Origin of the sequence: Niallia nealsonii (assembly GCF_002835805.1) — a bacterium.
In the GTDB taxonomy this organism is placed as follows: Bacteria; Bacillota; Bacilli; order Bacillales; family Cytobacillaceae; genus Niallia; species Niallia nealsonii.
On the sequence record NZ_PISE01000040.1, the window covers coordinates 1 to 57,671 of the forward strand.

The 57,671-nt window shown below is 35.3% G+C and carries 53 protein-coding genes and 1 riboswitch; of the genes, 31 read left to right on the plus strand and 22 right to left on the minus strand.

From position 1 onward, the window contains the following. Positions 1-72: 72 nt before the first annotated feature. A complete protein-coding gene (locus CWS01_RS16440; RefSeq protein ID WP_101178262.1) occupies positions 73-1,689 on the minus strand; it encodes a lactate permease LctP family transporter in 1,617 nt (538 codons plus the stop codon). 392 nt (positions 1,690-2,081) lie between these two features. Further along, positions 2,082-2,184, plus strand: a riboswitch (TPP riboswitch). 156 nt (positions 2,185-2,340) lie between these two features. On the opposite strand from CWS01_RS16440, the gene tenA reads away from it, so the two are divergent. The 4 genes from tenA to CWS01_RS16460 are packed head-to-tail and all read left to right on the plus strand — an operon-like array spanning position 2,341 to position 5,911. After that, complete coding sequence (gene tenA / locus CWS01_RS16445) at positions 2,341-3,027, plus strand: thiaminase II (RefSeq protein ID WP_101178263.1); 687 nt, start codon at positions 2,341-2,343, stop codon at positions 3,025-3,027. Continuing rightward, positions 3,024-3,620, plus strand: coding sequence for an ECF transporter S component (locus CWS01_RS16450; RefSeq protein WP_101178264.1), 597 nt, complete (start codon positions 3,024-3,026; stop codon positions 3,618-3,620). Before tenA ends, CWS01_RS16450 begins: the two co-directional genes overlap by 4 nt. Beyond that, the gene (locus CWS01_RS16455; protein ID WP_101178265.1) at positions 3,598-5,202 is read left to right on the plus strand and encodes an ABC transporter ATP-binding protein; all 1,605 of its coding nucleotides are present in this window, start codon (positions 3,598-3,600) and stop codon (positions 5,200-5,202) included. The genes CWS01_RS16450 and CWS01_RS16455 overlap by 23 nt, the downstream gene beginning before the upstream one ends. Then, complete coding sequence (locus CWS01_RS16460; protein ID WP_101178266.1) at positions 5,165-5,911, plus strand: energy-coupling factor transporter transmembrane component T family protein; 747 nt, start codon at positions 5,165-5,167, stop codon at positions 5,909-5,911. The genes CWS01_RS16455 and CWS01_RS16460 overlap by 38 nt, the downstream gene beginning before the upstream one ends. Before the next feature lie 60 nt (positions 5,912-5,971). On the opposite strand, the gene ppdK is transcribed toward CWS01_RS16460, so the two are convergent. Further along, complete coding sequence (ppdK, locus tag CWS01_RS16465) at positions 5,972-8,629, minus strand: pyruvate, phosphate dikinase (RefSeq protein WP_101178267.1); 2,658 nt, start codon at positions 8,627-8,629, stop codon at positions 5,972-5,974. A 451-nt stretch (positions 8,630-9,080) separates the two neighbouring features. On the opposite strand from ppdK, the gene CWS01_RS16470 reads away from it, so the two are divergent. Together CWS01_RS16470 and CWS01_RS16475 are read left to right on the plus strand one after the other, a co-directional pair. Further along, positions 9,081-9,605, plus strand: a complete 525-nt coding sequence (locus tag CWS01_RS16470; protein ID WP_235852096.1) for a sigma-70 family RNA polymerase sigma factor — start codon at positions 9,081-9,083, stop codon at positions 9,603-9,605. Beyond that, positions 9,595-10,887, plus strand: a complete 1,293-nt coding sequence (locus CWS01_RS16475; protein WP_101178268.1) for a DUF4179 domain-containing protein — start codon at positions 9,595-9,597, stop codon at positions 10,885-10,887. The genes CWS01_RS16470 and CWS01_RS16475 overlap by 11 nt, the downstream gene beginning before the upstream one ends. Positions 10,888-10,928: 41 nt before the next feature. Here the strand turns inward: CWS01_RS16475 and hxlB are convergent, their stop codons facing one another. The 8 genes from hxlB to CWS01_RS16520 all read right to left on the minus strand — a co-directional run bounded on the left by hxlB (position 10,929) and on the right by CWS01_RS16520 (position 19,151). Then, positions 10,929-11,477 (minus strand): 6-phospho-3-hexuloisomerase, encoded by a 549-nt coding sequence (gene hxlB, locus CWS01_RS16480; RefSeq protein ID WP_101178269.1) that lies wholly within the window; start codon positions 11,475-11,477, stop codon positions 10,929-10,931. Further along, positions 11,474-12,106: a 3-hexulose-6-phosphate synthase gene (gene hxlA / locus CWS01_RS16485; RefSeq protein ID WP_101178270.1), complete on the minus strand. Its 633-nt coding sequence runs from the start codon at positions 12,104-12,106 to the stop codon at positions 11,474-11,476. The genes hxlB and hxlA overlap by 4 nt, the downstream gene beginning before the upstream one ends. Positions 12,107-12,435: 329 nt before the next feature. Beyond that, a complete protein-coding gene (locus CWS01_RS16490) occupies positions 12,436-13,446 on the minus strand; it encodes a LacI family DNA-binding transcriptional regulator (protein ID WP_101178271.1) in 1,011 nt (336 codons plus the stop codon). A gap of 459 nt (positions 13,447-13,905) precedes the next feature. Further along, complete coding sequence (locus tag CWS01_RS16500; protein WP_101178273.1) at positions 13,906-14,532, minus strand: bifunctional 4-hydroxy-2-oxoglutarate aldolase/2-dehydro-3-deoxy-phosphogluconate aldolase; 627 nt, start codon at positions 14,530-14,532, stop codon at positions 13,906-13,908. A 22-nt stretch (positions 14,533-14,554) separates the two neighbouring features. Beyond that, on the minus strand, positions 14,555-15,838 hold the full coding sequence (locus CWS01_RS16505; RefSeq protein ID WP_407938577.1) for an MFS transporter: 1,284 nt from the start codon (positions 15,836-15,838) through the stop codon (positions 14,555-14,557). A 2-nt stretch (positions 15,839-15,840) separates the two neighbouring features. Further along, positions 15,841-16,800, minus strand: coding sequence for a sugar kinase (locus CWS01_RS16510; RefSeq protein ID WP_101178275.1), 960 nt, complete (start codon positions 16,798-16,800; stop codon positions 15,841-15,843). Beyond that, entirely contained in the window at positions 16,788-17,576 is a 789-nt protein-coding gene (locus CWS01_RS16515; protein ID WP_101178276.1) for a sugar phosphate isomerase/epimerase family protein, read from the minus strand. Before CWS01_RS16515 ends, CWS01_RS16510 begins: the two co-directional genes overlap by 13 nt. A gap of 207 nt (positions 17,577-17,783) precedes the next feature. Continuing rightward, complete coding sequence (locus CWS01_RS16520; RefSeq protein ID WP_235852097.1) at positions 17,784-19,151, minus strand: MATE family efflux transporter; 1,368 nt, start codon at positions 19,149-19,151, stop codon at positions 17,784-17,786. A 477-nt stretch (positions 19,152-19,628) separates the two neighbouring features. Between CWS01_RS16520 and CWS01_RS16525 the strand changes: the two genes are divergently transcribed. The 4 genes from CWS01_RS16525 to CWS01_RS16540 all read left to right on the plus strand — a co-directional run bounded on the left by CWS01_RS16525 (position 19,629) and on the right by CWS01_RS16540 (position 24,891). Next, a complete protein-coding gene (locus CWS01_RS16525; protein WP_101178278.1) occupies positions 19,629-20,828 on the plus strand; it encodes an MFS transporter in 1,200 nt (399 codons plus the stop codon). 578 nt (positions 20,829-21,406) lie between these two features. Further along, the gene (locus CWS01_RS16530) at positions 21,407-22,423 is read left to right on the plus strand and encodes a PTS transporter subunit IIC (RefSeq protein WP_101178279.1); all 1,017 of its coding nucleotides are present in this window, start codon (positions 21,407-21,409) and stop codon (positions 22,421-22,423) included. 331 nt (positions 22,424-22,754) lie between these two features. After that, on the plus strand, positions 22,755-24,131 hold the full coding sequence (locus CWS01_RS16535) for an FAD-dependent oxidoreductase (RefSeq protein WP_101178280.1): 1,377 nt from the start codon (positions 22,755-22,757) through the stop codon (positions 24,129-24,131). A 115-nt stretch (positions 24,132-24,246) separates the two neighbouring features. After that, on the plus strand, positions 24,247-24,891 hold the full coding sequence (locus CWS01_RS16540) for a DUF6944 family repetitive protein (protein ID WP_101178281.1): 645 nt from the start codon (positions 24,247-24,249) through the stop codon (positions 24,889-24,891). Between the two features lie 114 nt (positions 24,892-25,005). Here CWS01_RS16540 and CWS01_RS16545 read toward each other — a convergent pair whose 3' ends face one another. Both CWS01_RS16545 and CWS01_RS16550 read right to left on the minus strand, forming a co-directional pair. Then, positions 25,006-25,980: a bile acid:sodium symporter family protein gene (locus CWS01_RS16545; protein ID WP_101178282.1), complete on the minus strand. Its 975-nt coding sequence runs from the start codon at positions 25,978-25,980 to the stop codon at positions 25,006-25,008. A 264-nt stretch (positions 25,981-26,244) separates the two neighbouring features. Continuing rightward, positions 26,245-26,907 carry an NAD(P)H-binding protein gene (locus CWS01_RS16550; RefSeq protein ID WP_205161160.1) on the minus strand — a complete coding sequence of 221 codons (663 nt, stop codon included), beginning with the start codon at positions 26,905-26,907 and terminating at the stop codon, positions 26,245-26,247. A 241-nt stretch (positions 26,908-27,148) separates the two neighbouring features. Between CWS01_RS16550 and CWS01_RS16555 the strand changes: the two genes are divergently transcribed. The 14 genes from CWS01_RS16555 (at position 27,149) to CWS01_RS16620 (ending at position 40,185) form a co-directional block, all read left to right on the plus strand. Continuing rightward, entirely contained in the window at positions 27,149-27,919 is a 771-nt protein-coding gene (locus CWS01_RS16555) for an ABC transporter ATP-binding protein (RefSeq protein ID WP_101178283.1), read from the plus strand. Next, on the plus strand, positions 27,900-28,757 hold the full coding sequence (locus tag CWS01_RS16560) for an ABC transporter permease (protein ID WP_101178284.1): 858 nt from the start codon (positions 27,900-27,902) through the stop codon (positions 28,755-28,757). The genes CWS01_RS16555 and CWS01_RS16560 overlap by 20 nt, the downstream gene beginning before the upstream one ends. A 181-nt stretch (positions 28,758-28,938) precedes the next feature. Next, positions 28,939-29,964, plus strand: coding sequence for an ABC transporter substrate-binding protein (locus tag CWS01_RS16565; protein ID WP_235852099.1), 1,026 nt, complete (start codon positions 28,939-28,941; stop codon positions 29,962-29,964). Between the two features lie 253 nt (positions 29,965-30,217). Beyond that, entirely contained in the window at positions 30,218-31,459 is a 1,242-nt protein-coding gene (locus CWS01_RS16570; protein ID WP_101178285.1) for a PucR family transcriptional regulator, read from the plus strand. Positions 31,460-31,594: 135 nt separating this feature from the next. Then, positions 31,595-32,731, plus strand: coding sequence for an alanine dehydrogenase (gene ald / locus CWS01_RS16575; RefSeq protein ID WP_101178286.1), 1,137 nt, complete (start codon positions 31,595-31,597; stop codon positions 32,729-32,731). A 333-nt stretch (positions 32,732-33,064) separates the two neighbouring features. Beyond that, complete coding sequence (locus CWS01_RS16580) at positions 33,065-34,006, plus strand: ABC transporter ATP-binding protein (RefSeq protein ID WP_101178287.1); 942 nt, start codon at positions 33,065-33,067, stop codon at positions 34,004-34,006. After that, positions 34,003-34,950 carry an ABC transporter permease gene (locus CWS01_RS16585; RefSeq protein ID WP_101178288.1) on the plus strand — a complete coding sequence of 316 codons (948 nt, stop codon included), beginning with the start codon at positions 34,003-34,005 and terminating at the stop codon, positions 34,948-34,950. The genes CWS01_RS16580 and CWS01_RS16585 overlap by 4 nt, the downstream gene beginning before the upstream one ends. A 239-nt stretch (positions 34,951-35,189) precedes the next feature. After that, entirely contained in the window at positions 35,190-35,492 is a 303-nt protein-coding gene (gene ureA, locus CWS01_RS16590; RefSeq protein ID WP_101178289.1) for an urease subunit gamma, read from the plus strand. Positions 35,493-35,511: 19 nt separating this feature from the next. Next, on the plus strand, positions 35,512-35,880 hold the full coding sequence (locus tag CWS01_RS16595; protein ID WP_101178290.1) for an urease subunit beta: 369 nt from the start codon (positions 35,512-35,514) through the stop codon (positions 35,878-35,880). Continuing rightward, a complete protein-coding gene (ureC, locus tag CWS01_RS16600) occupies positions 35,877-37,592 on the plus strand; it encodes an urease subunit alpha (protein WP_101178291.1) in 1,716 nt (571 codons plus the stop codon). Before CWS01_RS16595 ends, ureC begins: the two co-directional genes overlap by 4 nt. Before the next feature lie 13 nt (positions 37,593-37,605). Continuing rightward, complete coding sequence (locus tag CWS01_RS16605; protein ID WP_101178292.1) at positions 37,606-38,049, plus strand: urease accessory protein UreE; 444 nt, start codon at positions 37,606-37,608, stop codon at positions 38,047-38,049. Then, complete coding sequence (locus CWS01_RS16610) at positions 37,991-38,725, plus strand: urease accessory protein UreF (RefSeq protein ID WP_101178293.1); 735 nt, start codon at positions 37,991-37,993, stop codon at positions 38,723-38,725. The genes CWS01_RS16605 and CWS01_RS16610 overlap by 59 nt, the downstream gene beginning before the upstream one ends. Before the next feature lie 37 nt (positions 38,726-38,762). After that, a complete protein-coding gene (ureG, locus tag CWS01_RS16615; RefSeq protein ID WP_101178347.1) occupies positions 38,763-39,395 on the plus strand; it encodes an urease accessory protein UreG in 633 nt (210 codons plus the stop codon). Next, positions 39,373-40,185, plus strand: coding sequence for an urease accessory protein UreD (locus CWS01_RS16620; RefSeq protein WP_101178294.1), 813 nt, complete (start codon positions 39,373-39,375; stop codon positions 40,183-40,185). Before ureG ends, CWS01_RS16620 begins: the two co-directional genes overlap by 23 nt. A gap of 166 nt (positions 40,186-40,351) precedes the next feature. Here the strand turns inward: CWS01_RS16620 and CWS01_RS16625 are convergent, their stop codons facing one another. Continuing rightward, positions 40,352-40,576 carry a hypothetical protein gene (locus CWS01_RS16625; protein ID WP_101178295.1) on the minus strand — a complete coding sequence of 75 codons (225 nt, stop codon included), beginning with the start codon at positions 40,574-40,576 and terminating at the stop codon, positions 40,352-40,354. A 148-nt stretch (positions 40,577-40,724) separates the two neighbouring features. Here CWS01_RS16625 and CWS01_RS16630 point away from each other — a divergent pair, with 148 nt between their 5' ends. From CWS01_RS16630 to CWS01_RS16645, 4 genes are all read left to right on the plus strand, one after another. Then, positions 40,725-41,051 (plus strand): MerR family transcriptional regulator, encoded by a 327-nt coding sequence (locus CWS01_RS16630; protein ID WP_101178296.1) that lies wholly within the window; start codon positions 40,725-40,727, stop codon positions 41,049-41,051. A gap of 407 nt (positions 41,052-41,458) precedes the next feature. Continuing rightward, a complete protein-coding gene (locus CWS01_RS16635) occupies positions 41,459-42,223 on the plus strand; it encodes a threonine/serine exporter family protein (RefSeq protein WP_101178297.1) in 765 nt (254 codons plus the stop codon). Between the two features lie 18 nt (positions 42,224-42,241). Further along, complete coding sequence (locus tag CWS01_RS16640) at positions 42,242-42,694, plus strand: threonine/serine exporter family protein (protein ID WP_407938578.1); 453 nt, start codon at positions 42,242-42,244, stop codon at positions 42,692-42,694. Positions 42,695-42,955: 261 nt separating this feature from the next. Next, positions 42,956-43,822: an NAD(P)/FAD-dependent oxidoreductase gene (locus CWS01_RS16645; protein WP_235852100.1), complete on the plus strand. Its 867-nt coding sequence runs from the start codon at positions 42,956-42,958 to the stop codon at positions 43,820-43,822. Here CWS01_RS16645 and CWS01_RS16650 read toward each other — a convergent pair. Next, complete coding sequence (locus CWS01_RS16650; RefSeq protein WP_101178300.1) at positions 43,819-44,541, minus strand: class I SAM-dependent methyltransferase; 723 nt, start codon at positions 44,539-44,541, stop codon at positions 43,819-43,821. The genes CWS01_RS16645 and CWS01_RS16650 overlap by 4 nt on opposite strands. A gap of 164 nt (positions 44,542-44,705) precedes the next feature. Between CWS01_RS16650 and ybaK the strand changes: the two genes are divergently transcribed. Continuing rightward, positions 44,706-45,182, plus strand: a complete 477-nt coding sequence (gene ybaK, locus CWS01_RS16655) for a Cys-tRNA(Pro) deacylase (protein ID WP_101178301.1) — start codon at positions 44,706-44,708, stop codon at positions 45,180-45,182. A gap of 256 nt (positions 45,183-45,438) precedes the next feature. Here ybaK and cydC read toward each other — a convergent pair whose 3' ends face one another. Genes cydC through CWS01_RS16675 form a run of 4 tightly spaced genes read right to left on the minus strand, consistent with a single transcriptional unit; the run spans position 45,439 to position 51,294 of the window. After that, entirely contained in the window at positions 45,439-47,166 is a 1,728-nt protein-coding gene (gene cydC, locus CWS01_RS16660) for a thiol reductant ABC exporter subunit CydC (RefSeq protein WP_101178302.1), read from the minus strand. 15 nt (positions 47,167-47,181) lie between these two features. Further along, positions 47,182-48,882, minus strand: a complete 1,701-nt coding sequence (gene cydD / locus CWS01_RS16665; RefSeq protein ID WP_101178303.1) for a thiol reductant ABC exporter subunit CydD — start codon at positions 48,880-48,882, stop codon at positions 47,182-47,184. Further along, positions 48,882-49,898 (minus strand): cytochrome d ubiquinol oxidase subunit II, encoded by a 1,017-nt coding sequence (cydB, locus tag CWS01_RS16670; protein WP_101178304.1) that lies wholly within the window; start codon positions 49,896-49,898, stop codon positions 48,882-48,884. Before cydB ends, cydD begins: the two co-directional genes overlap by 1 nt. Further along, on the minus strand, positions 49,891-51,294 hold the full coding sequence (locus CWS01_RS16675; RefSeq protein ID WP_101178305.1) for a cytochrome ubiquinol oxidase subunit I: 1,404 nt from the start codon (positions 51,292-51,294) through the stop codon (positions 49,891-49,893). Before CWS01_RS16675 ends, cydB begins: the two co-directional genes overlap by 8 nt. Before the next feature lie 546 nt (positions 51,295-51,840). On the opposite strand from CWS01_RS16675, the gene CWS01_RS16680 reads away from it, so the two are divergent. Further along, the gene (locus CWS01_RS16680; protein WP_101178306.1) at positions 51,841-52,698 is read left to right on the plus strand and encodes a Cof-type HAD-IIB family hydrolase; all 858 of its coding nucleotides are present in this window, start codon (positions 51,841-51,843) and stop codon (positions 52,696-52,698) included. Positions 52,699-52,814: 116 nt separating this feature from the next. On the opposite strand, the gene CWS01_RS16685 is transcribed toward CWS01_RS16680, so the two are convergent. The 3 genes from CWS01_RS16685 to CWS01_RS16695 all read right to left on the minus strand — a co-directional run bounded on the left by CWS01_RS16685 (position 52,815) and on the right by CWS01_RS16695 (position 55,339). Beyond that, entirely contained in the window at positions 52,815-53,468 is a 654-nt protein-coding gene (locus CWS01_RS16685) for a TetR/AcrR family transcriptional regulator (RefSeq protein WP_101178307.1), read from the minus strand. A gap of 130 nt (positions 53,469-53,598) precedes the next feature. After that, on the minus strand, positions 53,599-54,615 hold the full coding sequence (locus CWS01_RS16690) for an ABC transporter permease (protein ID WP_101178308.1): 1,017 nt from the start codon (positions 54,613-54,615) through the stop codon (positions 53,599-53,601). Further along, entirely contained in the window at positions 54,605-55,339 is a 735-nt protein-coding gene (locus CWS01_RS16695) for an ABC transporter ATP-binding protein (protein WP_101178309.1), read from the minus strand. The genes CWS01_RS16690 and CWS01_RS16695 overlap by 11 nt, the downstream gene beginning before the upstream one ends. A 193-nt stretch (positions 55,340-55,532) precedes the next feature. On the opposite strand from CWS01_RS16695, the gene CWS01_RS16700 reads away from it, so the two are divergent. Then, on the plus strand, positions 55,533-55,979 hold the full coding sequence (locus CWS01_RS16700; protein WP_101178310.1) for an SRPBCC family protein: 447 nt from the start codon (positions 55,533-55,535) through the stop codon (positions 55,977-55,979). Between the two features lie 355 nt (positions 55,980-56,334). Here CWS01_RS16700 and CWS01_RS16705 read toward each other — a convergent pair whose 3' ends face one another. Next, positions 56,335-57,441, minus strand: coding sequence for a 5-methyltetrahydropteroyltriglutamate--homocysteine S-methyltransferase (locus CWS01_RS16705; RefSeq protein WP_101178311.1), 1,107 nt, complete (start codon positions 57,439-57,441; stop codon positions 56,335-56,337). Between the last annotated feature and the right edge of the window lie 230 nt (positions 57,442-57,671).

Sequence of the window (57,671 nt, forward strand, 5' to 3'; positions counted from 1 at the left end):
AATTAATACTACACGGTTAATACTTTGTTTTTTCATTTCATTTCGCTCCTTTTATTATGCTGAAATTATTTTTTAGAATATTAATATGCTTACTAATCCAATAACTACAAGTAATGCCAAACTATATTTAATTGTTATGCTAAATAATTGACTTTCTTTGCCTGCCAAACCAACGGCCGCTGCCGCTACGGCGATAGATTGTGGAGAAATCATCTTTGCCATAGTGCCTCCCATTACATTGACTGCAACCATCGTTTCAGGTGCTATACCAATTTGAGTAGCTGTAACAGATTGCAGTGGAGCAAATAGTGAACCGCTGTTTACAACAGAACCTGTTAAGAAAACCCCTAACCAGCCTAAGATTGGCGAAAATAGCGGGAAGATGCCACCCGTAGAAGCAAATGCTAAACCAAGTGTTGAAGACATGCCAGAATAAGTACAAATATAGGCAAATGCAAGTACGCTACAAATAGTTAATACTGGTGTCAATAATTCATGGAATGTCTCTTTTGCTGTTTCAGCCAATAGTCTGCCGCCGGTTTTGAAAATGATACTTGCAACAATAATAGTAATAACAATTGCTGTAGTAGTAGATGAGAATAAATCTAATTTAAATACAGCCGCATATGGTGTTGCTTCCGGGACAATTGGCGAAAGCTTCATAACGTTATTATTCAAAAATGGAATTGGAAGCTGGAACACTAGTTTTTCCAATGGTCCACCTGGAATAAAAAGATTTTTAAAGAATGATAAGTTAAAAATCGTTACACAAATTGTTAAAAAGATAAATGGCATCCACGCAAAGGCAATTTGACCAAGAGAGTATTTGTTTGTGTTTGTTTCTGTCATTTCGTGGTTAACACGATAAATTTCTTTTGGCTGCCATTTTTGCAAGAATAGAGCAAGAGTAACTAAACTAATGATGGCTGCGAAAATATTAGCCAATTCTGCACCGATGAAATAAAGAACAAGTGCTTGTGTAATAGCAAATGATAATCCGCTAACTAAAATAGCTGGGAATGTTTGTTTGATACCTTTAAAGCCGTCGATAATAAATACTAATAAGAATGCAACGAAAATACTTATAAATGGAATAATAAGAGCTGTGTATCTACCAACAACAAGTCCATCTAAACCTGTAAGAAGGGCTGGGACAGTCACAGGTATACCCATTGCGCCATATGCGCCACCTGCAATATTTGCAATTAAGCATAAACTTGCAGCATAGATGGGACTAAAACCAAGACCTACTAAAATGGCTGCTGTTATAGCAACTGGTGCTCCAAACCCTGCTGCTCCTTCTAAAAATGCACCAAATGAAAATGCGACAATAAGAACTTGCAGACGCTGATCGGAAGTAATAAAAGAGATGCTGTTTTCAATGACAGCAAACTTTCCTGTTTTAACGGTTATTTTATATAAGAATATAGCGGCAAATACAATAGATGCGACTGGCCAAATACCAGCTAATGCGCCGTATATTGCGGCCATTACTACTAATATTGCGGGCATTTTATAAACTAGTATAGCAACAAGGGCTGCTACAATAATACTGTAAATGCCAGCTATATAACCTTTTAATTTTAAAACTGTTAACATCAAAATAAAAAATATAATAGGTATTGCTGCTACAAGTGCTGAGATCCATAAATTATTTAAAGGATCATATATTTGATTCCAAACTGTCATGTCGTCCATCTCCTTTGAAAGATCATTATTGCTTTCTATACCGTTATTATAATACTAACATTGTGAATAACATCACAAATATTATGTCTATTTTGTGAAACGGACAAATAAAGCGTTTTCTTGATATGTTATTGTTCACATGTTTGTAACAATCCCTCTAGATTAAGCTGTAAATGTCAAATTCAAGTTTAGTTTTTGCATAATGTATAAGAAAATATACAATAGAATGTCTGTTTAAGTGCATTCTAGGGAATTAAATGCTTTGTATCCTTAGAAGATTTTATTTGTTAAAAGTTTAGTATTTAATTGCTAGGGATTTATTTTTTGAACTAATTTGAATATTTAGTTGACAAATATATCCTCTGTTTTGTAAAGTATAAGTAAATTAATAGGGAATCCACTAGGGGAGCCAATTTAGGCTGAGACAAGAATTATCTTGGACCCTTTGAACCTGATCTAGTTCATACTAGCGTAGGAAAGTGGAGTCGGCATAACTGGATGAATGTAATTTTTTATATTCTTTTCACTGTAATTATAGCCACTCCATTTTTGGAGTGGCTTTTTTATGGGCAAATAATTATCATCCATTAATTATCCATAAAAACTCTTATCATTGTCACTCCTTTTCCCTAAATAAAAGGAGGAAAAACATTGAAATTTTCACAAGAATTGCGTCAAGAAGCAGACAGTATTTTTCAGGCTATTTTTGAACATCCATTTGTTCAAGGAATTGCAAAAGGAGATTTAAAAAAAGAACAGCTTATTCATTATGTAAAGCAGGATTTTGAATATTTAAATTCCTTTATTCAAATTTATGGAATAGCGATTTCCAAGTGTGATAATAGAGAGGATATGCAAATATTTAATGAACAAATATCTTTTATTTTAAATAGTGAAGTTCATCCACATAATAATTTTTGCCAAGTAGCAGGTGTTGCTTATGAAGACTTGCAGGGATATTCCCTATCGCCATCTTCGCATCATTATATTCGCCATATGCTTACAGTTGCTTATTCAGGAGGAATCCCAGATATTTTAGCTGTATTATTGCCTTGTCCATGGACATACTTAGAGATCGGCAAAAAACTGCTTGAGGAAGTAAATCCAGATATTACACATCCTTTTTACGACTGGATTCAATTTTATGGAGCGCGTATGGATTCTGTTACCGATAAGTTTTGTGCACGATTAGATGAACTTGCACAAAATTTAAGTGAGAAGCAAAAGAATAAACTAAAAGAATACTTTCTTTTAAGTTGTCAGCTGGAATATAAATTTTGGGATATGGCCTATACAGTAGAAGAGTGGCCTGTAGCAAGGGAGAATATAAAAGCATGAACTGGAAAATAAAAGAAGTAGTGTTGCTGGTTGTTCTATCTGTTGCTTGCGGGGTTCTTTATCTAGGATGGTCCACTTTATGGATTCCTATTTCTGCATTAGTAGGACCTGTTGGAGCTGGATTTATGTTTGGAATATGGGTTATTGCAAGCCCCATTGTTGCCTATATTATTCAAAAGCCAGGTGCTGCTTTTATTGCAGAAGTTGCAGCAGCAGCAGTGGAGCTTCTAACAGGAAGCCATTTTGGATTATCAGCATTATTAGTGGGAGTATTTCAAGGAATTGGAGCAGAAATTGCCTTTGCGCTGTTTCGCTATAAAAAATATAACCTTCCTGTTTTAATGCTTTCTGGTGCTATAGCTGGAATTTTTAATATTATTTACAGCATTGTTGCAAATGGATTTGCTTATTATACAACAACAACACTTGTAACTACATTGGTCATTAATATCATTAGCGGAATGCTCCTCGGTGGTTTATTAGGGAAATTAATTGTGGATATGATTGCAAAAACAGGGGCTTTGGATCAATATGCTATTAGAACCAGCACACGAACGAAGGATGGTCAAAATGACTTTGTTGTTAGGCAGTAAAAATTTATCTGTTCGTTTTTTTAATCAAAAAAAGAAAGTTTTAGATAATATTAGTGTATCTGTTCAAGAGGGAGAAAAGGTATTAATTCTCGGGCCAAGCGGATGTGGCAAATCTACATTATTATCTGTTTTAGCAGGAATTATCCCAGAGCATATTGAGGCGGAAGTAAGTGGAGAAGTAACAAGGAAAAAACAGGTAGGGGTCATGTTCCAAGATCCTGATGCACAATTTTGCATGAAACATGTCAATGAAGAAATTGCCTTTAGTTTGGAGAATAGAAAAATTCCTAGAGAAAAAATGGATGAAGAAATTTCCAAGGCTCTAAAAATGGTTGGACTTTCTATTGACCCAGCTACTCCAATTCAAGAATTATCAGGTGGCATGAAGCAAAGGCTTGCTTTAGCGTGTTTATTGGCGCTTGAACCAGAGGTTTTATTTTTTGATGAACCGACAGCGCAAATAGATCCGGCAAGTAGAAAAGAAATATTTGAATTATTGTATGAAACATCAAAGCGCACAAAACAAACCATGATTTTTGTGGAGCATGTTTTAGATGGATGTATAGAATGGATGGATCGACTGATTCTTTTGGACAAAAATAGCCATATTATTGCAGAGGGCATTCCAGCAGAAATTCTTTTATCTCACAAGGAAGAAATGGAAGAAGCGGGAATTTGGCGGCCAAAGGTATATCCTTTCAAATGGGAAGAGGTTGTACAAAATCCTTTGCATACATTAAATAAGGAACTTATGCATCGATATGAAAGCAGGAAATTGCGGGCTGGATGTAAGAAGGCTGAAATAGAATCTATTATAGTCAAAGAAAATGCAACATTAGCTTATAAGAAAACTGCCATTTTAAATAATATCAATGGCAGTATACTCAGAGGAGAATGGGTAGCGATTGTTGGGAAAAACGGCAGCGGAAAAAGCACTTTCCTAAAAGCTTTGGCAAATCTAATAAAACTTAAAAGTGGAGATATTCTGATCAAGGGGAAAAGTGTAAGTAGATGGAAAGATAAAGATCTTTATAGAATGCTAGGTTTTGTATTTCAAAATCCAGAGCTTCAGTTTATTAATGATACTGTATTTGAAGAAGTAGCCTTTTCAGCAAGGCAGCATGATTGGAAAGAAGAAGATATCGCTGCTAAAACAACTATGCTGCTAAAAGAATTTGGATTGGCGGAATATATTAATCTTCATCCATTTATGCTAAGCTTCGGACAAAAAAGACGCTTAAGTGTGGCTACCATGCTTTTATTAGATCAGGATATATTATTATTGGATGAGCCTACATTTGGTCAAGATGAAAAATCAGCAAATCAATTGCTTCGTCTGTTAAAAAGGAGACAGCAAGAAGGCACGACTATTGTAATGGTAACCCATGATATGGATATAGTAGATCAATATGCTGACCGAGTTATTTTATTTGAGGATAAACAAATAGCTTATAATGGTCATCCTTATTTTTTCTTTCGCAATAAAAGGGGTGGCATGATACCGCCTCTTCATTATCAGTTGATAGAAGAACAGGAGGATAGATATGCTAACGAGCAATCAGTCTTATCTATCAGCCATTAATCCTGCTGTTAAACTGGCCACACATGTTCTTCTAATGATTATGCTTATGTCATTAGATGATCCGTTCACTACTTTTTATTTATGGATCTTTGTCATTATCATTGGAATTACTATTGGAGGATGGCGCTTGCCTTATTTGCTGAAAGTATTGCTGCCATATACATTCTTTTTTGTACTTGTTTTTTGGATGATGGCTGCCTTTGGAAAAGGTGAAAATGTCTTATTCCATTGGGCTTGGTTTCGAGTAACAGAAGAGAGTATAAAAAATGGTTTTAACTTATCTTTAAGAATGCTTGGTTTTGTTACAATTGGTTTATTGTTTACCTCGACAACGGATTTAAATAAATTAATGATGAGTCTTATTCATCAATTTCACTTGTCCCCAAAATGGGCATATGGTTTTTTGGCCGGATTTCGCTGTATTCCTTTATTTCAGGAAGAACTGTCGCAGATGAAAGCAGCACATAGAATAAGAGGATATAGTAATTATGGCAGCTGGAAAGCTTTCAGCAGATATGCGGTTCCTTTATTGACGACTGCCATTCGAAGATCAGAGCGGATGGCCATTGCAATGGTGGCGAGAGGATTTACAGGGACAAAAGAGAGAACTTATTATATAAAGCCGACTGTTTCAAGGCGGGATTATGGATATTTTATTTCCACTTTACTGATAGCAGGAGCAATTATTTTTGTTATTGGCAATTATTAATAGAAAAAGAGGAGAAAGGCTGCGTAATAGAAATGCAGCCTTTCTCCTCTTTTGGGTTTTTTAGAAAATAACTGTTTGTTTTTGCTTTTGTTTTTTTGATATTTGTTTTTCTTCCAATGCGACTTGTGCTGCAGCGAGTTTTGCCGCAGGTACTCTAAAGGGAGAGCATGATATGTAGGATAAGCCCAACTCATGAAAGAAACGAATAGAATCGGGATCTCCACCAGCTTCTCCACATACTCCTAACTTAATTGCTGAATTTACTTTTCTTCCTTTATAGCTAGCTATTTTTATTAATTCTCCTACCCCTGATTGATCCAATGTTTGAAAAGGATCATTTTTTAGCACATTTTTTGCTTTATAATCAAATAGAAATTTATCAGTATCATCTCTTGAGAAACCATAAGTCATTTGTGTTAAATCATTTGTGCCAAAGCTGAAAAATTCAGCTTCTTCTGCAATTTCATCGGCGGTTAAGCAGGCACGAGGTATCTCCATCATCGTTCCAATTTTATAAGGGATACTTATATTGTTTTCAATTAAAATATCGTCGATTATTTTCGTTATTCGTTCTTTAATAAAGGTATATTCTTCCTTTGAACCGATAAACGGAACCATTATTTCTGGCATAACAGCTATACCCTGTTGATAGACAGAAACAGCACTTTCCGTAATAGCTCGTGTTTGCATTTCATAGATGTCAGGGAAAGTAATTCCTAAACGGCAGCCGCGGTGGCCGAGCATAGGATTTACTTCTTCCAAGTAAGAAATCCGGTTTTTTATTTCTGCTAGAGAAATATGAAGTTCTTGTGCTAGTTTTTTTATTTCTTCTTCTTTTTTTGGTAAAAATTCATGTAAAGGTGGGTCAAGTAAACGAATTGTTACCGGTTTTCCTTTCATTAGCTGAAAGAGTTGAATGAAGTCTTCCTTCTGCATTTCAAGCAGTGTATTTAATGGTTCTTGACGCTCTTGTTCATCACTAGAAAGGATCATTTGCCGAACAGCTGAAATTCTCGTTTCCTCAAAAAACATATGCTCTGTTCTACATAAACCAATTCCTGCTACGCCAAAGTTAAGAGCTGTTTGTACATCTGATTTTGTGTCTGCATTTGCTCGCACTTGTAATACACTGAACTCGTCAGCCCAGTTCATTAATTCCGTGAAGTAGCTTCCCGTTGTGGTTTGCTCTAATGAAATTTCACCTAAAAAGACATTTCCAGTAGAACCATCTAATGAAAGGAAGTCTCCTTCTCGCAAAACAGTTTTTCCATAAATAAGTTCTCTTTTTTCCTCATCGATATATAAAGAGCTGCAGCCAGCTATACAGCATTTTCCCATGCCTCTAGCAACCACTGCGGCGTGAGATGTCATGCCACCTCGTGAAGTTAAAATTCCTTCACTGAATATCATGCCTTCAATATCTTCTGGTGATGTTTCAGCACGAACTAATAAACAATTTTCTCCTCGTTCTTTTGCCTGGAGGACATCTGCTGCATGAAAGTAGATTTTTCCTGAAGCAGCTCCTGGTGAAGCAGGAAGCCCTGTTGCGATTAATATAGCTTGTTCTAACCCCTTTTTAGAAAAGGTTGGATGAAGCAGCTGGTCAATTTGTTGTGTGCTAATCCTTTTTATTGCTTCCTCTTTTGCAATAACCTTTTCATGCACTAAATCGATGGCAACTTGTAATGCTGCTTGCGCTGTTCTTTTTCCATTTCTTGTTTGTAAAATAAATAGCTGTCCATTTTCTACTGTAAATTCAATATCTTGCATATCTCCGTAATGGTTTTCTAATAAGTTTGCTATTTTTACAAATTCTTCGTAAACAAGAGGCATTATTTCTTGTAATCTATTAATTGGTTCAGGAGTTCGGATGCCCGCAACAACATCTTCTCCTTGGGCATTCAGCAAAAATTCGCCAAATAAAGCAGGTTCTCCAGTAGAAGGGTTTCTTGTAAAGGCGACGCCTGTTCCACTTGTATTTCCTGTATTGCCAAATACCATTTCTTGAATATTTACCGCAGTTCCTAATGTATGGGAAATATTATGTAGGTCTCGGTAGATTTTTGCTCTTGGATTATCCCATGAAGAGAATACAGCTTCCACTGCCATTATTAATTGGTCTTGTGGGTTTGCTGGAAAGTCTGATCCTTTTTCCGTTTTATAAATATATTTAAATTGATCGACAATGTATTGTAAATCTTCTGTTGTTAAATCGGTATCAAAAGTATATCCTTTTTGTTTTTTTCTTGTTTCTAAAACATCTTCAAATTTATGTCGAGGGATATTCATCACCACATCTGCAAACATCTGAATAAATCTTCTGTAACTGTCATAAGCAAATCTTGGATTATTAGTAGATTGTGATAACGCTTTAACTGTGAAGTCATTTAACCCTAAGTTTAATATCGTATCCATCATGCCAGGCATGGAGAACACAGCTCCAGAACGGACAGAAACCAATAGTGGGTTATACTCATCACCAAATCTTTTACCTGAAACCTTTTCTAATTCTTCTAGTTTATTTTTAATTTCTAATAAGAGGTTCTCTGAAAGTTCTTTATGTACTTGATAATGTTTACAGGCAGTTGTACTAATAGTAAAACCATTTGGGACAGGAAGACCTAATGAACTCATCTCTGCTAAGTTAGCTCCTTTTCCGCCTAATAGCTCCTTCATTTCTTTTGTGCCTTCATTAAATGCATATACTAACTTTTCCATTAAGCCACCTCTTTTTATAATATATGGATAAAACAGCTATGTTTGTTATTATATAGAGTAGCATATTTCGAGTCAACAATTAATTGTGACATACTATTAAAAGATTTTTGTTTAATTAAGTTATGTTATTTAAGGATAATACTGCAAGTGGGATGCTTTATATTGTAATAATATGTTAAAAGTTAAAATGTAGGCATAGAAGAAGATATGAGGGAAATATTAATATTTTAATAAAATAATAGGAACTATTTAAATAAAAAGAGGAATAGCTAAAAATAGTTTATAAAATTTCTTTCTCGTCATAATTTAGCAAAGGTATGATAGGAAATTTTATGATGGAAGGGAGAGTTTACAGCTTCTAATGCAGGAAATGATACTAAATTAATTTATTAAAACTTTTTTGTTTGTCAGCAGTCTAATATATAGATATCACAAGGAGGGAGGCGAAAATTTGGAGAATAAGGAACTAGCAAGAAAAGCAATAGCTGGCGATGAAGAGGCATTTTTAACGATTATGCATGCCTATAAAATAGATTTGTATAAAACAGCATTTGCTTATCTGCATAATGAAGGAGAAGCATTAGAAGCAGTTCAGGAAGTAACCTATCGGGCATACAAAAACATAAAAAAAGTAAAAAAACCAGCTTATATCAAAACATGGCTTTTACGAATTATGATCAATTATTGCAATGATGTTTTAAAAAGAAAAAAGAAAATGATTATGGATGAGGCAATAATTCCTTTAATTGCAACAATGGATAACTATCAAACAATAGAAATACAAGAAGCAATAGCGACTTTAGACGAACGTTCCCGAGAAATTATCACATTAAAATATTATCATGGTTTAAAAATTAAAGAAATTGCCTTTATGCTTGATTGCCCGGAAGGAACGGTAAAGACATGGCTAAATAAGGCATTAAAACAATTGAAGAGTAACTTAGACGGGAAAGGAGGAAGCAGGCATGTCCAATAAGGAAGAAGAAATCCTTTTAGAAGAAAAGAAAAAGCTAGATGAACTAACAATTCCATTTGATAAATTAGACAGGGAAATATCATTAGGCTTGGAAAGAGGAAAACAGGAAAAAACAAGATCAAAGCATAAACGAATCATGACTTTTACTGCAGCGGCGATCCTATTTATCACTATATTTTTAGGTGCAGTTCGAATTTCTCCTGCTTTTGCCAACTATGCCGCAAATATACCTGGAATGGAAAAAATTATAGAACTAGTCCAAGAGGATAAGGGACAGCTGGCGGCGGTGGAAAATAAATATTATGAGAAAATAAATATTATTGAAAAAAAGAATGGCATTACGCTGAAAGTTGATGGTGCAATTCGTGATGAAGAAGGATTAATTGTATTTTATACAGTAGATGCCAAAGGTGCAGATCTAAAGGATATAAGTTTAAAATTTCCTGATAAGAAAGAACTGGCAAGCCGTTCTTCCTACGAAGGATTTCCTGTAGAAGAAGGGGAGAAAAAATTCAGCAGCACATTAGAGTACTTTTTTGACGAACCATTTACTGAAAAAGACTTTTATGTAGAAGCTAGTTTTATTAAAGATAATCAAAAAGTAGAAATAAGCATTCCTTTCTCGTTAACGAAAAATATTCAAAAAAATAAAGTACTACCAGTAAATAAAAAAATTATGGTGGAGGGACAAGAGATAAATATTGTCGATATCACTATTTCACCGCTTAGGGTAGCTGTTCATGTAAAGCAAAATCCTAAAAATACAAAAAAAATTCTGGAGTATACCGATTTGCGTTTAATTGATAAAAATGGCGAAGCATGGACGATGATACCAAATGGAATAACTGCTTCTGGGATGGATAGCGATGAACAATTGATTTATTTGCAGAGCAATTACTTCCAAGAGCCAGAGGAACTTTACTTAGTGCTAAATAAACTGCAGGCAATTGATAAAGAAGATGAAATGCTTAAAATCAGCTGGAAGCAGAAAAAGATTTTAAAGCAGCCAAAAGGGAATTTGTTGACACTGAAGTATATGAGAAACAAAGAAATAGAATTGCAGCTCCATGTGGAAAAACCGTTTCATTATGGACTGTTTTCATCTGGTACAGCAAGTGACGGGAAAGAGTTGGATATCTCCTCTATGTGGACAGAGGGGAGCGGAGATTTAATGGGAATTGAGTTTAATGAGCCGATAAATACGTATAAAGATCCACTATCAATTACTATTTCCTCTTTCCCTAGCTGGATAGAAGGGGATATAAAACTTAGGGTTAAATAGCTAAAAAGAGCAGGAGTAGTTTTCCTGCTCTTTTCTTTTGCTTACTCTAGGTTGCTGTGATTTTTAAATGCGGTCGCAAATTCCACTTTGTTTTGTTCCGCATAACATAAACAAATCGTATCAAAAACGATATGTGCACATTGATCAAATAAAGAGCCAAGTGGCTGAATAGAGTCTAATTCATGTTCTTTTCGATACTTGGTGCTAGCAGGGATAGTAATAATAGATGATGCTGTATTTGCTAAAGGAGAGGAGCTATCTGTTGTGACAGCAATTGTATAACAACCTAAGCTTTTTGCTGCTTCAGCGGTCCAAACAACAGATTTTGTTTTCCCTGATCCTGAAATGGCAACAAGAACATCATCACCTGCAATTGATGGCGTAATGGTTTCTCCTACAACATATACAGTGGCGCCAAGATGCATTAGTCTCATGGCAAAGGATTTAGCCATAAGTCCAGAGCGGCCTTCACCGATGACAAAAATTCTTTTTTTGCTTTTTAAAAGCTCAGCAGTTTCTTCTAGAAGCGTTTCTTTGACTTGAGATAGAACGAGATGTATTTCTGTTTGGATACTTGCTAACTTAGTCATGATAATATGCCCCCAATTTGCTTTTTAAAATTTTCAGCAGTCTCCTGTGGATTTTTTGCCTTTGTGATAGCAGATCCAATAATAGCCACATCTAGATTTTGTTCAACAAGGTTTTGAACAGTTTCCAATGTTATACCACCAGCAGCAGCGACTTCAATAACGGCTTGCTCTTTTAATCTGCTTTTTGTTTGGACATTGCTTTTGCCTGCTAATTCTTGTTCGTCTTTGCTGATATGTTCACAGAAAATAGCCTCTGTAAATGGTAGCAATGCTTGAATTTGCTCTTCAGATGTATTTAATAAATCAATCATAATTTTTTTATTGTTTTCTTTAGCAATCTCCAAACAAGTTTTAATCGTGACGAGTGGTGCAGTTCCCATTACGGTAACGATATCTGCTCCTGCTTGAAAACTCATTTCTAGTTCATATTTAGCATTATCCATTGTTTTTGTATCTGCTAAAATGGTTTTATAAGGGAAAGCTTTTTTCATTTCCTTTACACTTTGCATGCCAAATTCCTTAATTAAGGATGTTCCAACCTCAATCCAATCAATCTCTGTTTCTACTAATTTAGCCATTTTAATGGCATCCTGAATATTTAAACGATCTAATGCTAATTGAATTTTCATCAAAAATCGCACCCTTTCTAAAAAAGTGGAACAAATAACTAGCCAGGTTTTCTATTCTAATAAAGATGTGTACAAACAATAGAAACTATTTGATTTGCAAACAAATAAACCGATTTACTAAATCGGTTTATAAGAATATTATACTTGTTTTGTAAGCGTTTTTCAATGTGATTACCTCTTTTTGTTGAATTTTCTTTTTTCAACTAGTTTCTATTAATAAATAATGGGTGAAAGCAGAAGAGTGCTTTTTCATTATGTTAAAAAATCCTTTTGCAAAGAAGAACGAATGCAAAAGGACGGTTTAAAAATAGTTAGTCTATTAAATGGTGCTAGGATTTTTTATCTTTTATAGAGGTGGTTCTAATAATCAGTTGGCAAGGAAAATATACTCTCTCACATATAGTTGTTTCTTTATTTATTTGTCTTAATAAAAGCTCTGCTGCTTTTGCACCCATCTCAAAGGCTGGTTGAGAAATAATTGTGATGGGTGGATTAGATAGGTGAGCGAAAGGAATATTATCAAATACAATAAGGGATACATCTTCAGGGATATGTAGTTTGTTCTCTTGCAAAAAGGATAAAGTTTCTAGAAAAACTAGATCATTTCCTGCCAACAGTGCAGTTGGCGGTTGTTTGAGCTGAAATAACGCATGCAGTTTAGTCTTTAATTCTGCTATTTCGCCACTAATGATATAGTCAGGATCTACTGACAGATGATGTTCAATCATTGCCTTTTGATATCCCTCAATCCTTTCTTGTCTGGATGAAATAGTTAAAGGCTGTGTCACAATGGCAATATGTTTATGTCCATGCTGAATAAAATGGGAAATAGCCTCATAGCTTGCTTGTATATTTTCTGCTAATACAAAATAGGAATCTAAATCTTTTATATCCCTATCCATAAAAACGACAGGATAGTTTTCATCAACCATTTTTTTATAAAGAGCAGGATTTTGTCCTGTGGGAAAAATAATCAATCCATCTACTTGTTTAGCCTGAAGCATATCAATATATTTTTTTTCTTTTTCTGGGTTGTTATCTGCATTGCATATAATGGCATGAATATCATTATCGTAGCAAAAATCTTCGATTGATCTGCTTACTTCTGTAGAAAAACGATGGATAATATCAGCTACAATAATGCCAATCATCGCTGTCCTCTTTTGTTTTAAGCTTTTGGCAATATAATTCGGCTGATATCCTAACTTTTCAATAGCTTCTTTAATTTTAATTCTAGTTTCTTCACCCATGTATTCATAACGATTATTAATATATTGAGAAACGGTGCTTTTTGAAACCCCTGCAAATTGAGCAACATCCGCCATTGTTACTTTTTTCATCGTTTAATTTCCTCTTTCATTTCAGTAATTTTCCTCGATTTTTGGTCAGCTACCTTTAAGTATAAAACAAAATGAATCTATATGTCTAAAAGCTTCTAGATAACGTCAAATAACTTGAGTTTATAAATAGATTTTAAATCAAGGCTCTTTTCTAAAAGATTGTTGTTTTTAAATAAGTTTTGTAAACAAAAATTATTTAGGTTGATTGGAGTGGAAGGTGTGAGACTCCTGTGGGAGCAGCGGGACAGGCGAGACCCCACAGTCGCTGGTGCGACGAGGAGGCTCACCGCCCGCCCCACGGAAAGCGAGCATCCTGAAGCGGAAATTAGCCTTCCCCAGTGCTTAGTGAATAGCAACAAAGTTTACGAAAACAGCCTAAATCAAAAAGGAGGCTTGCCACTAAAACAACCAAGCCCTTTGCTACAAGGGCTAGTTTAAAATAGTGGAAAGCCTCACAACTCATTCCATAATTAAATTAGAATATAGTTTAGCTTTAGCTGTTAAATCGCAAAGATATGTTTCGTTTATATCCCTTTTTGTATTAACTAACGAGCTGCCGATACCAACAGCAACGGCCCCGCAGCTTAGGTAATCCAAGAGATTCGTATTATCAATGCCTCCCGTAGCCATTAAAGGAATATGGGGCAGGGGACCAGCTAGCTGTTTAAAATAATCTGCTCCTAATACGCTTGCAGGGAATACTTTGATTAAATCAGCTCCATATTCATATGCTGTTAAAATTTCCGTAGGAGTATAGGCCCCTGGTATGCTAATAGCGCCATAACGCTTCGTTGTTTGAATCGTATTAGAATTAACCGTTGGCGAAAAAATAAATTTTGCTCCAGACATGATAGCAGCCCTTGCTGTTTCTGAATCTAAGACAGTGCCGGCTCCTGCAATTAATTCGATATCATCACTAAGTGCAAGCTTTTCTAGAGCTTTAAGAGCACCAGGTGTTTCCATTGTAATTTCTATAATGGAAATTCCTCCTTCTTTTAAAGCAGTTGCAATAGGAAGGATATTAGAAGGAGTCGCTCCCCTGATAATGGCTGCTATCTTTTTCTTTTTAAATAGTTCAATACTCATTAGAAGGCTCCTTATTTTGTTCTTATAGTTCTTGAATTGGAATAGTCTTATCTTTTATTTCTTTGGTTTTTTTCTTATTTGTCGCAATAACAGTCAAAACAGCCGATGCTAAAAGAGAAATAGCCATGAAATTGTAAGATGCCCCGTAACCTCCCGTTACATCGTTTAAATATCCGACAATATAAGCTCCAGCAAATGATCCTAAAGCCCCCATGCTATTAATTAAAGCCATAGCTCCGCCAGAAACATTGCGTGGCAAAATTTCTGGAATAATGGCAAAAAATGGTCCATAAGGCGCGTACATACAGCCACCTGCAATTGTTAATAGAATAAAGGATAACCAAAAGTTGCTTGTTCCAATTAAGTAGGAACCGTAAAAACATACCGCACCAATAAGCAGAAATGGATAGACGAATAATTTGCGGTTCTGAAATTTATCCGATAAAAAAGAAACCGTTAACATTAAGATGCATGCAAGCAAATATGGAATAGAAGCTAGCCAACCAGTAGTAACAAGACTTGCATTTGGTGCAGAATTAATGATAGAAGGAAGCCACATGACAAATCCGTATAAGCCGATGCTCCAAAGAAGATATTGAAGACTTAATAAAATAACTGTTTTTGATTTAAATGCTTCTTTATAATTTTTTACTGGTTTTAATCCTTGCTGCTCTGCAAGTAGTGCTTGATCTAAAGCTGCTTTTTCCTCATCAGTCATCCATTTTGCATCTTTTGGATGGTCATTAACTAATTTCCACCAGAGAAATGCCCAGATCACAGCAGGTAAGCCTTCTAATATAAACATCCATCTCCAGCCAAGTGATTCTAGGATATATCCCGATATAATAGACATCCATAGAACAGTAGCTGGATTTCCTAAAATCAAAAAGGTATTTGCTCTTGATCTTTCAGCTTTTGTAAACCAATGACTTAAAAAGACAAGCATAGCTGGCATAACAGCGCTTTCAACTATACCTAAACTAAAACGAATAACAAAAAGTAATTTCACATTAGCGATAAGTCCAGTTGCTGTTGCAAGTATGCCCCAAAGAATTAATGACCAGAAGATAAGTTTTTTTGCGCTTTGGTTCTCTGCATAATGCGCTCCGGGAATCTGAAAGAAGAAATAGCCTAAGAAAAATAATGCTCCAAGAAGGGAAGAGGTAGCTGCCGTAATATTTAAGTCATGAGCAAGACCGCCAGCAGCGCCAAAACTGTAATTAGCTCTGTCTAAATATGCTAAACTATAAGTGATAAACACAATAGGAATAAGGCGAATCCATCTTTTCTTCGATAAAGCGTTCATGATTATTTCACTCCTTCATAATGTTTAGTTATATAGTGGCTAAGCTCCTCTTTTGTTGGATAGAAAGTATTGTCTCCAAAAGATTGTACAGCGAGTGCTCCAATGGCATTGCCTCTAGCAACCATATCCTTTACAGGCAAATTTTCTAGCAATCCGCTGATAATGCCTACTGCAAAACCATCTCCTGCTCCAACTGTATCTACAATATTGGCTACTTTTATCCCTTTAATAAAACCATTTTCTTGAGAAGTTTTATAATAGGCTCCTTCTTCTCCGAGTTTAACAATTACCAAGCTTACCCCTGCATCTAGATAATAGGAAGCAATATCATCAGGAGTTTCATATCCAGTTAAACATTTTCCTTCTGTTAAGCCAGGGAGAACATAATCTGCTTGTTTCGCAAATAGATTGATCGTCTTAATCATTTCTTTTTCTGATTTCCAAAGAGATGGCCTTAAATTAGTATCAAAAGAAATTGTTTTTTGTTTGCTTTTCATAAAGGTAAGAGCTGTTTGTGCGAAGTCCCTTGCAGATTCGGAAATAGCCAGCGGAATACCTGTCATATGAAGATGTTTTGCTTGTGCAAAATATGCCTCATTAAAATCAGCAGATTGCAGATGACTTGCAGCCGATCCTTTTCGAAAGTATTGGACTTCTGGATCGCCAATTTTCACTTGAGACTTTAGCTGAAATCCTGTTGGATAGTGAGGATCAACATGCACTTCATCCGCCAGCACACCGCGTTCCTGCAATTTTTGTACAATAAACTTCCCAAAGGCATCATTGCCAACTTTGCTGACAAAACTTGTATGAAATCCCAGTTTCGCTAATCCAATTGCGACATTTGTTTCCGCACCAGCAAGCTCTAAATTAAATTTATTTATTTCATGAAGAGCCCCTGGGGAGTCAGCTATAAACATGGCCATGGCTTCCCCAAATGTAATCATATCTAAGGTTTGCATAAAGGTTTCTCCCTTTCTACTTCATTTTCCTTTACTAAATCTATATAGCTATTGATTTCTGATGCAATTGGATTTAGTGGAAATTCCAACGCTTTTGGTATATTAGAAAAGTAATGCTGATCAACTGTTTTCCAAAGTGCTTGATCTTCCTTGCTGATTGGAACTGTAATAAGACTATTATTTGATTGGATTACGTGTTTTAGATGATAATAAGCGACATATGGCGAAAGTAAAGCAGCTGCATGAAGGGCATCTTCCTTTAAATATATCCAGTTGCCAATATCATAAGTCATTTTAACCGGGATCTTCTTTTTATCTGTCTCTTTAAAAAAAGCCAAAAGATTTTTGATTTGTCCACCTTCCTTTGTTTGATCATTTTCAATTAGCAGTTTAATAGTGGAGTACTTTTGTAAAAGTGAATGGAAAGCATCTAAATTTGAATTTTCATGATGGAAATGTCCTAATGGCAATTTTAGCGATGTTGCTTGTAGCAGTTTGCATTCTTCAAAAAGGGTTGTTAATGACCTTTCATTAAGTGAACCATCCTCTCTCCATAAAGGAATAGGAGCAGAATAAATGCTCTTTAAATTATAGGATGCAAGACTAGTAATGATTTTTTTCATTTCATTATGAATAGATAGTAAGTCTAATAGTTCACGTCTAATTTCTATTCCATCTGCATTGGATTTTGTAATAATGGAAATATAAAAATCGATGTCTTCCTGTAAGCCCAATTCATTAGAAAAGGCATTTAAAGGTATAAATATAGTGGACAATTCTTATCACCTCATTAATAAAACGATTTAGTAAACCGGTTTAGTTAAATTATACATCTTTTGAAAGCGCTTTTCAAATAAAAAATTCGAAAATTTTAAAAATAGATTTTTATTCTGCTAAAAGGTGTCTTCCTCGTATATACCTTTTAGCAGATTATTGATCAGAATTAAAAAAGCATGAAGGCAGAATACCTTCATGCTTTTTTATTATCCTATATGCCCTTTGACTGTGCTTTTAACACGAACTCTTTCCCATGGTTTAGATAACCATCTTCGGCAGGCAAAGATTCCTCTAAACCACTCATCGATACCTTGGGCAAGCCAAATACCTAATAAACCAAGACCAAATGTGATGCCAAGTGTATAGCTAAGTGTTACTGCGATACCCCACATGGACACTATACCAATTAAAACAGGGAACCGCACATCACCTGCGGATTTCAATGAGCTCATCAAGACAATATTCATGGCTCTTCCAGGCTCCGTAAAGACAACAGCCCAAAGAATAGGTAATCCTATTGCAATAATTGCATAGTTATCTGTAAATAATTCTAAAATTGGAGCGCCAATCATAGCCATGGCCAATGCTGCAACAGACGAAGCAATAACAGCAATTTTTAATGTTTTAATGCCTCGTTTTAAAGCTCGCTCAAACTGTCTTCCACCGATATAACGGGAAACAAGAAGCTGTGTTCCTTCCGCAATGGCTAATGTAAATAGATAGCAAATCATGGAGATATTCGTAATGTAGACTCTAGCTGCTAGAGAAGCATCTCCTAATGAAGCAACAATGGCAGTAATTACAAGCTGTGAGAATTGATAGGATAGATTTTCCCCGGCTGATGGAATGCCTATATACATCATTTCACGAATATCTTGTTTATTTACTTTAATAAAGTCACTTACATTAAACGTTAAAGCAATTCTTTTATAAACTAGATACAATAGAATAAAAACAGCGAATGCTCGTGCAATGACAATAGTCCAGGATACACCGAATACACCAGAGAGAGGAAAGCCAAATAGACCAAAAATACTAATTGCATAACCAATGACACTTACTACATTCATTAATATGCTGACAAACATGGATTCTTTTGTAAAACCGTGGCTTCGCAATATAGCGCTTAATGCGAGTGAGAGAGATTCTAGGAAGAGGGATGCACCACATATGCGGACAAATATAAGACCATATTCTAATACTTCACCTTGAATATCAAATAATCGCAGTAAAGTTTCACCGAAAACAACAACAAGGATGGCAACAACCATGCCAAACCAGAAATTAAGGCCAACTGCGGAACGAGCAAGCTTTCTGGCACTACTCAGTTCATTTGCACCTAATCGTTGACCAATAAGAATCATCGCGGCAATAGAGGTTACGTTAAAAACAAGAATGAAAATTCCTAATAGTTGGTTTGCAACACCAACACCTGCAGCAGCACCATCAGAATAATGGCTTAACATAAGAGTAGCAGTAACACCCATTCCCATGTGTAAAGCTAATTCAATAAACAAAGGCCATGATAGGTTGAAAAGAGACTGGTCATTTAATTTATTTTGTGTAACGTTCAAATCTTTATATCTCCTTTTCTTGTAAAAGATTATTGCAAATATAAGATACATTTTATTCTTATTTGTTAGAAAGTAAAGAGAAAAATACTAAATTTATTTGGAATTTTTTCAACTGTTTTGCATAAAGTAATAAGTTTGTTCGATTTAATGAAATATTGGTCAAAACCCTTATTTGTAAACGTTTTAGTTCTAAATTTTTAGAATTTTTCCAAACTTATGCAGGAGATTTAAAATGAAAAAATTATAGTTCATAGAAAAAATGTAATGATGATTGTCATGACAGATGTTAATATAAATAGTGGATTTCAAAAAAATTGGTGGATCTTTATTTTTTATTGTCTGATCGCTAGGATGCAATTGTTTTTTGGACAAGTCTGCTGCCTTGCTTCAAGGTTTAAAAAAGGGATCTTACTGCCCGGTAACCCGGGATAAATTCTAAAAATATGCAGAAAATAGGAAAAAAGACAGGAGGATTATATGAAAAAAGATGGTTCAAACCGAAAACTTCTTGGTGTTGCCGGATTAGGATGGATGTTTGATGCGATGGATGTAGGAATGCTTTCTTTTATTATAGCTGCGCTTCAGGTGGATTGGAATTTATCGGTTAAAGAAATGGGATGGATCGGGAGCGTTAATTCTATTGGTATGGCAGTCGGCGCTTTAGTATTTGGAATGATGGCTGATAGAGTAGGCAGAAAAAATGTTTTTATTATTACTTTATTATTATTTTCTATTGCTAGTGGATTATCAGCTTTTACGACAAGTTTGGCCTTATTTTTATTATTACGTTTTATTATCGGAATGGGGCTAGGTGGAGAACTCCCTGTTGCTTCTACACTTGTATCAGAGAGTGTGCCCGCAGATAAAAGGGGTAGAGTAGTTGTGCTGCTCGAAAGCTTTTGGGCTTTTGGATGGCTTTTAGCAGCAATAATATCTTACTTTATCATTCCAAAGTACGGTTGGGAGATTGCTTTATTAATTAGTGTTTTGCCAGCATTTTATGCCTTGTATTTAAGATTAAACTTGCCAGATTCACCACAATATTTAAAAGTAGAAAAAAAACAGAAACTTTCTCCAATGGAAAGTATAAGAGCAGTTTGGGCCAAAGAAAATGCAAAACAAACAACGATGCTATGGATCCTTTGGTTTTGTGTCGTATTTTCTTATTACGGCATGTTTTTATGGCTGCCTAGTGTCATGGTAATGAAAGGCTTCAGTTTAATCAAAAGTTTTGAATATGTATTGATTATGACATTAGCACAGCTGCCAGGATATGCATTGGCTGCTTATTTAATTGAAAAAATTGGCCGTAAATTTGTATTAGTTTTTTTCCTAATTGGAACAGCGATCAGCGCTTTATTATTTGGAACAGCAGATACAACAATAGCTCTTATGGTAGCAGGTATTCTTCTTTCCTTCTTTAATTTAGGAGCTTGGGGAGCGTTATATGCTTATACTCCAGAGCAATACGCTACAAAAGTTCGTGGAACAGGAGTAGGAATGGCCGCTTCATTTGGCAGAATAGGCGGTGTACTTGGACCCCTTTTAGTTCCATATTTAATGGGACAAAATATGTCAATTGCATCTATATTTACTTTGTTCTGCATTACCGTGTTTATCGGAGCAGCAGCCGTATTCTTTTTAGGGAAAGAAACAAAAAATGTAGAGTTATCCTAGTAAATGAAGCTTGGATGACTATTTTTCCAATTAACTACTATATATGAAAAATTGTCGAATACCCCTTTCTTTAAACCGCAGCGAATATAATCTCGCGCAAAGGTTAAGCAGGGGTATTTTATTTTTCTACAACATTATTTTACTGATTTTTCAAATTCTTCACTATGAATACAATTAAATGGTTTATCCAGGAAAAAAGATGATAGAAATAGTAGGAGCATTTCAAATTTTAATAGATAAATTCTAATTAGTTTTCAAATTGAAAATTAGTGTAAACGCATTATTATTTTGATAATAAAAAATATATTCCATTTTCAGAATATTGATGATATTATTACTTCACAATAATTGTTAAGGAGGAGCATATTATGAAAACAACTAAAATTTCATCACTCAATATTATACTCATATTATGCTCTTAGGATTAAATGAAACCTATTTTTTTATAGGAATTGTTTAGTCCAGTTTTTGTTCTTAAAAAACGAGGCGCTAAGCAAAAAATGTAATGGTGCCTATCCGAATATCGGACAGGCTTTTTTATTGGAATTATATAATTTTATAATAGAGGAGAAGAAAACATGAATAAGAAGGCTTTTATGGACGGTTTATATAAAGCATCTGCAGGGATGTCGAATGCAGTTTTGGTAACATTAGGATTGGGATTATTGTTTGAATCTATAGGGAAAGCATTGGGTTGGGATGCCCTTACACATATTGGTTCGGTTGCAAAAGTATTGCTAGCACCAGCGTTTGGAGCCGGAATAGCTTATCAATTAGGAGGGAATACATTAGTTATTTTTAGTGCGATGGTCTGTAGCAGCATCGGAGGTAATGCTATGCAGATGACAGATGCAGGAATGACGCTTGTGCCAGGCCAGCCGATAAGTGCAGTTCTAGCAGCAGTTATTGCAACATATGTTGGAAAAAAAATCACAGGTAAAACAATCTTGGATATGATCGCTATTCCGGCAGGAGCTATTATTATTGGTGGATTTGCAGGAGTTGGACTAGCACATGTTACAACACCATTATTAACATGGATGAGTGCACAAATTACTTCATCTGTGGAAGGCTCTCCGCTAATTGCACCAATGGTTATTTCGCTTGTTTGGAGTATCTTATTAATGTCTCCAGCATCATCTGCAGCATTGGCAATCGCATTGCAGATGGATCCAGTTTCAAGCGCTGCAGCTTTAATTGGCTGTACGGTTCAATTTGTAGGTTTTACTGCAATGTCACTTAAACAAAATGATTTAGGTGGTTTCTTAGCACAATCGATTATTACGCCAAAGGTTCAATTCCCGAATATCGTTAAAAACCCACTACTAATTATTCCGCCTTTTGTAGCAGCAGTTATCTGTGCTCCAATTGCAACTTTAGGATTTGGTTTTACCGCAACATATGAATTAGCGGGTCTTGGATTAAATTCGTTAATTGCACCAATTAGCATTTTAGCAACACAAGGGTTAACTGGATTTTTAATTTATATCGCAGTTGGAGTAGTATTGCCAATTGTAATCACACTGCCATTATATTATGTAATTCTAAGAGCAGGATGGGCAAAAACTGGCGATTTAGCAATGCAAGTTCAATAAGGATGAATGAAAGATGGCTTAGGAACGAAAGGATCTCTGTTCAACTGCAGAATTTCCTTTCTTTCCTAAGCTTTTTATTTTAGAGCAACTTTGTGTAAAAGAATAATTTAATTATGGAAGGGGACGATAAAAAATAATCCTATTAAAATTTTTTGTGCAGTAAATCACATAATAGTTGCCTTTTTAAAAAAAGTGTATATAATAAAAGTGTGAACAACATGTGAATGAAATCACAAACTATGTGATTGATTTCACTAATTATGCTATTTTTTTCATATTATTAGTGAATATATTCACAAACTATAAATTCAATACAAAGGAGCTTTTTAAAATGAAAGTAATTGTGATTGGATGTACTCATGCAGGAACGGCAGCAGTAAAAACATTAGCAAAATTAAATAATAATATAGATATTACGGTATATGAAAAAAATAATAATGTTTCATTCTTATCATGTGGAATAGCCCTATATGTTGGAGGGGTAGCTAAAGATGTAAACCAATTATTCTACTCATCTCCAGATGAATTGACATCTCTTGGAGCGAAAATGTTTATGGAGCATGAAGTATTGGAAATAAATTCAGAGAAAAAACAAGTAATAGTAAAAGATTTGCAAACAGGGAAAGAAAAAGTAGATACCTACGATAAACTAGTTATGACAACTGGGTCTTGGCCAATAGTTCCTCCAATTGAGGGCATTAACTTGGATAACATTTTATTATCTAAAAACTTTAATCAGGCTAATGAAATAATCGCTAAAGCAAAGGACATAAAACATATTACTGTTATTGGCGCTGGGTATATTGGGGTAGAGTTAGTAGAGGCATTTGCATTAAATGGCAAACAAGTAACTTTGATTGATGGAGAGGACCGGATCTTAAATAAGTATTTAGATAAAGAGTTTACTGATATAGTCGAAACAGAATTTGCAGCCAGAAATATTGAATTAGCTTTACAGCAAACGGTGGTGAAATTTGAAGGAAATGAGCAAGGAAAAGTAACAAAAGTGGTTACAACAAAAGGGGAATATCAAACAGATCTTGTAATTTTATGTGTAGGATTCCGTCCTAATACTGCATTGTTAAAAGGAAAAGTTGATCTTCTTCCAAATGGTGCAATAAAAATTAATGAATATATGCAATCGAGCGATCCTAATATTTATGCAGCGGGAGATAGTTGTGCAGTAAATTATAACCCAACTGGAGAACAAGTATATATCCCACTAGCCACAAATGCAGTTAGAATGGGAACACTTGTCGGTTATAATCTTGCGGGACAAAAGTTGAAATATATGGGAACGCAAGGGACTTCTGGTTTGCATATTTTTGGTTATAATATGGCTTCAACAGGTTTAACAGAAGTATCAGCAGCAGTTGCTAACATTGCCTATGAAAAGGTAGAAATAGCAGAAAATAATCGTCCGGAATTTATGCCATCCTATGATCCGGTACAATTGAAAGTATTATTTGATAAGGATACAAGACAAATTTTGGGTGCTCAAATTATATCCAAAGCCGATATGACACAAATGATCAATACACTATCTGTCTGCATTCAAACAAAGATGACGATCGATGAATTAGGTTTTATTGATTTCTTCTTTCAGCCACACTTTAATAAACCATGGAATACATTAAATCAAGCAGGACTTGTGGCGTTAGAGACAAATAAAGAAAAAAATGGGAAAATGGCTGAATATATAAAATAGAAATAGGTTAAAAAAGGATAACTAAAAAGGAGCGCTGTTTAAAGCGCTCCAAAGCAAATAATCAAAGGTTATTCTTGGTTTATTCCCAATTTTCCAGGGAAAAGTGGTGAGGCATTTGGATAATCATATAGAGATATCAGCCGTTTGGATTCAAGCGATCGGTACTATTATATCTGCTATTGCTAACAGTTCATTTGATATTTTTACATCTGAACAGGGAGATGCATTAGATTTATATGGAAATGTATTGCAAGCCACTGGAAATGCTATTCAAGCAGATCAACAGGAAACAGTTACATTTGAAAAAATTGGGACGGAAATACAAGCGGCTGGCAATGTAATGGTTGCTGGTGCCTTTATCTGCTTAACAGATCATGTAAATACAACCCTTTTTATAAAGGGGAATTGGCTTCAAGCTTTTGGTGCTCTTGTAGAAGCGGTCGATGAATACTTGGATAACTCAGGGCCTAAGCAGCCGTTAAATATTTATGGAAATGCCACTCAGGCAATTGGCAATTCATTTCAAGCAATTGGTGGATTACAGGAGCAAAGAAATAATCTGGAGAAAGCTGAGTTTTTAGTCATCAGCGGCAGTTGGATTCAGGCAATAGGTTCTATTTTGAATGCAATTGGTCAAACGCAAGAAGAATTGTCGGAAAATAATCATCAAGGAAAAAATAAAACGGAAAAGAAGAAGAATGATATTTTTAAGGGATATAATATCGATTATTATTCTACTGTAAATCAAGAAAAAAAATAGGGCAATAGCCATTTCAAAAGGTGCTGAATGGTTATTGCTCTATTGGGTATATTATGTAAGGGTTTTGGTAGTTACATACGCTTTAAACGGCAAATCTAATAAGCATTGAAATAGTTATGAAATATTCTTCTCTGTTAGTTTAACTGTTAATGGCTTATTGTAGATAATCCGTAATAGATGGCCATATAATGCAGCTAAAATCTGTTGAAACAGCATGCCGATTACAACAGGAACGGCCACTTGTGGAGGAAAAAAGCTTACCGCTAATACAGCCCCAGCACTAATATTTCGCATTCCTCCAGAAAAAATCATTCCAACGATTTCTTCCTTGCTCCTTTTTGTTACTATACCAAGAACCCATGCGAAAAAATAGCCAGAAAGAGCAATAAAAAAGACAGTAAGTGCGATTTGTATAAACTTCCTATCAATATTATGCAAATATGGAGCAACAACTGAGCTGTTAATACTCACTACAGCGGCTAAGCCTATTTTTGAAAAAGGAGCTAAATTCTTATTCCACTTTTCACATGCAGTGGAGGAATAAAACTGATTTAAAGCCATACCTGCAATGGAAGGAAGTACAATCATTCCTAATAGACCTTTCATCATATCCCATATTGGCAAATGGACTGATTCTCCAACAAATAAGGACATCGAAAAGGGCACAATAAATGGAGACAGCATTGTATCGATGAGAATGATGGCCAATGTAAGAGCCATATTTCCTTTATACATAGATACCCAAATAGCGCTTGTTATCCCTGTTGGAATAACAACGGCTAAAGTCAGTCCAGTGATTGTTAGAGGGTCATTATCGAAAAATAGGTGACCAAGCGCAAATGCCCATAATGGTGTAATCAGGTGAAGAACAACTAGAGTTAAAATCAGCGATAAGGGATGGACAATTGTATGTTTAACTGATTTGAAATTGGATGTAAGACTTCCAGCGAATGTCATAGCAGCAAAAATCCATGGCACTAAAAAAGATAAATAATGTAAGTAATCAGCCAGGATAACACCAATAACAACACTAGCAGGAGTAAGAAGGGGCATCCATTTGCCAAGAAAGGCATTTGTTTTTTGCAACATCTACAAGACTCCAATCATATATTCTTTTATTTATAGTTTAAAGAAAGTGAATTTTGAATATTTCGATAAAAACAGCGATTAAATTTTATTATAGCAAAAGCAAATGAATTATAAAGAACCCACGTAAAATAAATTTGTCAATATTTTCACAAATTCAAGAGAAAAGATGGAGACAAAAGACAACTTGTTTAAGCAAGGTGAAAAATCTTCTTTGAAAATAGAAAGGTAAAATAATAGGCACTAACTAAAAGGAGAGAATAAACATTATACTTCTGCTAAGGCTTCTATTTTATCGGAGGATAAAACGACAACTCCTTTTTGATCCATTTGTGCAATCTTATACATTGTGCTAGCTACTTTTTCTGCATGAATCCCTTTATATTTTTTTAAAGGACCTGCCATTAAAGGATGAAGAAGAGGGAGAATAAATGAACTTAACTTTTCTCCAAAACGAAATTCCTCTCTTTCGCCTAATAATAACGATGGTTGGAGAATTAAAAGAGCTTCAAAGGACAATGCTTCCAGCTTTTCTTCCAATATTCCCTTTATCCTGCTGTAAAAAATAGAGGATTTGCTATTTGCCCCAATTGCGCTAATAACGATAAATTGTTTCGCTCCCATTTGTTTTCCTAATTCTGCACATTTTATAGGATAATCTACATCAATTTTCATCATATTTTTTTGGTTTTTTGCTTTTTTGATGGTAGTACCGAGACAACAATAAATATCATCCACTGCGAAATATTGTTGATATTGATCTAGTTGATCAAAATCGATAATCACTTCTTTTAGTGCTTTATGTCTGTACTCAAGTGGTTTCCGTACGAAGGCGATAATCTCTTTATATGTATTGCTTTGCAGAAGTATTTGTAATAAATGTTCACCGACAAGACCGGTTGCCCCAATAATTAATGCTTTTTTCTCCATTATTACTATCCCCTTCGTCAGTTTATTCATATAGTATAACAAAGATCTATGCCGCCACACATAAATCCACCCTTTTAATCAGGAAAAGTTAAAGCTTAATGCAAGAAAGATGATGGCGTTTTCCATTGTTTTTCGCGCCATTGCCCCAATTGGGATGGATGAATACTTAATAAAACTACACATATAAATAAAGAAAGTTTCCGCATTACTTATGTTTGGGGGCTCGGAACGGAGGGCTGCTATGTATAAATTAGAAGTGCAAAACAATAGTAAGATTTTTAAAAAAGATGGGAAAGAATTTTTTGCGTTAAAAAATGCGAATTTAAAGATAGAAGAAGGAAAGTTTGTCAGCATTATTGGACCTAGCGGCTGTGGAAAGTCTACTTTGTTTAATATTATTGCAGGACTTATTCATCCGACAACGGGAAATGTCCTTTTAGATGGGAAAAATATTGTCGGGCAAAATGGCTATGTAGGATATATGCTGCAAAAGGATTTGCTTTTGCCTTGGCGCACCATTTTGCATAATGTAATATTAGGTCTTGAAATAAAAGGGATCCGCAAAAAGGAAGCGATAGAAAGGGCTATGCCTTTGCTTGAGAAGTATGGCTTAGGAGGTTTTGAGAATCATTATCCAGATGAACTGTCAGGGGGGATGAGGCAACGAGCTGCTCTTTTGCGTACCCTTTTATATGACCAGGATATTATTTTGCTTGATGAGCCCTTTGGCGCTTTAGATGCACAAACAAGATTAATGATGCAAGAATGGCTGCTGCAAATATGGGAGGATTTTAGAAAAACGGTGCTTTTTATAACACATGATATTGATGAGGCCATTTTCTTATCGGATGAGATTTATATTTTAACTAAAAGACCGGGAACAATTAAAGAAAAAGTTGCGGTGCCTTTAAAAAGACCTAGAGATGAACAAACTTTATTAGGTACCGATTTTATTGAATTAAAAAAACATGTATTAACTGTTTTAAAAAGTGATGAAAAGGAAGAGGTATAAGAGAAAGGAGCAACTAACTGTGTCAAGAAAAAAAGACAGCGCCATTCCTTTCATAGAAGATGAAGAAGCAAAGGAAAAAAGACGGCTAAGATTAACTATATATGGACAATGGGCGATTGGAATCTTATTGATTATAGGTTGGGAGCTATTTACACAGTGGAAAGTATTAGACTCTTATTATTGGAGCAGCCCTTCGATCATATGGAAAACTGCTTATATAGCTTTTATGGAAGGAACATTGTTGGATGATCTTCTTTATACATCCGGTGCTACTATTCTAGGCTTTATAACCGGAACTTTCGCAGGGGCATTATTAGGCCTTTCCTTTTGGTGGTCTTACTATTATTCCAGAATTTCAGAGCCCTATTTAATTGCATTTAATGCTGTGCCAAAACTTGCGTTAGCGCCGGTGCTTGTTATCTTATTTGGAATAGGATTTAGTTCTAAAGTGATTTTAGCTTTTATGATGACAGTTATTGTAACAGCATTAGCTGCATATAGTGGTGTTAAAAGTGTTGATGCTGATTTAGAAAAATTGATGTATTCTTTGGGAGCAAAAAAAATCCATGTATTTACAAAAGTTGTCGTGCCAACGAGTATGCCATGGATTGTAAGCAGCTTAAAAATCAATATAGCATTAGCGCTTGCAGGAACAATTGTAGGAGAATTTATCAGTTCAAGACAGGGTATTGGCAGGATGATTCTTTATGCTGGGCAAATTATGAATATTAATCTGGTTTGGGTGGGAGTGGTTGTTTTATCCCTTTTATCCATTTTGATGTATTTTGCTACCGTCTGGATAGAGAAAATTTTATTAAAAGGAAGACATGGCAGTTAATTTTATTTTTGCTAAAAAAAGAAAGGGACTAACAATTGTTATAAGCAATCTGCTTTCATCATACTACACATAGAACATTTCTCCACTTATTCTCCACTTTCTATTTTCTCCGATATCTTATTCCTAAAAATATTAACACCTTTCTTTTTTTATTTTTTATATAAAAAAAGGGGGAATTAATTTGAAAAGATGCCAGCTATTTCTCATTGTTTGTGTAAGTTTTGTACTCATGCTAGCAGGCTGTACTTCTAAAAGAGAAGAGTCTGGGAGTGGAAAAGGTGATGGATTAAAAAAGATTACCATTGCAGAGCCAGTACATTTAATTGGATATTTGCCATTATATGTTGCAATAGAGGAAGGGTATTTTAAAGAAGAGGGGCTGGATGTAGAAGTCATTACTGCAACAGGTGGTGCTCATGTAACGTCTGTCATTGGCGGTGATGCTTGGGGAAATATTGCTGGACCTGACTCTAACCAAATGGCCAATAAAGGCAACTCAGATCCTATTGTATCTGTAGTAAATGTGGTCAATCGGGCAAATGTATACTTAATGGGTAATGAAGATAAGAATATTGACAGCAGCAATAAAGAGGAGTTAAAAAGCTATTTGGAAGGCAAGACTATTGCAGCAGGTCGTTTTGGAGGAAGCCCTAATTTATTGACAAGATGGCTTTTAATGGATGTAGGCTTAGATCCGGCAACGGATGTGGTATTAGAGGAACCAGCAGATGCTAGTGCAGTTGTTTCTCTTGTGGAGTCAGGGAAAGCTGATATTGCTAATGGCGGGGAACCACAAATAACAGAAGGAATTAAAAAAGGTGTATGGAAAGAGCCGTTTTACAGTTTCACAAGTTTAGGAGATTATCCATATTCGGTGTTAAGTGTAAAAAAATCTACGATTGAAAAAGAGCCAAAAGTGGTTGAAGGTTTTGTAAGAGCTGTATTAAAAGGCTTAAAGGCAGTAGATGAAGACCATGAGCTTGCAATGAAAGTGCTAAAAGCAGAATTTTCATCCACATCAGATGAAAGTTTGCAGGCATCCCTTGATCGAGCTTATGCGGATAAATTATGGAGCAAAGATGGATATATATCAAAAGAAGCTTTAGCAAAACCAATGGAAGTAGTGGAAAAAACAGGAGTTTATAAAGATGGCTATGAGTATGATAAGTTAGTTGATATGCAGTTTGTTGAAAAGCTAACAGAATAGTAGTAAATAGATAAGGAAGTCGAAGTGAATATCCTTGTTCTTCGATTTCCTTTTGTAAGTTGCTTATTATAATAATATAAAATAGTTCATAATTCCTTTCCTTTTGGTGGGGTTTTTTTATATTGGTAAGGGACTTCAAACGATATTAGAATCGACTAATTTCTATTTATATATTGTTGAATAGATTCATTAAGAGATAAAATAAAAAGTAACAGATTATTAGATAAATAAAGAATATGGAAGGAGCAGGTTAATGTCGAATGAGCCATTGAATCCGTTCCGACGGGAAATGTATGATTCCCTTGAAGCATTTGTTGACCATGTAAGTGATTTACTTGGATGTCCCATTACATTAGAAGATACACATCATCGGGTTCTAGTATACTCAAGCCATGATGATGAAACAGATATAGTGCGCATTTCAACCATTATAAGCAGAAGAGTGCCAGAAAAAGTAATAAACCGATTATGGAAAGACGGTGTAATTCCTCAATTGCTTCAAAGCAAAAGGCCTATTCGCATACTGGAGAAAAAGGAGATAGGGCTTGGGAACAGAGTGGCGGTTTCTATTTGGCGAGGGGAAGAAGTAATAGGATATATTTGGGCAGTTGAAATAAAGGAGCTGCTAACAGATGAACAAATGCGGATACTCGAGTATGCTGCATCTATTGGAAAACACCTTATGTCGCGATTTGGCAGGAATAAAGGGAGTTTAAATCAAGATAATCAAGAGTTTTTTTGGAGATTATTAACAGGTCATGTTGGCGAAAAAGAAGCAGAAGAAAAATTAAAGGAAATCGGCATTCCTGCACCCGCTTCATTTACTATAATGGTATGTCGTTTTAATGAAGTGATAACAAAGGAAATAGAACGTCATATTTTATATTTATTAAAAATAGCAGAAGATGTAAAAATAGTCCTTTCCACAATAGATGATAATGAATTGATCCTTTTAACAAATCAGATGGATGCAAAAAGTAAATCTTCTGTTACTTATAAAAAGTTTATACAAGGCTTTCAAAAACATCTAAAGGAACGCTTTTGTATTGCTGATGTTAAGGGGAGTTTTGGAGGAATCTACAAAGACGCAAAGTATATAAGAAAAAGTTATAAAGAAGCAAAAACAGTGTTAGAAGTTCAGCTGAAATTCCCACAAGAAGCTCACGCTTTTATTAATTATCAAGATTTAGGAATCTATCAGTTTTTGGACGTTATATTAGAAAAGCGAAAGCAAGATGGATTTGAAAATTTAGCAATTAAGAAGCTGAATGAATATGATAGGTCTCATAATACGGAATTATTGGCAACCCTCGAAGCTTACTTGGATGAAAGTGAAAGTATGCAAAAAACAGTGGCCAGACTACATATCCATGCAAATACTTTGAGTTATCGCCTCAAACGGATAGCGAATATTATGGAAATTGACATAACCTCTCCGGCGCAAAAATTTATGCTTTATCTAGATTTAAAGCTTATGCATTGGATTAAAAACTAAGTTTTGTGAATTTTCACAAAACTAATATGAGATATTTAGTATTTTAAACAATGATTATTTTCAACCTCCATCTTATTATAATGATAAGAGATATAACTAATTAACGTTATAAAAAATGACAAGGAGGAAGAGAAAATGATTATTGGAATTCCAAAAGAAATAAAAAACAATGAAAATAGAGTAGCGATTACTCCATCTGGTGTTTCTTTTTTGGCAAAAGGAGGACATGATGTATTAGTTGAGGCAAATGCTGGCATTGGCAGTGGATTTGCAAATGAGGAATACAGTGCAGCAGGGGCTAAAGTAATAGATACCGCGAAGGAAGTTTGGGATACGTCGGAGATGATTATTAAAGTAAAAGAGCCGCTGTCTTCGGAGTACGGTTTCTTCCGCAAGGGACTTATTCTCTTTACTTATTTGCATTTAGCTGCAGAAAAGGAATTGGCAAAAGCTCTAACGGACAAGGGTGTTACTTCCATTGCTTATGAAACTATTGAGGTAAATGGGAAACTTCCATTGCTAACGCCGATGAGCGAAGTGGCTGGAAGAATGGCTGTGCAAATCGGCGCACAATTTTTAGAACAGCCGCATGGTGGCAAAGGGATTTTGCTTGCTGGAGTGCCTGGAGTGAAAAGAGGCAATGTAACTATTATTGGCGGTGGTATTGTTGGGACAAATGCAGCGAAAATTGCTATTGGCTTAGGTGCAAGTGTTACATTATTAGATTTGAACCCAGAAAGATTAAGAGAATTAGATAATCAATTTGGCGCAAGTTTAAACACGGTTATTTCAAATCCTGCAAATATTGAAGAAGCCGTAATTGGTGCTGATTTAGTAATCGGTGCTGTATTAATTCCAGGTGCAAAAGCTCCGAAGCTAGTAACAGAAGAAATGGTAAAGAAAATGTCTCCAGGGTCTGTTATTGTGGATGTTGCAATAGACCAAGGCGGCATCTTTGAAACAGTCGACCATATTACTACACATGATAATCCAACATATGTAAAACATGGTGTCGTTCATTATGCTGTTGCCAATATGCCAGGTGCTGTTCCTAGAACATCTACGATCGCTTTAACGAATGTTACGATTCCTTATGCATGGCAAATTGCAAACCAAGGTGCTGTTGCGGCGATTGAAAGCAATTACGCAATTAAACAAGGAGTAAATACATTTGATGGACATATTACGTATGCACCTGTCGCGAAAGGTCTAGGATTTGAATATACTCCTGTACAAGAAGTGATTAATAGTTTATCAACTACAATTGTTTAATAAACAAGTTGGATGGAATCTAAACGGGCTTATCTTGATCTTATTCAAGATAAGCCCGCTTTTTATTTCAGCAGCGCGGGATAAGTTTTTTTAGGCGAAAATTGTTCTATTAGTATGGTTTTTGTTGCTTTTATATGGGGCAACTCAAGTAGAATTGCACTTTTGTTTGGGAGTAAGAGGTTGTGCAGAAATTTATAAATATGATCCTTTTGATAGGTAATTTCCAAAAATATGAAACTTTTTAGAGTAGAAAACGTATAAGAAAAGAGGGAATTAGTGTATGTTTGTTGCTGATATAAAAATTAATCACCAATAAAAAGGAAGGAGCAAGCTATGTCTCAAAATGCGTTAGAGGTAAAGAATTTAACGAAAAAAATTAAAAGTAAAAAAATTGTAGATTCCGTTAGTTTTTCAGTTGAAAAAGGAGAAATTTTTGGTCTGTTAGGTCCGAATGGAGCAGGAAAAACAACGATTATTCGGATGATCGTCAGTTTAATAAACAGAACAGATGGTGAGGTCGTAATTAATGGCCATCATTTAGATCAATCATTTGCTGAGGCAATGAGCAGTCTGGGGGCTATCGTTGAAAATCCGGAATTTTACAAGTATATGAGTGGGTATAAAAACTTACAGCATTACGCAAGAATGGCTAAAATGAAAATCTCAGAAGAACGATTGCAAGAAGTAATAAAACTAGTGGCATTGGAAAGTGCAATTCATCAAAAAGTGAAAACATATTCCCTAGGGATGCGCCAGCGGTTAGGTGTGGCCCAAGCATTATTACATAACCCTGCTATCTTAATTCTGGATGAACCAACAAACGGTCTTGATCCTCAAGGGATAAAAGAATTCCGCCAGTATCTCCATGATTTAACTACACAAGGTATCTCCGTATTAGTATCTTCTCATTTGTTAGCTGAGATGCAGTTGATGTGCCACCGATTCGCTATAATTGAGCAGGGTAAACTCATTCATATATCAACAATGGATGAAACGGTTGAAGAAGATAATGAAGAAAAAAGAGAGGTTGGCTTTGAAGTAGATAAGCCTGAACAAGCAATCTCTATCTTAAGAAATAGTGACATACCTTATGAGTTTATTCAGCAGCAGCATTCTACTCTGACGCTAAAGTTGACAAAATCATCTATTCCTTTAATAAATAAGTGGCTAGTAGAAAATGAAATAGGGGTATTTGCAATTACTGTAAGAAAATCAACTCTTGAAGACAGATTTTTAGAGATTACTAGCCCTCAAGGAGGGAAGCAGCAATTATGATTGGTTTAGTACAAAATGAATTAATAAAAACATTTGAGAAAAAAGCAAGCTGGATATTTGCTATTATTTTAATTATTGCATTAGTAGCAGGTGCTTTTATTTATCAAAAAACAGAAGAAAAACAAAAGGAAGATACATGGCAGGAGTCGGTGCAGCTAGAAATTAAAGAGCTTCAGCAACAGCAAAAAAAAGCCGCAAATGAAGAAGAAAAGGGCTATATCGGAGAAGAAATAGCTCAAAAGCAATGGTATTTAGATGAAAAGGTAAATCCCTTTCCTACCAATTGGAGTTTTATGAGTGAATTAGTCATCTCAATGAAATCCTTAGTTACCTTATTTATTGTAATTGTTTGTGCTGGAAGTATTTCATCTGAATTTTCTGATGGAACAATTAAACAATTACTGATAAGACCTCATAAAAGATGGGCCATTTTGCTTTCTAAATATATTTCCATGCTTGTTTATTCTGCCTTCTTATGTACTGTTTTGCTTCTTTTTGGCTATATTATCAGCTTGCTCTTTTTTGGAAACGGTGGATTTGACAACAAAATAGTGGCATATGGTATAAATGGGATTGTAGCGGTGAGCGGCGGGGAATATTTCTTTCAGCTGTTTTTATATTATTTGCCAGGCTTGCTGATGGTCTTGACGATTGCTTTTATGTTATCCACTTTATTTAAAAATCAGGCAATTGCTGTAGGAATAGGAATTTTTGTTTTGTTTTTCTCCTCTACCATTGGAAGTATATTATTATTGTTGACTAAAAAATATTCATGGACAAAAGTATTGCTATTCCCACATTTAGATCAGACTGTTTTTGTTCTACAAGATAAGATTTTAGAAACTATTACCATGCCGATGTCATTAGGCATTTTAAGTGGATATTATGTTGTTTTTATGGTCATTACGTTTATATTTTTTCAAAAGCGAGATATTAGTATTTAAATTGTTGGGGCAGCTGGTTAAAACTAGCTGCCTTTTTTGATTAAAAGTAGAGGGGATACTGCTGGGAAAGAGAAAAAATTGTAAAAATAGAAAGATAATTAAAAAAATTTCGATATTTACTTGATGTTATCTATCCATTCCATTAAAATTATGTTAGATTTCTTAACATTGGGAAAGTGGTATAGATAGAATTTGAAATTAAATATGCTTTTTTAAATAGAAAGGTGTGTTGTTTAAAGATGAAGCTGACACCTGTTGAAATGGAAAAACTGTATCTTTTTATGGCAGGGGAACTTGCGGAAAAAAGAAAAAAGAAGGGATTAAAGCTAAACTATCCAGAAGCTGTTGCGCTCATAAGCTGTTTTTTATTAGAAGGTGCCAGAGAGGGGAAAACCGTTGCAGAGCTTATGCAAGGAGGGAAAAAGGTGCTTACAGCGGATGACGTTATGGAAGGAGTGCCTGAAATGGTTGAAAGTGTACAAATTGAGGCAACTTTTCCAGATGGCACGAAGCTAGTAACGGTACATCAGCCTATTTGCTAAAATGCTAGGAGGAAATAGCATGATTCCAGGAGAATATCGATTAAAAAAAGATGCAATTGAACTAAATGCGGGAAGAAAGGTTGTTCAAATTCTGGTCAGTAACACAGGAGATAGGCCAATACAGGTAGGTTCACATTTTCATTTTGCGGAAGTAAATCGTCACCTATCTTTTGAACGGAAGCTTGCGGTCGGCATGCGCTTAAATATCCCAGCAGGAACTGCAGTGCGTTTTGAGCCAGGAGAAGAAAAAGAAGTAGAAATGGTCCAAATTGGCGGGCAAAAACGCGTCTATGGTTTAAATAATCTAGCGAATGGCAGTGTAGATGATGTGGAGGGCATCTCTCAGGCTATTAAAAATAAGGGATTTAAGGGAGGAGGCAGTAAGTGAAAATAAGTCGTTCTCAATATGCAAGTCTTTATGGCCCTACAACAGGTGATCAGGTGCGCCTAGCCGATACGGACCTTTGGATTGAAGTAGAAAAAGACTATACCACTTATGGAGATGAATGTGTATTCGGTGGAGGAAAGGTAATAAGAGATGGGATGGGCCAAAATAGCATCCATGTCCGCAGCGAAGGGGTATTGGATGTTGTGTTGACAAATGCGCTTATTGTTGATTATACCGGCATTGTGAAGGCTGATATTGGGATTAAGGATGGCAGAATAGTCAACATGGGAAAAAGTGGAAACCCAGATATTATGGAAGGTGTTGCACCTAATATGATTGTAGGTGCTTCAACAGAAGTGATTGCATGTGAAGGAAAGATTGTAACAGCAGGTGCAATTGATGCACATATTCATTTTATTAGTCCCCAGCAAGTACAAACGGCTATTTCCTCAGGAATAACAACAATGATTGGCGGTGGAACCGGTCCTGCAACAGGAACAAATGCAACGACTTGCACCCCTGGTGAATGGAATTTGGCGCAGATGTTAAGAGCCGCTGAAGAATTCCCAGTAAATATTGGGTTTTTAGGAAAAGGAAATGCTTCGTCCAAAGATCCTTTAAGGGAACAAATAAATGCTGGAGCTATTGGCTTAAAGCTCCATGAAGATTGGGGAACAACTCCAGCAAGTATCAATGAATGCTTAGCAGTAGCAGACGAAATGGATATTCAAGTGGCTATACATACAGATACGTTAAATGAAGCAGGTTTTTTGGAAGACACGGTAAATGCAATAGGGAATCGTGTTATCCATACGTATCATACAGAAGGAGCAGGCGGAGGACATGCCCCTGATATTATCGCAATCGCAGCACTGCCAAATATATTGCCTTCGTCAACGAATCCTACTCGTCCTTTTACAGTAAATACCATTGATGAGCATTTAGATATGCTAATGGTTTGCCATCACCTTGATCACAATGTGGCAGAAGATGTAGCCTTTGCGGATTCAAGAATACGCCCTGAAACCATTGCGGCAGAGGATCGTTTTCATGACTTAGGCATCATTAGTATGATCTCATCAGATTCCCAAGCAATGGGACGTGTTGGTGAAGTCATTATTAGAACATGGCAGACAGCGGATAAAATGAAAAAACAGTTTGGGCCCCTTAAGGAAGATGAAGAATCAACAAATGATAACTATCGAGCGAAACGCTATATTGCCAAATATACGATTAATCCAGCTATTACCCATGGGATTAGCCATGAGGTAGGATCTTTGGAGGCGGGGAAATTTGCAGATATAGTCATATGGGACCCGAAATTTTTTGGCGTAAAGCCAGATATGGTAATTAAAGGGGGCTTCATTTCCTATGCTCAAATGGGTGACCCTAATGCATCTATTCCAACGCCAGAACCGGTGTTTATGCGTCCGATGTTTGCCTCACTTGGCAAAGCGAAGTATGATACTGCAATTACCTTCATTTCCAAATCTGCATATGATAAGAAAATTCATAAAAAGCTGCAATTGGAGAAGAGGATAGGCATTGTGGGGAATTGTCGTAATATTAGCAAAAAAGATATGCGCTTAAATCAAGAAACGCCTTCAATTGAAGTAAACCCAGAAACTTATGAAGTGAAAGTAGATGGTGTGCTCATGACTTGTGAACCTGCAAAAGAATTGCCCCTTGCGCAAAAATACTTTCTTTTTTAGAGGAGTGCTGTAAATGAAAACAACTGCTGTTATTGGAAATGTAGAAAAAAATCATAATGCCCATAAAAATCGTGAATGGATTGAACTTGATTGGGAGGAATTAAATAAACGGATTCTTCGCAAAAAAACAAACACAGGGAAAGATATAGCGATTGCGCTGGATGATCATAAACCGCTAAAGGTGGGGGATATTGTATTTGAAGATGATCAAATACAAGTGGTAGTTCGCACAAAGGAAGAAGAAGTATATGTTATTAAGCCAGCATCTATGACAGAGATGGGAAAAGTAGCATTTGAACTGGGGAATCGTCACACACCTTGTTTAGTCTCAGAATCAGAAGTAGTGGTTCGTTTTGATGAAACATTGGAACGCCTGTTTGACGAGGTTGGCGTAGTATATGAAAAAACAGCGAGAAGATTTAAGGAACCATTTAAATATCGTGGACACAAACATTAATCTGCTCTATTTGATGCATATACATGATTCTGCTTTTCCAATGGGATCCTATACACATTCTTTTGGCATGGAGACTTATATACAAAGTGATAAAATTTCTAAAAAAGAAGATTTATTGAATTTTTGTCAATCTTATATAAAGGAAAATTTAGTATATAACGATGCTATTATTGTGAAAGAAGCATTTAATCTATGTCAGGAAAAGAATTGGCGTAAGTTGATAGAGCTAGAAAGTATCTATGAAGCAATGAAAGTCGCCAGTGAATCAAGGGATGCTTCAAGAATGATCGGCAAACAGTTTTTAAAAGGGATTTTGCCAGTTTCACCATTCGATGATTTACAGTATTGGGCAAATAAAGTGAAGAATAACGAAGCAAAAGGTCAATATTCCATTGTTTATAGCATATATGCTGTTAATATGGGATTCGATTTGCGTACAACCATTATGACCTTTATGTATTCATCAGTAGTATCGCTTATTCACAATGGGATAAGAGCAATCCCTTTAGGACAAAATGCGGGAATAGAAATTATCCATCAACTGATTCCCCTTATCGGAGAGTGTGTAGAGGAAGCGGAAAAGAAGAGTTTGCAAGATTTATCGAATCATAGTATTGGTTTGGAAATTGCCTCCATGAAACATCGGTTTTTAGGATCTAGGTTATTTATTTCTTAACTATAGATAGTTTACGCGAATAGGAGTGTTGTAAATGGTGAAGCCAGTGAAAATAGGAATTGGCGGTCCGGTAGGCTCAGGCAAAACGGCTTTAGTGGAGAAATTAACAAGGGTTATGGCAAACACATATAATATCGCTGTTATTACCAATGATATTTATACCAAAGAAGATGCCCAGTTCTTAGAGAAAAATGGTGTATTAGAATCGAATCGAATTATTGGGGTAGAGACAGGTGGATGTCCTCATACGGCAATTAGAGAAGATGCATCGATGAACTTTGAAGCGATTGATGAATTGACGAGAAGATTTACGGATTTAGATATCATTTTTCTAGAAAGCGGCGGTGATAATTTATCAGCGACTTTTAGCCCTGAACTAGTCGATGGATATATTTATGTAATCGATGTTGCAGAGGGTGGAGATATTCCAAGAAAAGGTGGGCCAGGAGTTGCAAGATCTGACTTGCTGCTAGTGAACAAGATTGATTTGGCGCCGTATGTGGAAGTGGACTTAGATAAAATGAAAATTGATACAAAAAATGCAAGAGGGGAGCGCCCGTTTGTGTTCACTAATGTGAAAAAGGGAGTAGGTATTGATCAAGTAGTGGAATGGATCCGTTACTATATGCTCCTAGAAGAAGGTTCTGTTGAATTCGCTGATGAAGGATAAAGCAGTTGTAACTGGCAAGTTGGCATTAACGTTTGAAAAACGAAGAGAGAAAACAAGATTAGTAGATTGCTTTCAAGCTCCGCCATTAAAGGCGAGCAGAACTTTGTATTCAGAAGGGGATGATCAGGCAACTGTTTACTTAGTAGAAACTTCAGGTGGGTTAGTCGCAGGCGATCTTAATGAATACGAGATAAAACTTAAAGAAGGTGCTCGTGTTTGTTTAATCCCCCAATCGGCAACAAAGGTGTACCCTTCTTATAATGAGCAAACAAGTAAACAGAAAATAATGATTACTCTTGATAAGCATACTTTTCTTGAATGGAACAAGGAAGAAATTATTCCATTTGAACAAGCAAAATATGAGGGAAGTACTCTTGTGAGAATGGAGGATACTTCCACGTTTTTGTTTGCTGAAATTATCTATCCAGGGCGAGAAAAGCGAGGGGAAAGCTTTCGTTATAGGATGCTTTCCACTCAATTGCAAATTTGGGTGGAAGATAGCTGTTGGGTATATGATCCGTTAAAAATTTTTCCTGAAAAAATGCAAATAGAAAAAATAGGACTATTAGAAGGTTTTATGTATATAGCATCTGTCTGGGTAATTACTCCGAAGTTGGAATGGACAGAAAATCAATTGCAGGCATTATTGCCGAGTGAGGATAAAAATCATGTGGTTGGCGTAACTAATTTAAAAAATAACGGTTTACTAGTAAGATGGCTTTCTTCTAATCTTCCCCGAATAAAAAAAGAGATAGAGCAGATTTTTAAAAAAGTGAAGGAAAGAATATAAGCAGATAAAGTTGGCGAATAGAAAGTGGTTGGGGGAATTAGTGAGAGGATTTTCAGTGTGAGAAAATAAAATGTCTAATTCTGTAAATAAGGTAGGAGTTATTTGCAGAATTAGACTATAAAAAGTCAATTTATATTATATGAAATAAAGAAAAAGATATAAGTAATTAGCTGTTTTGGACAATGCGCAATAAATCATGTGCATAATCGCCGGCAACAGCAGCGAAGTTTTCCCAAATTTCGTCGCGTTGTAAATCCAGTTCAACAATTTTTTTCGCTAACTCAATCGCTTCTTTATTAATCATTTGCAAAAGTGCTCCTCTCGTTTTAGGCGGAATTTTATATTTGTAAGATAATGTAGCAGATACAATTAGGATTGTATAAGAAAACATTAAAAATATCATCTAAAATGTCAGGTAATCTTACCTATTTTTTTGAATTGATGTTAGAAATTCTAACAAAATATACTTTATTTTTATAGAATCGTATTATAATTACAATAAATGAGATAAATAATTACTTCATGAGGTGGATGATAAAATGGATAACGAACCATCCTATAAAAAAAGAAAAGTTATCACAATCGGAGTTGTCAGCGAATTAACGGGATTAACGGAAAGACAGATTAGATATTATGAGCAGCGCAAATTAATTTTTCCTGAAAGGCCAGAAAGAGGGAATAGGAAGTACTCCTTTTCAGATGTAGAGCGATTGATTGAAATTGCAAACAAAAGAGAGGAAGGTGTTCGAACACACGAAATAAGGCAAGAAATAATTAAAAAGACAAGAGAAGATGAAGAGAGAAAGATAAAAAAACAAATGCTGCGTGGGCAAATAAATGCCAGATTTGGAATACAAAAAGATTAAAAATTCCCTCTATTCTGTTCATTTTTTTATATAGCTTAAAAAATATTATCTTCAAGTCCTTGTAAAGTAAGCAAAGGGCTTTTTTTATTATGTTTTCCATCCATTATTCTTCGCAAAGTGAATCTCCTATTGCTTCTACACGCTCCTTTCATATAAACTTTAATATGGGAAATGACAAGTTGTCTAGGAAGCATATATTGCTGGTGAATATAACGGCAATGATTATCCAATTGTTTTATCACACATTAACGAGCCTTTGACCCCTACCTGAGGGATTATAAGAGAAAATGAGAAATTTAGGTGGGTAGAAACTTGCTGAGTAAAAGCCTGATTGAAGTTTCACTTTATCCTGTATACTATTTGTCTACAAATCATGCATATATTACAAGCTCTAATGGAGAGATTATATGGATTTAATATCGAAAGAAAAGACATATGAGATTATTGAAATTTGTTTATTAGCAGGAAAAATCATGTTGAAAAATGGCGCTGAAACGTATCGTGTAGAAGATACAATGACTAGAATCGCAACTGCTTACGGGGCTGAATATTCTGATAGCTTTGTTACGCCAACGGGCATTATTTTTTCAGTGGAAGGTACAGAGCCTACAAAAACAAAGCTGATTAGAATTATTGAAAGGACTACAAACTTAGAAAAAGTAGTGAAAGTTAATGATATTTCCAGAAAAATCAGTGCTGGTGGGTTAACTATTGCACAAGCATATTATTTATTAAATGAAATTGAAAATGAACCAAAAACGTACAGTGACTTTATGCAAGTAATGGCAGCCGCAATTGCAAGCGGCTGTTTCCTTATTATGTTTCAAGGCGTTTGGGGAGATTTTTTGCCAGCAGTAGCAGCTGGGGGAATAGGTTTTTTATGTTCTGTTTATTTTCATCGTCTCGTACCAATTAAGTTTTTTGCTGAATTTTTAGCAGCCTTTCTGATAGGACTTATTGCATTTGCAGCTGTTAGGTTTGGAGTTGGAGCCGAAGTGGATAAGATTATTATTGGTTCTGTTATGCCGCTAGTGCCAGGATTACTAATAACAAACGCTGTTAGAGACTTAATGGCAGGCCATTTAGTATCAGGCATTTCAAAAGGTGCTGAAGCTTTTTTAACTGCTTTTGCTATCGGTTCAGGAATTGCCGTGCTTTTTGTACTTTTATAAAGGAGCAAGCATACAATGATTACATTTTTAGAGCAAGGGTTTACCAGTTTTATTGCAACATATGCTTTTGCCATGATCTTTCATACCCCCAGACAAAAGCTTTTGCAATGTGGATTTGTGGGGATGTGTGGTTGGTTGGCATACTGGTATACGGTTCATATTCATTTAGATATTGTTCCAGCAACCATTATTGGCGCTTTTTTAACAGCTGTAATCAGCCAGGTTTTTGCAAGAATATATAAAACACCTGTCATTATATTTAGTGTTGCAGGCATTATTCCTCTTGTTCCAGGTGGGATGGCTTATGATGCTATGCGCAATTTTGTTGAAAATGATTATAGTACAGCAGTTAGTTTAGCTGCCAAGGCATTTTTAATATCTGGGTCGATTGCAATGGGATTAATGTTTTCCGAGGTAATCAATCAAATAATAACAAAAGTAAATAAAAGAGTGAAGGCAAGCGGTAAATAGCTGATATAGCGACTATTTATTGCTTTTTTTTTAGAAAATATATCTCTATATATTGTTTACTTGCAAAAAAGCTGTCTAATTGGTTTGGGTATAAGTGGTTCGTTTATGTACAATATGGTACACGTTAATCATTCAGGAATAAAAAACCTATATTATGCAAGGCTAGTATGAGAGGGGCAAGATAATGCCCTTTATAAAATAAAATCATAATGAAAAGGAGATTATATGTATACATATGATTGCATAATTGTAGGAGGAGGAATGGCAGGATTGCAGGCCGCCATACAATTAGGGAGATATCAGCATAAAGTATTAGTAATCGATGGAGGACATGGCAGATCTACCTTATGCAGAAGCTATCATAATATATTAGGATATCCAAGTGGAGTCAGTGGCGATGAATTACGATTAATAGGAAAAAAACAAGCGGTGGATTTAGGCATTTTATTTGAAACAGCAATGGCAATACATGCAGAAAAGCAAAATGGCCAATTTATTATTGAAACTGATTTAAATAAACGACATGCTGCAAAAAGACTGCTTTTGGCAACAGGGATAATGGATACAATTCCGCCCTTTGCAAACTTGTTTCCATGTCTAGGAATCAGTGTTTATGTATGTCCAGATTGTGATGGATATGAAGTCAAGGAGAAAAAGACTGTTGTAATAGGAAATGGCAATGTTGGGGCAAATATGGCGTTAACATTAACGTACTGGACAAAAGAAATTATCTATATAAATCATGGTGGAGAAGATGTGGATGAAAACTTACTAAATAGGCTAAAAGTGCAGAATATCCCTTATATAAATAACCGAATTGTGGAAGTGGAATCACAAGAATCACAATTAAAAAGCTATGTTTTAGAGGGGGATGTTAGAATAGAGACAAACAAAAGCTTTCTTGCATTTGGCGGAAATAAGGTGAAATCAGACTTAGCTAGCCAATTGGGTGTAAAGCTTGCGGAAAATCGGCATATTGATACAGACAGCAGAACAAAGGAGACAAATATTCAGCATGTTTTTGCAGCAGGGGACGTTGCCGTTCATTCCGAGCAAGTAACTATTGCTATGGGGGAAGGATCACAGGCAGCGATTTGGATTCATAAATCTTTATTAGAAGAAAATTAGCAGATTGCTCGGTATACTCTATATCCAATAATGTTTCCATACGTATATAAAATAAAAGAATGTTCCATTAACTTTTGCTCCATTTCCATATTGTGAGGAACATTTCGATCCATTTCTTCTTCTTCGACTTCTGGAGTGGATAACATGTGGGAGAAAACAGAATGGGCCAATTTGATTTCGACGCTTTTAAAGCCAGCTTCCTTCATGGCGGCTACCCATTCCTGCTCAGTTAAGACTTGATTAATTCCGTATACAGAACACATATTATTTTGCTCCAATGGAGATAAGACTCTTTCAGCAGTCATCTCTAAAGCAAGAAGTACCCCATTTGGTCTTAATACTCGTTGCAATTCTTTCAAAGTTTTTTTGTTATTAGTAAAAATGAGAACAGACTCGACTAGAATAATGTCAAAGCTATTAGGGGGAAAAGGGAGATTTTCCAAGCTGCCTTGCAAAAGATGAATGGAAAGCTGTTCTTTTTGAAATCGGTCCATTGCGCGTTTGACCATAGTTGGATGGTAGTCGATGCTTGTTACATGACAAGGATAATTTTTTTTAATGAAAGCAGAGGTTTGACCAGTTCCGCATCCTGCATCCAACAAGTGTGTAGCATTTGAAATTTGTTCCCTTTCCAATAATGCTTTTGTTAAGGATAATCCTCCTGGATGAGCACCATTTACCCCAAAATAAGCAAGGGCATCTTGATAAGATGGTTTCATAATATTCCTCCTAAGTATCTAAATAAAACAATAAATTGCTTTTTATACTATATGGGGATTTTATCTATTTGTTCATATATTAAACTAGACTAATAACAGCAAATAGAAATTGCTTTGCTATAATGAAAGAAAAAAGAGGTTTGTATAAGGAGAGGAGTTGCTTTATGGCCCAACCAAAAACAAATGCAATGAGATTTTTAGATAATTGTCATATTAATTATGAAGTGTATACATATGAAAACAAAGATGGCAAAATTGATGGAATATCGGTTGCCAACAAAATTAATAAAGATCTCGATATCGTGTATAAAACTTTAGTAGCAAAGGGAACAGGTATGAATGTTTATGTTTTTATTGTACCTGTAGCAGAAGAACTTGATTTAAAAAAGGCGGCAAAGGCAGTAAAAGAGAAGAAAGTCGAACTAGTTGCTGTAAAAGATATTCAAAAATTAACTGGCTATATAAGGGGCGGTTGTTCACCATTAGGGATGAAAAAGCAATACGAAACCATTATTGCCGATAGTGCTGAAGAAATTTCTTCTATTATTGTGAGCGGGGGAAAAATTGGGGTTCAAATCGAGCTGAAAGTGGCAGATTTAAAAGAAACAATAGAGGGAAAGTTTGCAGATATTACTCATTAAATATTTACTTAAATAAACCCTCGTTCTATGTAGGGTTTTCTTACAAGAGAAGAAAGCGTTTTTTGCTTTATTTGATGAAAAACTATGCACAAAGGATATCGATTCACAGACGATAACTCTAGGTGAAATCCTGATATAAAAGTACAAGACTATAGTACCCCTTTTCCTGTGGCAATGTCTGTTTGACCTATATCCATAGGCCTTAGGCTATAATCAGTGGGGATATGGAGACCCCCCACTGATTGTTAGTTTCATTTTATCTATAGGCAGGATGATCAAGAAGATAAAGCTGTTTATATCGAGAATTCGCCATTAATTCCATATGAGTTCCCCGCATTATTATTTCTCCATCTTCCATAAATAAAATTTCATCCATTTCTTCCACACCAACTAGATGATGGGTAATCCATATAATGGATTTTCCCTGCAAACTTGTAAAAATGGTCTTTAAAAGCTCCTTTTCTGTTTTTGGATCCAAACTAGCATTCGGTTCATCCATAAGAACAACCGGGGTATTTTGCAAAAGAATTCTTGCAAGTGCAACTCGTTGTTTTTCACCACCAGAAAAGCGCTGTCCCGTTTCTTGCATAAATGTATTTACACCATCAGGCAAGCTGTCTATTAGAGTTTCAAGTTGGGCAAGCTTTATCGCTTGTTTTATTTCTTCTTCTGTAGCATCATCTACCCCTAAGGTTATATTGCTGCGCAATGTTGTATCAAATAAATGGGGGTTTTGATTCAACACAGATAGGAAGGAAGCGTTAGTCTCATGATAGTGATAGGCATCCTGGTTATTAATTAGCACTTTCCCTTTTGTCGGAATAAGAGCACCTTGAATCAGCTTCAGCAAAGTAGATTTACCAGCACCGCTCCTGCCGATTATTGCAATTTTTTTCCCTTGAGGAATAGCAAGATGAATATTAGAAACAGATAATTTATCTTCAAACGAATAAGAAAATGATGTCCTTTCCACTTTAATATCAATCCGTGTTGTATCGGTGCTTGTAAGATTTTTATTGGGAGCGATGTTCTTTTCTTCTTTTAATTTTTTTAATCGTGCAAGTGAATCTTGGTAGCCTGGAATTTTTTCAAAAGCATCAGAAATAATTAAAAAAGCATCAAGTACAGGAAAGGCAACTAAGATGATCGCTGCAATGACTGTGGCAGAAATAGCCCCTTGAGCATATTGTTCACTTGACCAAAAGGCAAGCGTTATAATAATGACTGCTGCAATCCCTTGACTAAAAAGGTTTCTCCATCTAGAAAAACTTTGAAGGTTTCGACTGATAGAAGCAACGGCAGCTTCTTCCTTTTCGTAGTCACCGATAAATTGTTCTGCACGGCCGCTGATTACCCAATCACTTACCCCAAGTATATTGTCTGTCAACTTCTGATATAAACCATTTCTTTTTTGCTTATAGGCCTTTTGTTTTTTCTGGATAAAGAGAAGAGACAAAATTGGCAGGATAATAAGCAATACAGATAAATAAAAGCCAATTAAAAAAGCAAATGTCATATCAAACGTTCCGATGGCAATAAGGACGATGATATATATAAAAGCGGCAGAAATGGTAGGGAAAATAGTCCGCAAATAAATATATTGCAGCTGTTCAATATCTTCTGCTAGTATTCCAAGCATATCCCCCATTTTAAAGCGGGATTTAAGAAAAAGAGCCTGAGGCTCTAAAATGCGGTATAATTTTACCCGCATTCTAGAAAGAATCCGCAAAACAGTATCATGTCCGGCGAGTCTTTCTAAATAGGCAAAAACTGCCCGACTTATTCCAAATGTGCGAACACCAACTATTGGAATATAAACTAATAGTATATTCTCTACAGGAATGGCGGCTTTTGATATTAAATAGCCAGACGTGAAGGTAAGCATTGCTGCAGTAAATACAGTAAGGAAGCTAAGTGCAATAATTAAGATAATGCGAAGACCATTTCCTTTTAAAAAGGGAAGAATCCATCTGTCTTGTTTCATTTTTGTTTTCCCTCCTTACTCATGCAGTAGCCTAAAATAGGCGCCTTTTTTTGTAACTAGTTCCTTATGTGTCCCCACTTCTACAAGTGTTCCTTTATCTAGAACAAATAGTAAGTCCATATCTTCCATCCAATGTAAGCGATGGGTAGCTAAAAAGATTAATTTATCTTTAAATAGTGGCAACATTGTTTTCTTTAACTCGTATTCTGTTTCGATATCAAGATGAGAAGTTGGTTCATCTAAAATCATGATAGGACGATTGCTTAAATAAGCGCGAGCTAATGCAATTCTCTGCTCTTGGCCGCCGCTTAAACGGCGACCGCCATCGCCTAACCACTCATCAAGCCTCTTAGGAAATGTTTTATACAATTCGTAAAGACCGGTAGCCTTTAGAGCTTCTTCTACCTCCTTATCCGTCGCTTGCGGCGAATAAAAACGAATATTATCTCGAAGGGAGAGACTAAAGATATATGGAGATTGAGGGATATAAGTAGTCCGCTGTCTCCATGTGCTGCTAGTTAAGTTTGTGTCGCTTCCGTTTATTTTAATAGAGCCAGAAGAGTTTTCCACAAAGCCACTTAGTATATCAATGAGAGTAGATTTACCAGCACCACTTTCTCCAACAATGCCAATTTTTTTTGCACCGTTTATAGAAAAGGAAATATCATTTAAAGTATTTATTTCTTCACCAGGATGATGAAAATTTACCGAGTGAAAACCAAGTTCATTGATAGCTGTCGGTAGAGTTTTTTCCTGATAATTATTACTTGCTCTTTTCTTTTCATCAAGGATTGCTTGAATCGATGCTCCTGCTTCTTTTCCATTTAATGTAGCATGATAATCAGCTCCAACCATGCGCACAGGCAGAAAATACTCTGGAGCTAAAATTAAAATCATTAATGCTGGCAGCAGAGTTAAATCGCCATTGATCAATCTTACTCCCAAATTAACAGCAACAGATGCAACAGACAATGATGTAAAGAAATCTAATGAAAAAGAAGATAAAAATGCTACTCTTAATGTTTTCATTGTGGCAGAACGGTATTGTTCGCTGACTTTTTCAATATTTTCACTATGCTTTTTGCTTTTTCCCAAAAATTTAAGTGTTTCGAGTCCTCTTAAGGAGTCTAAAAAGTGATTAGATAGTATTCGATAGGTTGCCCACTGACGTGTAGTCTGCCCTTTTGCAGCAAGGCCTACAAGAATAAGAAACCCTATTAATATAGGCATGGTAATGGTTAAGATAATACCAGAAATCCAATCCATCCAATAAACATAAAGAAGGACCATAGGTGGAACAACAGAGGTTGCTATCATGCGCGGAAGAAATAGCTCCAAATAGTTTTTAAATTGAGAAATTCCTTCCAGAACAAGTGTAGCCATATTGCCGCTGCCTTGTTTCTTTGTAAATTTTGGTCCTAATTCAAATAGTTTAGACACTAATTGAAAACGCAATTGTTTACTTGTTTTTTCAGCAAAATCAGCTGAAATTTTTTGCAGCGTTAATTGCAGCAAATGGCGACCCATAAATGCTAACAAAAACAATATGATTAATTCATATTGTTTTGAAAAAGATTCGCCTTTATATAAGGAGACTATGACTTCTGCAAGCCACTTGGCTTGCAGAATAATAGTGATTCCTTGTAATATCGTTAAAATGGTCAAAATAATTAAAATCGGCTTAATCCCTTTATATTTAAATAAATCTTGTTTCATCAGTATTCAAGATGTGACTTCTCGGTAACTCTTTTGCGGAATACAATATAGCTCCATACTTGATAGCCTAGTACAAAAGGCAGCAGGGAAAGAGCAACAATTGTCATTACTTTTAAAGAGTAATGCCCAGAAGCGGCATTTGTTATTGTTAAGCTGAAGGCATCATTAATGGAACTGATCATTACTCTAGGGAATAAGCCGATAAATACTGCTGTAAATGAAAGAATAATGACACCGCCCGTCATGCCAAATGCCCAGCCATCTTTTTTTCTTGAAATAAAGAAGCCGCTAAGTACAAACACAATTACTGCTAACCCAAAGATAAAGGAAAGAATTGTGCCTCGTTCATTAAAAATATCTGTTTTGATATAGGTTAATGAACAAAATACAACTAATAAAATTCCTAGAACAGGCAATAACTTTTGTGCTGTACGACGAGCGCGATCTCTAAGATCACCAACAGTGCGCAATGTTGTAAACATAAGACCATGAACTAAACAAAGGACAAGGACCGTTAATCCTCCAACTAGTGTATAGTAATTGACGATATCAAAAAATCTTGCTTTTAATTCCATATTTTTATCAATCGGCAGTCCTTGCATAAAACAAGCAAATACAACACCGAATAAAAGAGGAGGCAATAGGCTGCCTAGGAAGATGCACACATCCCACGACTTTTTCCATAAGGGATGATCGCTTTTGGCGCGAAATTCAAAACCAGTTGCCCGTATAATCAGTGCAAGCAATACAACTACAAGAGGTGTATAGAAACCGCTGAAAAGTGTTGCATACCAATGGGGAAAGGCGGCAAATAATGCCCCCCCAGCAGTAATAAGCCACACTTCATTTGCATCCCAGAAAGGACCGATTGAATTAATTAAAATTCTTCTATCCATATCATTTTTAGCAATGATTTGTGTGGACATGCCTACACCAAAATCAAATCCTTCCAAGAAGAAAAAGCCGATAAATAATACAGCAACTAAAATAAACCAAAGTACATTTAGATCAAACATGAAAACCCTCCTTTGCAAATGGGTCGTTATTTACTTTTTTCTCTTTTTTATCCATCAAATATGGTCCTTTTTTAATGACTTTTACAAATAAAAACACCATGATAATTCCTAAAATTGCATAGATAGAGGAGAATGCAATAACAGAGAATAAGACTTGACCAGCGCTTACACTTGGTGAAATGCTGTCTTCTGTTATCATTAATCCAAATACGGTCCAAGGTTGTCTGCCGATTTCTGTCATAATCCATCCTGAAGTATTAGCGATAATTGGTAAAGATATACCTGCTACCATGAAGCGGTAAAACCATTTATTTGATTTGGAAACTAATTTTTTCTTCCATGCTAGATATACTCCATAAATACCAAATAAAAGCATTAGAGTTCCGGCAACTACCATGATTCTGAAACTCCAAAAAGTTGTTTTAACTGGTGGAATATAATTTCCTTCTCCATATTTTTGGGTATACTCTGCTTGCAGTTCATTCATGCCTTTTACGCTTCCATCAAGAGTATTGTAAGAAAGAATGCTTAAAAGATATGGTATTTTAATTTCACCAGTGTTCTCTTTTTTATCTACATCAATAAAAGCTGATACTGTCCAAGGCGCTGGGTCTTCACTTGTTTCCCAAAGTCCTTCACTTGCCGCCATTTTCATTGGCTGTGTTTCCACAAGATATTGTGCTTGTGCGTGTCCTGCTACCATTGTTAGGAAGGTAGAGATTAAAGCAACGGTTATACCGACTTGGAATGATTTTTTAAAGAATTCAACTTCTTGCTTTTTAAGCATCTTATACGCACTAATGCCTGTTACTAAAAACGCACCTGTTGCTAATGCACCCAAAACAGTATGGGGAATTTCTACAAGAGCCTGCCCATTTGTAATAAGAGCAAAAAAGTCATTCATTTCAGCGCGGTTATTGTTAATCTCATAGCCAACAGGATGCTGCATAAAAGAATTGGCAATTAAAATCCAGAAAGCAGAGAGAATGGTTCCGATAGATGTTAGCCAAATACATGCTAAATGAACTTTTTTCGATAAGCGATCCCATCCAAAAATCCATAAGCCGATAAATGTTGATTCCATAAAAAATGCAAGCAGCGCTTCGATAGCGAGCGGTGCACCGAATACATCTCCAACAAAACGAGAATAGTTAGACCAGTTCATACCAAACTGGAATTCTTGAAGAATACCAGTAACAATGCCGATTACAAAATTTATTAGAAATAATTTACCCCAAAATTTTGCCATCTTTTTATATTCTTCGTTGCCGCTTTTCACATACATTGTTTCCATGATGGCGATTAAGAATACAAGACCAATGGAGATTGGCACAAATATAAAGTGAAAAATGGTCGTTGACGCAAATTGTAAACGCGATAGAAATACCATATCCATGTATTTCTCCTCCTTTTTGTTTAAAATATTTTGTGAACTTACTAATGGAAAAAAGCGATAAACATCGTTGCGTAAATAAATGTAACGTATAAATGAAAGTCTATTGTTCAAATATGAAAGCGTGTAACAAATGCAATAATCTTAACATTATTTTTTAGTGAGCGATTTGACAAGCTAGTTATAAATGTTGGCATATAAAGGTTTTTTTAAAATAGGCTTCGGTTTTCCAATCGTCTCCCTTTTTTTAAATTCTAGATACATCATAATGAAAAATTTATGCCTTGAGTTAAAAATCACATAAAGTTAGAAAAAAGTTCACAATTTCACATAAAAGTTTTCTATGGGCATAAAAGCATATTGCATATCGGAAATAAATGTTATATAAAAATATGTTAACTAATAATTTGCTTCGGTTTTTTGTCTAATAAATTTGGGGAAATATAAAAAAGAAAAGATTATGTGCAGAAGCTTTGCTTCTAAAGAATGAACATTGTATGCTTTTGTAAGCTATTACTTTTCATTAAGACAGAATTGAGGATGCAAAAAATGATAAAATGTATTGCGATTGATATGGATGGAACACTACTAACTTCTACACAAGAAATTACAGAGGAGAACAAGTCAGCCATTAAAGAGGCTCAACAGCAGGGGGTCGAAGTAGTTATTGCGACAGGGCGCGCTTATGAAGAATCCGGAGATTTATTAAAAGAAGCAGGGATTATTACACCAATGATTTGTGCAAATGGAGCAGAAATACGTACAAATCAACACGAAATTATTGGGACAAACCCATTAGAAAAAGACATCGCAAAAAAAATAGCAGATATTTTACATGATAATCAAGTATATTATGAAGTTTATACAAATAGAGGTACATATACATTAGATAAAAATACTGCTAGATCTCTAATAATTGATATTTTTACTGTGAACGGCCATACAGAAAATATGGAGGAAATTAAAAAGGCAGCAGAAGAACGATTAAATGATATTCATCAAGTAGAAAGCTATTTGCCTTTAATAGAAGATAAAGACCAAGTTATTTACAAGTTTTTAGCCTTCAACTATGATCAAGTTTTGCTAGCCAAAGTCAAAGAAGAATTATTAAGTATGATGGATGGGATAGCCATTAGTGCGTCAGGGAAAGAAAACCTTGAAATAACATCAGTGAATGCACAAAAAGGTATCGCATTAGAGGAATTTGTAAAAACAAGAGAGATAGACTTAAAAGATACAATGGCTATTGGGGATAACTTTAATGATCTTTCGATGATGCTTAAAGTAGGCAGAGCTGTTGCAATGGGAAATGCAGAAGAGGAAATAAAAAAGCAATGTCATTTTGTAACAGCTACAAATGAAGAAAGTGGAGTAGCTAAGGCTATATATAAAGCTTTAGCATTATAAAAACTATTCTGATTTAATAGAATCAATAAACAAATCTTCGTACATTAATATAGTCAAAAAAAACAGAAAGCTAATCATTAGTTTTCTGTTTTTTGCAAGATAATTAGTGGAGTTTCTTATTTCCGAGGGGTTAAGCCATATAAAATAAACTGAATAGTAGTTTCGATTTCTTCCTCATCATTCCATTTTGCCTCAGGAAGCAAAATATAGCGGGCAATAAAATAGCCGAAAATCGAAGTGACGGTAAGACGAATGGAACTATATGTTGGAATATCAATTATTTCGCCCTTTGCTTTAAAGGAGTCTACTAATTCTTCCATTCGTTTAAATATTTTTTTTGCAATTTGCTCTTTAAAAAGTTCTCGCAAGTCTTCATGGAAAGGTATCTCTTGTATTAATATTTTAAATAAAGCTTGGTTTTTCTTTAGAAATTCTAATCTGTTATATACAATTGCCCGAATAAATTCTTCAAATGTATTATAGGAAAGGTCGAGTACTTTTCTGAAAAAATCTTTCACAATAAATGGAGCGATCAATGTATGGACTAATGGGGTCAAAATGGCCGTCAACAAGTCTTTTTTCGTTTTATAATGTCTAAAAATAGTACCTTCTGCAACGCCTGCCTTTTTGGCAATTTCATTGGTAGAGGTTGCAGCATAGCCTTTGTCGCTAAAAGCCTCGATTGCTGCAATTAAAATTTTTTTCTGTTTATTGGTAATGTTTTTTTCCTCTTTTAGAATAAGATCTAAAATGGATTCTTGACTACTCATAAAAGGCTCCTTCTACTAAACCGAATTATTTCTATTATAAAGTACAGTATAAAAAAAAGAAAAAGTCTTGGATTATTCATTATTTCTCTTTATTTAACAGGAGTTTGGCCCCGTTGATTAAAGTTTTACTTTATATTTTGCGGTAGTTTTTTAAAGATAATACGTTACATAATAAAAATACTAGAGAAAAGATGCTTAATACAACAAGTGGAATAAAAATTTCTTCTATGCCAAGTCCTCGTATCATTACATTTTTTAATGCATCGGCCGCATAATACAGTGGAGTAATAGTAGATATCCAACTGATAGTGGATGAAATGCCATCTAAATTGAATAATCCAGAGAAAAATACTTGCGGAACAACAATAATCGGAATGAACTGAAACATTTGAAGTTCGTTTTTTGCATAAGATGATAAAAGCATTCCTAAAGTTAAAGCAGTCAACGATAGTAATAGTGTAATAAGAATCACATACACTATGGAGCCTATTTGAATTAAATCTAAAATATAAACAGAATAAAAGACAATAATAATAGATTGCACCATTGTAAAAATGCCAAATCCAATGACATAGCCAATAACAATTTCCCATCTGCGAATAGGGCTAGAAAGGAGACGTTCTAGTGTTCCAGATGTTCTTTCTCTTAAAAAAGCAACGCCTCCAACCAAAAATACAAAGAAAAAGGCGAAAAAACCTAATAGTACAGGGCCGATAGCATCAAACTGATTCATATCTTCAGAACCATATAGAAATTGAACAGTTGGTTTTAGAGTGTCTTCGGCTTTTATGCTGTCTTGTATCATGGTAATCGTTGCTTTTGTAACAGTTGGATCACTGCCTTCTAAAAAAATGGCAGGGGTTTTATTTTCAAAAGAAAGATACCCATCGATTTTTTTATCGACTATAGCTTTTTTTGCTTGTGAAACAGTGGAATAGGCATATATTTTCACATCATTTTCTTTTAATTTAGTGGTGATTTGTTCAGAAACTTGAACAACTCCTACTTTAGGTGTATAAGCATTGCTGTCAAAAATTAAATTTAATAGGGTTAGCACAAAGATAGGAGCAACTATCATCATTGCTACAGTTCGTTTATCTCGGTAAAACTGTTTTAATATACGAATAATAAGACCTTTAATTCTCATAAGACATTCCTCCATAATAAAGAAAAGCTTCCTCCAGTGTTTGAGCATGACAGGTTTCTTTTAAATTTTGGGGAGTATTCACTGCGATTAATTGACCGCCACGAATCATTCCTAATGTATCACATTTTTCTGCCTCATCCATTACATGTGTCGTTACAATAATAGAAGTTCCCTTTTCTTTTAATTGTTCAAAAGTATTCCATATGTTTTTTCTTAAGACAGGATCGATGCCAACTGTCGGTTCATCTAGAATAAGAAGTTCGGGTTCGTTTAATAATGCAATGCAAATGGATAATCTTCTTTTCATTCCACCTGAAAATTTGCTGACAGGTGTATTTAAATGATTGGTTAAGTTTACTAAGGAAGCTGATGCTTCAATTTGTTTTTTTTTCTTGTGTCCTTTAATTCCATATAAAGTAGCAAAAAAATCTAGGTTTTCCATTGCAGTCAGCTCTTGATAGAGAGCATCTGCTTGTGCCATATAACCGATTTTTTCCATTGCTTTTAAATTGGGCATCTTGTTATCTAATACAGTAATGCTTCCATTATCAGGATTATCTAAACCGATAAGTGTTTTAACAAGCGTTGTTTTTCCTGAGCCAGAAGGGCCTAATAAGCCAAAAATTTCTCCTTTTTGTATCGTTAAATTTATATCGCGAAGAACAGACTGTTTACCAAATGATTTAGAAACAGCTTGAATCGAGACTATTGATTTTGTTGTCATTATTATCCCACCTTTATAAAATGAGTGATTACTCACTCTATAATATCGATATGCACAGGAGGTGTAAAGTGAGTAATCACTCATTTTTAAATAGTAATATTTGTTTATATTACCCGGTTCAGAAAATCAGTTATACTAAAAAGATCAGCGAATCAAAGGAAATAGACTATTTATTATTTTGAGGTGGATGAAAATGGCTGATTTTCAGGCTAATGTAATTATTGCGGAACCAGTAGAGGTTGTATTTTCTTATATGTCTAATTTAGAAAATGCATCTGATTACATGGATAACGTGAAAAAGACAACGAAATTAACAGAAGGTCCAATAGGAATAGGGGCCAAATATCAGGAAATAAGAATAGTTCGGGGCAAAGAAGCGGTCGCAGAGATTGAGTTTTTATCCTATGAAGAAAATAAAACATATACTACTAGAAGTCACTCTAATGGGTTGCTAGTGGATTATCATTATCGTTTTACTGAGATTGCAGAAGGCACAAAAGTAGAATTTACAGCTAAGGTACAGGTTACAGGTTTTTGGATGAAATTGACGAAAAGGTTCCTTATTAATATTTTAAAAGGGGAAGATGGCGATCATCTTCATCAAGTAAAAGTTAACTTTGAGAAAGAAGATACTATATAAAGTGAAACTTCAATCAGTGGGAGTCTTATTGCCTGTTAATGCTGGATATAATATAGGGAAATAAAAGAAGGCCGATAAATCAGGCCTTTTTTATTAGGCTGTTTTCGTAAACTTTGTTGCTTTTAAAGGAGTAAGTTGATTTCCGTTTCAGGATGCTCGCTTTCCGTGGGGCGGGCGGTGAGCATCCTCGGCGTATCGCCTGCGGGGTCTCACCTGTCCCACTAATTCCAAAGGAGTCTCGCACCGTTCACTCCAATCAACCTGTTTTAACCATGGATTTACTCATGGAAACTATCCGAAAAAAAATAATCTTGTAAAAAACAGCCTTTTCTTAAGTTAAGGAAATACTTGCTATTTATGATTTCCAAACATCGTGTGCGATGCGGACAACATGGCGCACTTTTTCCCATTGTTGTTCTTCTGTTAGAAGATTTCCTTCTTCTGTTGAAGCAAATCCGCACTGTGGGCTTAAGCAAAGTTGGTCTAGGCTGACATATTTATTTGCCTCTGCAATTCTTGTTTTAATTGTTTCGGCATTTTCCAATTCCCCAAATTTTGAGGTAATCAAGCCTAATACAATTTGCAGGTCATTTCTATTCACATGGCGAAGAGGTTCAAACCCGCCAGAACGCTCATCATCAAACTCAAGGAAAAGCCCATCCACATTTAAGCCCCCGAAGATTATTTCAGATACACTGTCATAACCGCCGCTAGCTGTGTAAGTAGATTTAAAGTTTCCACGGCAAATATGCATCGTAATTACCATATCATCTGGTTTTTTAGCAATTGATTCATTAATTGCTTTAGCAGATAATAAGGCTATTTGTTCTGGGTCTTGTCCTTTTTCTTGCATTTGTTCTCTGCCTTTTTCTGAAAAGAACGCTGCCCAAGATGTATCATCCAATTGTAGATAACGACAACCAGCATCATAAAATGCCTGAATAGCCTTTTGGTATGCTGCTATTAAATCATCGAAAAATACTTGTTGATCTGGATAGACATCTTGGTCGATTTTTCCTCTGAAAAATAGCATATTTGGACTAGGGATAGTAAATTTGGCAACATGATCCCCAGCAATGCGATGAAGAAATTTATAATCTTCTATCATTGGATGATTAGTAAAATCAACTTTACCAGTTACTTTTATACCATGTGGCTTTGTTTGGACACCATGAAATTGAATACCAGAATCTGCTTGGTAAAGTTCCACTCCATCAAGAGCAGCCAAAAAATCAAAATGCCACCATGCACGTCTTAATTCACCATCAGATACAGCCTCAAGTCCTGCTTCTTTTTGTTTTTCTACTAGACGAATTATTTCCTCATCTTCAATAGCGCGCAATTGTTCTGCGGTTATTTCACCATTTTGTTTTTGCAAACGTGCATTTTTTAAACGTTCAGGTCTTAAGAAGCTTCCTACATGATCCCCTCTAAAAGGGCCTTTTACTATTGTTTTTGTCAATTTCTCTCTCTCCCTGTTCTTGATGTACTATTAGTAGTGTTCCAACCAAAGCAGCTGAATGCAAAAAAAAAGGAAATACAGCTAGTTCTAATTGGAATAATAAAAGTTTTTATAATATTGTCTCTATTTAAAGATACTACTAAAAGGAATTAATTTGTATAAAATTATAAAAATAATTTTATTTTTTTGTTTATAGTCCTAAGTAAAAGAAAAGTGGAGAGAGGGCATAC

Bases quoted from the DNA above. Each gene is read 5' to 3' on its own strand.
- CWS01_RS16440 (WP_101178262.1), bottom strand. From the start codon at position 1,689: ATGACAGTTTGGAATCAAATATATGATCCTTTAAATAATTTATGGATC.
- CWS01_RS16450 (WP_101178264.1), top strand. From the start codon at position 3,024: ATGAACTGGAAAATAAAAGAAGTAGTGTTGCTGGTTGTTCTATCTGTT.
- CWS01_RS16455 (WP_101178265.1), top strand. From the start codon at position 3,598: ATGACTTTGTTGTTAGGCAGTAAAAATTTATCTGTTCGTTTTTTTAAT.
- CWS01_RS16460 (WP_101178266.1), top strand. From the start codon at position 5,165: ATGCTAACGAGCAATCAGTCTTATCTATCAGCCATTAATCCTGCTGTT.
- ppdK (WP_101178267.1), bottom strand. From the start codon at position 8,629: ATGGAAAAGTTAGTATATGCATTTAATGAAGGCACAAAAGAAATGAAG.
- CWS01_RS16475 (WP_101178268.1), top strand. From the start codon at position 9,595: ATGTCCAATAAGGAAGAAGAAATCCTTTTAGAAGAAAAGAAAAAGCTA.
- hxlB (WP_101178269.1), bottom strand. From the start codon at position 11,477: ATGACTAAGTTAGCAAGTATCCAAACAGAAATACATCTCGTTCTATCT.
- hxlA (WP_101178270.1), bottom strand. From the start codon at position 12,106: ATGAAAATTCAATTAGCATTAGATCGTTTAAATATTCAGGATGCCATT.
- CWS01_RS16490 (WP_101178271.1), bottom strand. From the start codon at position 13,446: ATGAAAAAAGTAACAATGGCGGATGTTGCTCAATTTGCAGGGGTTTCA.
- CWS01_RS16500 (WP_101178273.1), bottom strand. From the start codon at position 14,532: ATGAGTATTGAACTATTTAAAAAGAAAAAGATAGCAGCCATTATCAGG.
- CWS01_RS16505 (WP_407938577.1), bottom strand. From the start codon at position 15,838: ATGAACGCTTTATCGAAGAAAAGATGGATTCGCCTTATTCCTATTGTG.
- CWS01_RS16510 (WP_101178275.1), bottom strand. From the start codon at position 16,800: ATGCAAACCTTAGATATGATTACATTTGGGGAAGCCATGGCCATGTTT.
- CWS01_RS16525 (WP_101178278.1), top strand. From the start codon at position 19,629: ATGAAAAAAGATGGTTCAAACCGAAAACTTCTTGGTGTTGCCGGATTA.
- CWS01_RS16530 (WP_101178279.1), top strand. From the start codon at position 21,407: ATGAATAAGAAGGCTTTTATGGACGGTTTATATAAAGCATCTGCAGGG.
- CWS01_RS16535 (WP_101178280.1), top strand. From the start codon at position 22,755: ATGAAAGTAATTGTGATTGGATGTACTCATGCAGGAACGGCAGCAGTA.
- CWS01_RS16545 (WP_101178282.1), bottom strand. From the start codon at position 25,980: ATGTTGCAAAAAACAAATGCCTTTCTTGGCAAATGGATGCCCCTTCTT.
- CWS01_RS16550 (WP_205161160.1), bottom strand. From the start codon at position 26,907: ATGGAGAAAAAAGCATTAATTATTGGGGCAACCGGTCTTGTCGGTGAA.
- CWS01_RS16555 (WP_101178283.1), top strand. From the start codon at position 27,149: ATGTATAAATTAGAAGTGCAAAACAATAGTAAGATTTTTAAAAAAGAT.
- CWS01_RS16560 (WP_101178284.1), top strand. From the start codon at position 27,900: ATGAAAAGGAAGAGGTATAAGAGAAAGGAGCAACTAACTGTGTCAAGA.
- CWS01_RS16570 (WP_101178285.1), top strand. From the start codon at position 30,218: ATGTCGAATGAGCCATTGAATCCGTTCCGACGGGAAATGTATGATTCC.
- ald (WP_101178286.1), top strand. From the start codon at position 31,595: ATGATTATTGGAATTCCAAAAGAAATAAAAAACAATGAAAATAGAGTA.
- CWS01_RS16580 (WP_101178287.1), top strand. From the start codon at position 33,065: ATGTCTCAAAATGCGTTAGAGGTAAAGAATTTAACGAAAAAAATTAAA.
- CWS01_RS16585 (WP_101178288.1), top strand. From the start codon at position 34,003: ATGATTGGTTTAGTACAAAATGAATTAATAAAAACATTTGAGAAAAAA.
- ureA (WP_101178289.1), top strand. From the start codon at position 35,190: ATGAAGCTGACACCTGTTGAAATGGAAAAACTGTATCTTTTTATGGCA.
- CWS01_RS16595 (WP_101178290.1), top strand. From the start codon at position 35,512: ATGATTCCAGGAGAATATCGATTAAAAAAAGATGCAATTGAACTAAAT.
- CWS01_RS16605 (WP_101178292.1), top strand. From the start codon at position 37,606: ATGAAAACAACTGCTGTTATTGGAAATGTAGAAAAAAATCATAATGCC.
- CWS01_RS16610 (WP_101178293.1), top strand. From the start codon at position 37,991: ATGAAAAAACAGCGAGAAGATTTAAGGAACCATTTAAATATCGTGGAC.
- CWS01_RS16625 (WP_101178295.1), bottom strand. From the start codon at position 40,576: ATGTTTTCTTATACAATCCTAATTGTATCTGCTACATTATCTTACAAA.
- CWS01_RS16630 (WP_101178296.1), top strand. From the start codon at position 40,725: ATGGATAACGAACCATCCTATAAAAAAAGAAAAGTTATCACAATCGGA.
- CWS01_RS16635 (WP_101178297.1), top strand. From the start codon at position 41,459: ATGGATTTAATATCGAAAGAAAAGACATATGAGATTATTGAAATTTGT.
- CWS01_RS16645 (WP_235852100.1), top strand. From the start codon at position 42,956: ATGGCAGGATTGCAGGCCGCCATACAATTAGGGAGATATCAGCATAAA.
- CWS01_RS16650 (WP_101178300.1), bottom strand. From the start codon at position 44,541: ATGAAACCATCTTATCAAGATGCCCTTGCTTATTTTGGGGTAAATGGT.
- ybaK (WP_101178301.1), top strand. From the start codon at position 44,706: ATGGCCCAACCAAAAACAAATGCAATGAGATTTTTAGATAATTGTCAT.
- cydC (WP_101178302.1), bottom strand. From the start codon at position 47,166: ATGAAACAAGACAGATGGATTCTTCCCTTTTTAAAAGGAAATGGTCTT.
- cydD (WP_101178303.1), bottom strand. From the start codon at position 48,882: ATGAAACAAGATTTATTTAAATATAAAGGGATTAAGCCGATTTTAATT.
- cydB (WP_101178304.1), bottom strand. From the start codon at position 49,898: ATGTTTGATCTAAATGTACTTTGGTTTATTTTAGTTGCTGTATTATTT.
- CWS01_RS16675 (WP_101178305.1), bottom strand. From the start codon at position 51,294: ATGGATATGGTATTTCTATCGCGTTTACAATTTGCGTCAACGACCATT.
- CWS01_RS16680 (WP_101178306.1), top strand. From the start codon at position 51,841: ATGATAAAATGTATTGCGATTGATATGGATGGAACACTACTAACTTCT.
- CWS01_RS16685 (WP_101178307.1), bottom strand. From the start codon at position 53,468: ATGAGTAGTCAAGAATCCATTTTAGATCTTATTCTAAAAGAGGAAAAA.
- CWS01_RS16690 (WP_101178308.1), bottom strand. From the start codon at position 54,615: ATGAGAATTAAAGGTCTTATTATTCGTATATTAAAACAGTTTTACCGA.
- CWS01_RS16695 (WP_101178309.1), bottom strand. From the start codon at position 55,339: ATGACAACAAAATCAATAGTCTCGATTCAAGCTGTTTCTAAATCATTT.
- CWS01_RS16700 (WP_101178310.1), top strand. From the start codon at position 55,533: ATGGCTGATTTTCAGGCTAATGTAATTATTGCGGAACCAGTAGAGGTT.